Below are 42,786 nucleotides of genomic sequence, written 5' to 3'. Positions count from 1 at the left end.
TCTGGAGTGCCTGTGCCGGCCTCTTCGCGGGTAAACCCGCTCCCACAGAATCACCACAGGCCTTGAAGGTAGCGGGGGCCCTGTGGGAGCGGGTTCACCCGCGAAGAGGCCGGATCAGGCAATAAAGATCTCAGCCCATTTCCGCCCGCAGCTGCTCGATCCGCCGGTCCTTGTCCACCCACAACTGGTTCACCCAGGCCTGCACAATCTGACGAAACTCAGGGTCATTCTCGTAATCCCCCGCCCACAGCGCCGGGTCCAGCTCACGCACCTGAATGTCGATAATCACCCGGCTGATGCTGCCATTGAGCAAGGCCCAGAACCCCGGCGCCTGGTTGCCCGGGTAGACGATGGTCACGTCGAGCAAGGCATCCAGTTGCTCACCCAGCGCCGCCAAAACGAACGCCACGCCACCGGCCTTGGGCTTGAGCAGGTAACGATACGGCGACTGCTGTTCCTGGCGCTTGGCCTCGGTAAACCGCGTGCCTTCCAGGTAATTCACCACGGTCACCGGCTGACGCTTGAACAGTTCACAGGCCGCCTTGGTGATTTCCAGGTCCTTGCCCTTCAGTTCGGGGTGCTTTTCCAGAAACGCCTTGCTGTAGCGCTTCATGAACGGGTAATCCAGCCCCCACCAGGCCAGGCCCAGCAGCGGCACCCAGATCAGCTCTTTCTTCAGGAAGAACTTGAAGAATGGCGTACGGCGGTTGAGGCTTTCGATCAGTGCGGGGATGTCGACCCAGGTCTGGTGGTTGCTCACCGCCAGGTAGGAAGTGTCTTTGCGCAGGTTCTCGACGCCACGAATGTCCCACTTGGTAGGAATGCACAAGGCAAAGATGGCCTTGTCGATCTCCGACCAGGTTTCGGCCACCCACATCACCGCCCACGAGGCATAGTCACGCCCACGGCCCGGCAACACCAGCTTGAGCAGGGCAAAGACCAGCAGCGGGCAGATCAACACCACGGTATTGAGCAGCAGCAGGGTGGTAGTGAGAATGCCGGTCAGCAGGCGACGCATAAAGAGACTCTTGTTGTGGGAGATAAACGGTTGGCAATGATAAGCAGCGATGCGGCCTACGCCAAATGTCCAATGCCCGGCGGCGCAGACAAATGTTTCACATTATGTTGGTTAGGCTTGTGACAGCGAACCTATCCTGCCAGTGCAGTCTAAGCACTGACCCTTCTCAAGGAAGCCTGCTAGTGAAATCTCTGTTTGCCTTGTTGTCGCTGTTGGCTCTGCCGGTAATGGCCGCCGAGCCCACGATCTACGGCCGTTATGAGAACATCGCCCTGCCCGAGCTGGGCGAAACCCTGAAAGCCAAGATGGACACCGGTGCCTTCACCGCGTCGCTGTCGGCCAAGGACATCGAGCTGTTCACCCGCGATGGCGACGAGTGGGTGCGCTTCCGCCTGGCGACCAAGGACTCGGACGGCAAAGTGTACGAGCACAAGGTCTCGCGCATCAGCAAGATCAAGGGCCGTGCCGATGAAGAGGAGGAAGGCGATGCGCCGGAAATCTCCAAGCGCCCGGTGGTGGACCTGGAGCTTTGCCTGGGTGACGTGAAGCGTACCGTGGAAGTTAACCTGGTGGACCGCAGCAGCTTCAACTACCCGCTGCTGATTGGCTCCAAGGCGCTGCGCGAGTTCAAGGCAGCGGTCAACCCGGCCAAGAAGTTTACGGCTGGCAAGCCTGACTGCTGATTTGCTTTGCCTGTACCGGCCTCTTCGCGGGCACGCCCGCTCCCACAGGGCTTGAGGCTATCCTGTGGGAGCGGGCTTGCCCGCGAAGAGGCCGGTAAGTTAAAAGTCCATTCTTGCCCTGAGTAAGGCCGGACGCCATGCCCCACATCCTCATCGTCGAAGACGAAGCTGCCATCGCCGACACCCTGGTCTACGCCCTGCAGGCCGACGGCCACAGCATCGAATGGGTAACCCTCGGTAGCGCCGCCCTCGACCAGCAGCGCCAGCACCCGGCCGACCTGGTCATCCTCGACATCGGCCTGCCGGACATAAGCGGCTTCGAAACCTGCCGGCAGTTGCGCCGTTTCAGTGAAGTGCCAGTGATGTTCCTCAGCGCCCGTGATAGCGAGATCGACCGAGTGGTAGGCCTGGAGATCGGTGCCGATGACTACGTGGTCAAACCCTTCAGCCCGCGTGAAGTGGCCGCGCGGGTGAGGGCGATCCTCAAGCGCATGGCCCCCAGGGCCGAGCCTGCCACTGAAGCCGCACTGTTCCAGCTCGACACCTTGCGCATGCAGATCACCTACCGCAGCCAGGCGCTGACGCTGACCCGCCACGAATTCCGCTTGCTGCAATGTTTGCTGGAGCAACCGCAGCGGGTGTTCAGCCGCGAGCAGCTGCTCGACGCCCTGGGGGTGGCCTCGGACGTGGGCTATGAACGCACCATCGACACCCACATCAAGGGCCTGCGCGCCAAGTTGCGCCAGGTGGCCAGCGACGCCGAGCCGATCCAGACTCACCGCGGCCTTGGCTACAGCTACAGCCCGGACCATGCCTGATGCGCCTGGGTATCCGGATTTTCCTGGTGTACTTCCTGTTCGTCGGGCTGGCGGGGTACTTCCTGCTCAACACGGTGCGCGAACAGATCCGCCCGGTGGTGCGCCAGTCCTCTGAGGAGACGCTGGTAGACACTGCCAACCTGCTGGCCGAGATCCTGCGCGATGACGTCAAGGCTGGCACCCTGAACCAGGGGCGCCTGCCGGAAGTACTCAAGGCCTACGGTTCGCGCAGCCCCGGTGCGCATATCTGGGGGCTGGCGAAGAACCAGGTCAGCCACCGGATCTATGTCACCGACGCCAAGGGCATCGTGCTGCTGGATTCCAGTGGCGAGGCCCAGGGCAAGGACTACTCGAAGTGGAATGACGTGTACCTGACCCTGCGTGGCCAGTACGGTGCGCGCTCCACCCGTAGCGACCCCAACGACGAAAGCACTTCGGTGATGCATGTGGGGGCGCCGATCATCGACGCTGGCAAGATCATCGGCGTGGTCACCGTGGCCAAGCCCAACAGCTCGCTACAGCCGTACATCGACCATTCCGAGCAGCGGTTGCTGACCCTGGGGCTGGGGTTGATCGGCCTTGGTTTGCTGGTGGGGGCGGCACTGTCGTGGTGGCTGGCGCGCTCGCTGCGCAAGTTGGCGGCCTATGCCCAGGCGGTCAGCGAAGGTGAACGGGCAGAGTTGCCGCATTACAAGGGGGGTGAGCTGGCGAACCTGGCCAAGGCCGTGGAACGCATGCGCACGCAGCTGGAGGGCAAGGCCTATGTCGAGCGCTACGTGCATACCCTGACCCACGAGCTGAAAAGCCCGCTGGCGGCCATCCGGGGTGCTTCAGAGTTACTGCAGGACGATATGCCAGCCGAACAGCGCGTGCGCTTTGCCAGCAATATCGAGCGGGAAAGTGACCGCTTGCAGCAGATGATCGAGCGCTTGCTCAACCTGGCCCGGGTCGAGCAGATGCAGGCGCTGGAAGATGAGCAGCAGGTGGCGCTGGCGGCGCTGGTCGACGAGTTGCTGGTGGCCCATGCTGCGCGCATTGAAAGCGCCGGTTTGCAGGTGCGTCAGCGGGTGCCGGCTGGTATGCGTTTGTTGTGTGACCCGTTCCTGATGCGCCAGGCGCTGGCCAACTTGCTCGACAACGCACTGGATTTTACCCCGGAGGCTGGCGCGCTGCTGTTCGACCTGGAGCGCGATGGCGAGCGGGTGGCGTTGAGTTTGTTCAACCAGGGGCAGGCGATACCGGCGTATGCCATTGGGCGGGTGAGCGAGCGGTTCTATTCGCTGCCACGGCCGGGCAGTGGGCGCAAGAGTACCGGGCTGGGGCTTAATTTTGTGGCTGAGGTGATGCAGCTGCATGGTGGGGCGTTGGCGGTGGATAACGTCGATGGCGGGGTGCGGGTGAGGTTGTGGCTGCCGCTGCGGCGTATCAGCTGAGATAGCCGGGGCTGCTGCGCAGCCCATCGCGACGCAAGGCCGCTCCCACAAGGTGCCGCGTACCCCTGTGGGAGCGGCCTTGCGTCGCGATGGGCCGCGCAGCGGCCCCAAAATCACACAATCTACACACAGTCTCCCCAAGGCCTCCACGCAAGGCGCAGACACTGCGCCCATTGCCACAGGAGGCCCCATGAACAAAACCCTCGGTTACAAGCTCGGTATGATCGCCGTGCTGATGCTACTGCTGCTCATCCCGCTACTGCTGATCAACGGCCTGATCGCTGAACGCCAGGCCTTGCGCGACAGCGTGCTGCAGGATATCGCCCAAAGCGCCAGCTTCGACCAGCAACTAAGCGGCCCGCTGCTGGTAGTGCCCTACCGCAAGTACCAGCGCCGCTGGATCGAAAAGGACGGCGAGCGGACTCAGGAAACCAGTACCATCGCCGGCCATCTTTACTTCTTGCCGGAAACCTTCGATGCCGACCTTGGCGTGGACACCGAACTGCGCGCCCGTGGCATCTACCAGGCGCGGCTATTCCACGCCAAAGGCCGTATCAGCGGCCGCTTCAAGCTCCCGGAGCGCTGGGGCATCGACAAGGATTTCGACGATTACCGCTTCGACAAGCCGTTCTTGGTGGTGGGCATCAGTGATATCCGCGGTATCGAGAACGGCCTGGAGCTGAGCCTGGACGAGCAGAAGGTGCCGTTCGAAGCCGGCACCCAACTCGACTGGATGCGTGGCGGTGTACACGCCAGCCTGCCGGGGCTGGATGGCCTGCAGGCGCGGGAGTTCAGCTATGGCTTCGACCTGGCGCTGCAAGGCACTGGCCAGTTGCACGTGGTGCCGGTGGGCCGTACCAGCAGCGTGGACATGCGCGCCAACTGGCCGCACCCAAGCTTTGTCGGCAGTTACTTGCCCAACCGCCGCGACATCGATGCGCAAGGCTTCAGCGCCCATTGGCAGACCTCGTTCTTTGCCACCAACCTCGAAGACGCGCTGCGTCAGTGTGCCAATGCCGGGCAGTGCGCAGATTTCAGCGAGCGCAGCTTTGGCGTCAGCTTTGTCGACCCGGTGGACCAGTACCTGAAGAGCGAGCGGGCGATCAAGTACGCCTTGCTGTTCATCGCCCTGACCTTTGCCGGCTTCTTCCTGTTCGAGGTGCTGAAGAACCTGAGTGTGCACCCGGTGCAGTACATCCTGGTGGGTGTGGCGCTGGCGTTCTTCTACCTGTTGTTGCTGTCGTTGTCCGAGCATATCGGGTTTGGCTTGGCTTATGGGCTGTCGGCTTCGGCGTGTGTGTTGTTGATCGGTTTCTACCTGAGCCATGTGCTGCGCAGCCTGGGGCGAGGGGTGGGCTTTGCGGCGGGGTTGGCGGCGTTGTATGCGCTGCTCTACGGGCTGCTGAGTGCCGAGGACTACGCGCTGCTGATGGGCTCGTTGCTGTGCTTTGGCTTGCTGGGGGTGTTCATGGTGCTGACCCGGCGGCTGGACTGGGCGCGGGTAGGGAGGGTGTCATGAGGGAGGATAAAGAGATCGGGCGGTGGTTGGCCTTCAGGATCGGGCAGTTGTTTCCTGTGATATCGAGGTGAGGCCTTCGCGGGTGAACCCGCTCCCACAGGGACGCCACAGTATTCGAGAGCTGTGCAGTACCTGTGGGAGCGGGTTTACCCGCGAAGAGGCCCTTCAGGCCACCGGAGAAGTGGCGACCATCGACGGCCGCTTGGCCACCTCGGCATACCACGCCGCCAACCAAGGCTGGCGCTCACGCCAGCCAAATCCGGGCTGACGCAAATCCAGATACCCCAACGCACAGGCCACGCCAATCGCCGCCAGGTCAAAACCGGACAGCAACTCGGGTAAATGCTCCTGCTCCAGGTTGGCCAGGCTACGGCGGATCTTGTCGCCCTGCGCCTGCAGCCAGCCATCCCAGCGCTTGTCCTCAGGCCGAAGGAAGCTCTCATAGCGGCTCGATACCGCCGCATCCATGATCGCATCCGCCTGCGACACCAGGGTCATGCGCCGCCAGCGCGCCGAACCCTCGCGTGGCAGCAGCGGCAGGCCGACATGCTGCAAGTCGAGGTATTCGCAGATCACCCGGCTGTCGTGCAGCACGGTGCCGTCGTCCAGGCGCAGGGCCGGGATCTTGCCGATCGGGTTGTCCTGGTTCAGCTGCGGGTCGCCGCTGACCGGGCTGATGTTCACCGCCTGCAACTGCACCCGGTCCAGCTGCCCGGTCTCGTGCAATACCACCATCACCTTGCGCACGAACGGCGACAACGGCGAGTGGAACAGGGTCATCGTGCTCATCCGTCAGTTACCTTGCAGGCTCGGTGGCAGGCACACACCGGTACCGCCGATACCGCAGTAACCGTCCGGGTTCTTGGCCAGGTACTGCTGGTGGTAGGCCTCGGCGAAGTACACGGTCGGCGCCTGGTCGATTTCGGTGGTGATCTCGCCAAAACCGGACTTTTGCAGTTCAGCCTGGTATTCGGCTTTGCTGGCCTGCGCCTCTTTCAGCTGTTCCGGGCTGGTGCAGTAGATGGCCGAGCGGTACTGGGTGCCGATGTCGTTGCCCTGGCGCATGCCCTGGGTCGGGTTGTGCAGTTCCCAGAACATTGCCAGCAGTTCGCGGTAGCTGACTTTGTCCTTGTCGAACACCACCAGCACCACTTCGGTGTGGCCGGTCAGGCCCGAGCAGACTTCTTCGTACGTGGGGTTCGGGGTGAAGCCGCCGGCGTAGCCGACCACGGTGCTGACCACACCTTCGCGTTGCCAGAAGCGGCGCTCGGCGCCCCAGAAGCAACCCAGGCCGAAGATGGCGAAGTCGATGGCGCCCTCGAAGAACGGGCCGAGCAGTGGGGTGCCTTCGAACACGTAGTGGAACTCGGGCAGGCTCATTGGCGCTTCGCGGCCAGGCAGGGCCTGTTCCGCGGTAGGCATGACGTTTTTGTTCACCAGGATTTCCGAACGCAGGACCATGGCCGTTCCTCTGTGTTTATTCAGTTGGATAGGGGGGTGGGGCCTTCGCGGGTGAACCCGCTCCCACAAGGAAATCACAGGTCCAAGGATCTGTGCGGTCCCTGTGGGAGCGGGTTTACCCGCGAAAGGGCCCGAATGGTTTCCATATTGCCCGAGGTCAGGCCACCGGTCCACGCGGATAGCGCTTCAACCGCTCAGCCAGCTCGCGCCCCGGAATTGGCCGGTCAAACAGGTACCCCTGACCCACATCACACCGGTGCCGGCGCAGGAACGCCAACTGCTCCGGCGTCTCGATGCCTTCGGCCACCACTTTCAGTTTCAGGTTATGCGCCATGGCCACCACTGCCGAGGTGATTTCCATGTCGTCCTGGTTATCCGGGATTTCATTGATGAAGCTGCGGTCGATCTTGAGGATGTCGATCGGAAACTTCTTCAGGTAGCTCAGCGACGAATAACCGGTGCCGAAGTCGTCCATGGCCAGGGTCAGGCCCAGGGCTTTCAGCTCGTCCAGCTGGCGGTGGGTGTCCTCGCTGGCCTCAAGCAGCAGGCCTTCGGTCAGCTCCAGCTCCAGCAAGTGCGGGGGCAGGCCTTCTTCCCTGAGGATGGTGCTGATCGAGGCCACCAGGTCCGGGTCGGAGAACTGCTTGGGCGACAGGTTGATGGCGACGTGCAGGTTGCCCATGCCGGCTTCCCGCAGCTCCAGGCTCATGCGGCAGGACTGGCGCACCACCCATTTGCCAATGGGGATGATCAGGCCGGTTTCTTCCGCCACGCTGATGAACTGGTCCGGGCGGATCATGCCGCGCTCGGGGTGGTTCCAGCGCAGCAGCGCCTCAAGGCCCAGCAGGCGGCCGCTGCGCAAGCACAACTTGGGCTGGTAGAACACTTCCAGCTCGTTCTGGGTCAGCGCGCGGCGCAAGTTGTTCTCGACGAACAGCTTGTAGCTGGCCTCGGCATTGAGCACTTCGGTAAACACCTGCACCTGGTGCTTGCCGTTGGCCTTGGCCTTGTGCAGCGCCAGGCCGGCGTTTTTCATGAGGCTGGCCGGGTCGGTACCGTGCAGCGGCGCGTAGGCCAGGCCCACCGAGGCGGTAACGTTGATCAGCTGGTTGTCGACGAACATCGGTTTGTCGAGCGTGCGCAGCAGCTGCATGGCAACACTCTGGCCGTCTTCCAGGCTGGTGTCATCAAGCAGCACGGCAAACTCGTTACTGGCAAAGCGCGCCAGGATGCCGCCGGTGTGCAGGCTGTTGCGCAAGCGCCGGGCCAGGCTGATCAGCAGTTTGTCGCCGGTCTGGTGGCCGAGGCTGTCGTTGATGCGCTTGAAGTTATCGATGTCTACCAGCAGCAGGCACATCGAGTTTTCGCCGTCGCGGGCAAAGCGCTCGTCGAGGCTGCGGATGAACGCCGGGCGGTTGCCCAGGTTGGTCAGGTTGTCGGTGTAGGCCAGGCGCTCGATGCGTTGCTGGGCCAGCTTGGTCTGGGTGACGTCTTCGTAGATGCCGATGTAATGCGTCAGCTCACGGTTGTCGCCGTACACCTTGGAAATCGACAGCTGGCCCCAGTACGGCTCGAGGTTCTTGCGCCGGCTCTTGAATTCGCCCTGCCAGCTGTTGCCCATGGCCAGGCTCGACGGCGAGTCGAACAGCAGCTCGCTGAGGTTTTCCAGCGCTGGCAGCTCACCGAGGTGGCGGCCTTGGACTTCATCGGTGCTGTACTGGGTGATGGCGGTAAAGCTGGGGTTGACGTACTCCACCCGGCCATCGCGGTTTACCAGCAGAAAGGCGTTGGCGCTTTGCTCGACCGCACGCTGGAACAGGTGCAGGGCACTGGCTGCTGCGCGCCGGTTATGGTTGGTGATGACCTGGGCGAACTGGTCGGCCAGTTCGCCGGCGAAGGCAATTTCATCCGACTGCCAGGCACGTGGCTGGCCGGTCTGTTCCAGGCACAGTACGCCGACGACCTGGCCATCGACGCGGATGCTGGCGTCGAGCATGGCTTTGTTTTCCGGGCGCATGCTTTGTGCCAGGGCGCGGGTGCGCGGATCGTGGCCGGCGTTGTGGGCATCGATGGCACGGCTGGCGTGCAGCGCGTCGAGGTAGTCGGGGAAGCGGCTGGCATCGATGGCTTCGGGCTGGCGGTGCTCTTGGGCGTCGCGGTACCAGGCAATGATCGGCTCCAGGCGCTGGTCTTCCAGGTGCCAGATGCTGGCGCAGTCGACCTTGTAGATTTCGCAGGCGCTCTGGGTGATCAGTTGGGCGGCTTCCAGCAGCGAGTTTTCGGCGCTGTAGCGTTGGCGGGCCAGACGCAGGATCAGGTCCTGCTGGCCGCGCACCCGCTCCAGGTGCTCGAGTTGTTCTTGCTGGGCGCGCTGGTTAAGTTGCAGGGCCAGTTGCAGGCGGTTGTTACGTGACTCCAGGTCGCTGGCATCGCTGTCGCCAGCGTCCTCGTGCTGGTCGTCGAGCACGCTCAGGTAGCCGCGCAACAGCTGGCGATTGTGTTGCTTGTAGGCTTCACCGGCCTCCAGCAGGCGCAGTGAGGTGCTGGGGGTATGCAGGGTATAGCGCACCCGGTAGTAACCGCGCTGGGCCAGTTGCTGTTGTATCTCGTCGTGCAGGCGGTAGCGTGCCTCGGGTTCCATCAGGCTGGCATAGGGCGCGTCGACCAAGGCGCACAAGTCGCCGGCTTGCAGGCCGAACTGGCGCTCGCAGGCCGGGTCCAGGTAGAGCATGGCCCAGGTGGCTTCGTTGAGCCTTTCGAAACGCAGCATGCCGAGCCGCGAGGGCACGGGTAACTGCGTGACGACCTCGGCCGCCACACGGCTGGCGGCATCGGGTTGGCTTTTCATCGAAGACTCGCTTGAAGAGGGAACGCAGCTTGGGACAGCGGCGTATCTGGCAAGGTTGCATCATGTCCCGAGGGCTGGCAAGCGGCCATGCGTGATGCTGTGTACGGGTTATCGGCTGTTTGGCCGGAATCTGAAGTTTGCCTGAAGATTTTGGGGCCGCTTTGCGGCCTGTGGGAGCGGGTTCACCTGCGAACACCGGCGCAGCCGGTGCCATATACCGGGTTGGATCGTTCGCGGGTGAACCCGCTCCCGCAGAGGGCAAAGCCCTTCCGGCTTTCTCAAGGCAAAAAAAAGCCCCGCCAAATGACGGGGTTGAGGTACGAGCGTGGCAGCTCGAAAAGGGTACTGCCCCTGCACGCAGGGGCAGTGTGCTGCCTTACAGCAGCATGGTGCGGATATCACCCAGCACGTCGCCCAGGCGCTTGGTGAAGCGCGCGGCGGCAGCGCCGTTGATCACACGGTGATCGTAGGACAGCGACAGCGGCAGCATCAGCTTCGGCTGGAAGGCCTTGCCATCCCAGACCGGCTGCATGGTCGCCTTGGACACGCCCAAAATCGCCACTTCCGGCGCGTTGACGATCGGCGTGAAGCCGGTGCCGCCAATGTGGCCGAGGCTGGAGATGGTGAAGCAAGCGCCTTGCATCTCGTCAGCCGAAAGCTTCTTGGTGCGGGCTTTTTCAGCCAGCGCCGCCGCTTCGGCAGCCAGTTGCAGCAGGCTCTTCTGGTCGACGTTCTTGATCACTGGGACCAGCAGGCCGTCCGGGGTGTCCACGGCGAAGCCGATGTTCACGTACTTCTTGCGAATGATGGCCTTGCCGCTTGGCGCCAGCGAGCTGTTGAAGTCCGGCATTTCCTTGAGCAGGAAGGCGCTGGCCTTGAGCAGCAGTGGCAGCACGGTCAGTTTCACGCCTGCCTTCTCGGCCACGGCCTTCTGCGCAACGCGGAAGGCTTCCAGCTCGGTGATGTCGGCGGAGTCGAACTGGGTCACGTGCGGCACGTTCAGCCAGCTGCGGTGCAGGTTGGCAGCACCGACCTGCATCAGGCGGGTCAGGGCCACTTCTTCCACTTCACCGAACTTGCTGAAGTCCACGGCCGGGATCGGCGGGATGCCAGCGCCGCCGGTTGCGCCAGCGGCTGCTGGTGCTTCCTTGGCCTTCTGCATCATCGCCTTGACGTAAACCTGCACGTCTTCTTTCAGGATGCGGCCGTGCGGGCCGGTAGCAGCAACAGCGCCCAGCTCGACACCGAATTCACGGGCCAGCTGACGAACAGCCGGGCCTGCGTGAACCTTGGCGTTGTTGCTGGCAGCCGGTGCGGTAGCAACCGGTGCAGGGGCAGCAGCGGGAGCGGTAGCGGCAGGTGCGGCAGCCGGAGCCGCCTCAGCCTTGGCCGGGGCAGCAGCGGCAGGTTCCGGGGCAGCAGCAGGCGCAGCGCCAGCAACCTTGAGCTTGAAGATCAGGTCGCCAGTGCCGACTTCGTCTTCCAGCTTGCACAGGACTTCTTCGACCACGCCGGCAGCCGGCGAAGGGATTTCCATGGAGGCCTTGTCAGACTCCAGGGTAATCAGCGACTGGTCGGCTTCGACGGTGTCGCCGACCTTGACCAGCACTTCGATGATCTTGGCCTTGCCCGACGAGCCGATGTCCGGCACGTGGATGTCCTGCACGCTGGCGGCAGCCGGGGCTGCGGCCGGAGCAGGTGCAGGGGCGGCTTCAGCGGCTGGCGCTGGAGCAGCAGCCGGGGCAGCAGCGGCGGCCGGTGCCTCAGGGGCCGCAGCAGCGGCGCCCTCGGCTTCCAGCACCAGCAGCTCGTCGCCTTCTTTCAGGCGGTCGCCCAGCTTGACCTTCAGTTCCTTGATGACGCCGGCCTTGGGGGCCGGGATCTCCATGGAGGCCTTGTCGGACTCCAGGGTCAGCAGGCTCTGGTCAGCCTCGATACGGTCACCGACCTTGACGAACAGCTCGATGATTTCACCTTCACCGCTGCCGATGTCAGGTACGCGAATGAGTTCGCTCACTTAAAAATACTCCTCAGCAGTCCAGTGGGTTGCGCTTGTCCGGGTCGATACCGAACTTGACGATAGCGTCTGCAACAACCTTGGGTTCGATCTCGCCACGGTCAGCCAGGGCTTCCAGGGCAGCCAGCACCACGAAGTGGCGGTCGACTTCGAAGAAGTGACGCAGCTTCTTGCGGCTGTCGCTGCGGCCGTAACCGTCGGTACCCAGGACCTTGAACTCTTTGCTCGGTACCCACTGGCGAATCTGCTCGGCGAACAGCTTCATGTAGTCGGTAGAGGCAATGACCGGGCCTTTGCGGCCGTTCAGGCACTGCTCGACGTAGGTTTCCTGTGGCTTCTGGCCAGGCTTCAGGCGGTTGGCGCGCTCTACGGCCAGGCCGTCGCGACGCAGTTCGTTGAAGCTGGTGACGCTCCACACGTCGGCACCGACGTTGAACTCTTCACGCAGGATCTTCGCCGCTTCGCGGACTTCGCGCAGGATGGTGCCGGAGCCCATCAGCTGAACGTGGTGCGCGGCTTCGCGGGTGTCTTCTTCGAGCAGGTACATGCCCTTGATGATGCCTTCCTCGACACCGGCCGGCATGGCTGGCTGCTGGTAGGATTCGTTCATCACGGTGATGTAGTAGAAGATGTCCTGTTGCTCTTCGGTCATCTTCTTCATGCCGTCCTGGATGATCACCGCCAGCTCGTAGCCGTAGGTTGGATCGTAGGTGCGGCAGTTCGGGATGGTGCCCGCCATCATGTGGCTGTGACCGTCTTCGTGCTGCAGGCCTTCACCGTTCAGGGTGGTACGGCCGGCGGTACCGCCGATCAGGAAACCACGGGTGCGGCTGTCGCCAGCGGCCCAGGCCAGGTCGCCAATGCGCTGGAAGCCGAACATCGAGTAGAAGATGTAGAACGGCAGCATCGGCTGGTTGTGGCAGCTGTACGAGGTACCGGCAGCGATGAACGACGACATGGCGCCGGCTTCGTTGATGCCTTCCTCGAGGATCTGGCCCTTCTTGTCTTCGCGGTAGAACATCACCTGGTCTTTATCGACTGGCTCGTAGAGCTGGCCGACCGACGAGTAGATGCCCAGCTGGCGGAACATGCCTTCCATACCGAAGGTACGGGCTTCGTCCGGGATGATCGGGACGATGCGCTGGCCGATGTCCTTGTCCTTGACCAGCTGCGCCAGAATACGCACGAAGGCCATGGTGGTGGAGATTTCGCGGTCGCCCGAGCCGTCCAGGATCGCTTTCAGCGTTTCCAGTGGTGGCGTTGGCACGCTGAAGCTCTTGGCGCGGCGCTGAGGCACGAAACCGCCCAGGGCAGCACGGCGCTCGGCCAGGTACTTGGCTTCGGCAGAACCTTCTTCCGGCTTGAAGAACGGCAGGTTCTCAAGGTCGGCATCCTTGACCGGGATGTCGAAGCGGTCACGGAAGTGACGCAGGCTGTCGACGTCGACCTTCTTGGTGTTGTGCGCGGTGTTCTTGGCTTCGCCGGCACCGGTACCGTAACCCTTGATGGTCTTGGCCAGGATGACGGTTGGCTGCTCTTTGTGGTTCACAGCCTGGTGGTATGCCGCGTAGACCTTGTACGGGTCGTGGCCGCCACGGTTGAGCTTCCAGATCTCGTCGTCGGACAGGTCTTCGACCATGGCCTTGAGCTCTGGGGTGTTGAAGAAGTTTTCACGAACGTACGCGCCGTCTTTGGCTTTGTAGTTCTGGTACTCGCCGTCGATGACTTCGTCCATGCGGCGCTGCAGGGCACCGTTGGTGTCCTTGGCCAGCAGTGGGTCCCAGAAACGGCCCCAGACGACTTTGTTGACGTTCCAGCCACCGCCACGGAACACGCCTTCGAGTTCCTGGATGATCTTGCCGTTGCCGCGAACCGGGCCGTCGAGGCGCTGCAGGTTGCAGTTGATGACGAAGATCAGGTTGTCCAGCTTCTCGCGGCCGGCCAGGGCGATTGCGCCCAGGGATTCCGGCTCGTCGCACTCGCCGTCGCCCATGAAGCACCAGACTTTCTGCTTGCCGGCCGGGATGAAGCCGCGCGCTTCCAGGTACTTCATGAAGCGTGCCTGGTAGATGGCCTGGATCGGGCCCAGACCCATCGAAACGGTCGGGAACTGCCAGAAGTCAGGCATCAGCCAAGGGTGCGGGTACGAAGACAGGCCGTTGCCGTCCACTTCCTGACGGAAGTTGTTCATCTGGTCTTCGCTGATGCGGCCTTCCATGAAGGCACGGGCGTAGACGCCTGGCGAAGCGTGGCCCTGGAAGAACACCAGGTCGCCGCCGTGTTCTTCGGTCGGGGCCTGGAAGAAGTAGTTGAAGCCGATGTCGTACAGGGTGGCACTGGAGGCGAAGCTGGAGATGTGTCCGCCCAGGTCCGAGTCTTTCAGGTTGGTGCGCATGACCATGGCCAGGGCGTTCCAACGCACCATCGAGCGAATGCGGCGTTCCATGAACAGGTCGCCAGGCATGCGTGCTTCGTGGGTGACAGGGATGGTGTTGCGGTATGGCGTGGTGATCGCATACGGCAGCTGGGAGCCACTGCGGGTGGCCAGCTCGCCCATACGGGTCATCAGGTAATGAGCGCGGTCTTCGCCTTCTTTGTCGAGGACCGACTCCAGGGCATCCAGCCATTCCTGGGTTTCGATTGGATCGAGGTCTTGCATGGCTTGCTCCAGGGCGGAAAGGCAACCAGAATCGATTGCCTGAGATTGCGACTGGCCTTATGGGCAGACGTCGTGAATTCTTGGATTACCGGGGTGTCTTCCGGCGCGTTGTAGTTTTACTACATTTGCTTTCGCATTTCATGCTTTTACACGACATGAGTAGTAGTAAAACTACATCTATGCGACGTTTGGTCGCACCTTCGCTTGTGAGGAAAAACGTTCATGTTGGTTGGCATTGTGTCGCGAACGGGTGGTTCTTGATGTTTGTTGCCAATATTCCGTTTTTTTCAGCTATTTCCAACTTTTGTACGACAGTCCAACCGTGGTCCGGCTTTCCCTTGGCCGCTTTTTCCCCTCTATTTCACGCCGATCAAGGATAGACCATGCGCCTACCTTTGCCTTCCGATCTGCCCGTCACCCTGCAGCCACTGGTCGTTCGCAACCAGCAATTCATCAGCGATGCCGTGGCTGCCCACCCCGAACTTGACCTGAAGGCCTGGAGCCCGGTTCATCGGCAACAGTTCGATCAGGTTGCCGCCGCCAGCGACTTCGTTCTGGGTGTGGCCCAGCGCGACCCGGCCATGCTGTTTGCCCTGCTGGCCAGCGGCGAGCTGGAGCGACGTTACGCCCCGGGTGAGCTGCGCGGGCAAATTGCCGAGGCTGCACAGGCGGCGCAAAGCGAAGACGAACTGGCGCGCAACCTGCGCCGCGCACGCAACCGTCAACAGGTGCGCATCATCTGGCGCGACATCACCCGCCAGGCCGAACTGGGCGAAACCTGCCGTGACCTGTCGGACCTTGCCGATGCTTCCATCGACGAAGCCTACCAATGGTTGTACCCGCGCCATTGCCAGCAGTTCGGCACGCCCATCGGCAACCGCAGCGGCCAGCCGCAGCCCATGGTGGTGCTGGGCATGGGCAAGCTGGGCGCGGTGGAGCTGAACCTGTCGTCGGATATCGACCTCATCTTTGGTTTCCCCGAAGGCGGTGAAACCGAAGGGGTGAAGCGTTCGCTGGACAACCAGGAGTTCTTCACCCGCTTGGGCCAACGGTTGATCAAGGCGCTGGACCCGGTGACCGTCGACGGCTTTGTGTTCCGCGTCGACATGCGCCTGCGCCCGTACGGCTCGGCCGGCGCGCTGGTGCTCAGCTTCAATGCCCTGGAGCAGTACTACCAGGACCAGGGCCGCGACTGGGAACGCTACGCAATGATCAAGGCGCGGGTGGTGGCCGGCGACCAGGCGGCCGGCGCGCAGTTGCAGGAGATGCTGCGCCCGTTCGTCTACCGCCGTTACCTGGATTTTTCCGCGATCGAAGCGCTGCGCACCATGAAGCAGCTGATCCAGCAGGAAGTGCGGCGCAAGGGCATGGCCGACAACATCAAGCTGGGTGCCGGTGGCATCCGCGAGGTCGAGTTCATCGCCCAGGCCTTCCAGCTGATCCACGGCGGGCGTGACCTCAGCCTGCAGCAAAGGCCGCTGCTCAAGGTGCTGGCGACCCTGGAGGGCCAGGGCTACCTGCCGCCGGCGGTGGTGGCTGAGTTGCGCGAGGGCTATGAGTTCCTGCGTTACACCGAGCACGCCATCCAGGCCATCGCTGACCGCCAGACACAGATGCTGCCCGAGGACGAAACCGACCAGGCGCGGGTGGCCTACATCCTTGGCTTTGCCGACTGGCAGAGCTTCCACGACCAGCTGATGTACTGGCGTGGCCGGATCGACTGGCACTTCCGCCAGGTGATCGCCGATCCGGATGATGAAGACGGCGAAGGTGAACTGGTGGTGGGCGGTGAATGGTCGCCGCTGTGGGAGCAGGCCCAGGACGAGGAGGCCGCCGGCCGCCAGCTGGAGGAGGCCGGCTTCAAGGCGCCCGTCGAAGCCCTGCGGCGCCTGGCTGCACTGCGCTCCAGCCCGCAACTGCGCTCGATGCAGCGCATTGGCCGTGAACGCCTGGATGCTTTTATCCCGCGGTTGCTGGCGCAGGCGGTGGAGCATGACAACCCCGACCTGGTGCTTGAACGTGTGTTGCCGCTGGTCGAGGCGGTGGCGCGGCGTTCGGCTTACCTGGTGCTGCTGACCGAAAACCCAGGGGCTTTGCGCCGCCTGCTCACCTTGTGCGCCGCCAGCCCATGGATTGCCGAGCAGATGGCCCGCTACCCGCTGCTGCTCGACGAACTGCTCAATGAAGGCCGCCTGTTCAGCCCGCCACTGGCGCCAGAGCTGGCCAGCGAGCTGCGCGAGCGCCTGACGCGCATCCCCGAGGACGACCTGGAACAACAGATGGAGGCGCTGCGCCACTTCAAGCTGGCCCACAGCCTGCGCGTGGCAGCCTCGGAAATCAGCGGCAACCTGCCGTTGATGAAAGTCAGCGACTACCTGACCTGGCTGGCCGAAGCCATCCTCGACCAGGTACTGGCGCTGGCCTGGCGCCAGACCGTGGCCCGCCACGGCCAGCCCAAGCGCAGCGACGGCAGCCTGTGCGACCCGGGGTTCATCATTATTGGCTACGGCAAGGTGGGTGGCCTGGAGCTGGGCCACGGTTCGGACCTGGACCTGGTATTCATCCACGACGGCGACCCGCAGGCGGAAACCGACGGCGCCAAGCCGATCGATAGCGCGCAGTTCTTCACCCGCCTGGGCCAGCGCATCATCCACCTGCTGACTACCCAGACCAACTCGGGCCAGCTGTACGACGTGGATATGCGCCTGCGCCCGTCCGGCGCTTCAGGCCTGCTGGTCAGCTCGCTGGGCGCGTTCGAGCGTTACCAGCAGAACGAAGCCTGGACCTGGGAGCATCAGGCCCTGGTACGCGCCCGGGTGCTGGTGGGCTGCAAGCAGGTGGGCGCGGCGTTCGAAGGGGTACGGGCCAAGGTGCTGGGCCAGGCCCGCGACCTGGAAAAACTGCGCAGCGAAGTGAGTGAAATGCGCGCCAAGATGCGCGACAACCTCGGCACCAAGGCTACCGCTGCCGGCACGGCCGCCAACGCCTTCGAGGCCGGTGTGCCGTTCGATATCAAGCAGGATGCCGGCGGTATCGTCGATATCGAATTTATGGTGCAATACGCCGCTTTGGCCTGGTCCCATGACCACCCGGCCATACTCCGATGGACCGATAACATCCGCATTCTGGAAGAGCTGGAGCAGGCAGGTTTGATGCCGGCCAGTGACGCGGTGCTGTTGCGTGAAGTGTACAAGGCGTTCCGCTCGGCCTCGCACCGCCAGGCCTTGCAGAAGCAGGCCGGGGTGATCGATGCGGCACAGTTTGCCGATGAACGCCTTGAAGTGCGGCGGATCTGGGGTGAGCTTGGCCTCACCTGAAGGCCCCGCCAGCCCTGTGGGAGCGGGTTCACCCGCGAACACCGGCGAAGCCGGTGCCATGCACCGCGTCGTCTTCTTCGCGGGTGAACCCGCTCCCACAAGGGCTGCGATCAGCCATGGATTTGCCTGAGTGGTACACTGTCCGCCACATAGCCTGAATATAAAGAGGGGAGGCCAGGCTGTACCGCAGTCTGTAGCCTCCCCGAGCGTTTCTGGACTAAGCATGAGAATACTGATCATTGGCCCCAGCTGGGTCGGCGACATGGTGATGGCGCAGACCTTGTTCCAGTGCCTGAAACAGCAGCACCCCGACTGCGTGATCGACGTGCTGGCGCCCGAGTGGAGCCGGCCGATACTCGAACGCATGCCCGAAGTGCGCCAGGCCTTGAGCTTCCCGCTCGGCCACGGCGCGCTGGAGCTGGCCACGCGACGGCGCATCGGCAAGTCCCTGGCCGGCCAGTACGACCAGGCCATCCTGCTGCCCAACTCGCTGAAGTCGGCCCTGGTGCCGTTCTTCGCCGGCATCCCCAAACGCACCGGCTGGCGCGGCGAAATGCGCTTCGGCCTGCTAAACGACGTGCGCAAGCTGGACAAGGCCCGCTACCCGCTGATGATCGAGCGCTTCATGGCCCTGGCCTACGCGCCCGGTGCCGAGCTGCCGCAGCCGTATTCGCGCCCCAGCCTGCAGATCGAAGCGCAAAGCCGCGAAGCTGCCCTGGCCAAGTTCGGCCTGGAGCTGGACCGCCCGGTACTGGCGCTGTGCCCCGGTGCCGAGTTCGGCGAAGCCAAGCGCTGGCCGGCCGAGCACTATGCCGCCGTGGCCGATGCGATGATCCGCCAAGGCTGGCAGGTGTGGCTGTTCGGCTCGAAGAACGACCACCCGGTCGGCGAGCAGATCCGCGACCGGCTGATCCCGGGGTTCCGTGAAGAATCGTCCAACCTGGCGGGTGAAACCTCGCTGGCCGAGGCCATCGACCTGATGTCCTGCGCGCATGCCGTGGTGTCCAACGACTCCGGGCTGATGCACGTAGCCGCCGCGCTGAACCGCCCGCTGGTCGCGGTGTACGGTTCCACTTCGCCAGGCTTCACGCCGCCGCTGGCCGAGCAGGTGGAAGTGGTGCGCACCGGTATCGAGTGCAGCCCGTGCTTTGACCGTACCTGCCGCTTTGGCCACTACAACTGCCTGCGCCTGCTGGAGCCGGGCAAAGTCATCGCCGCCCTGCACAGCCTGAGTGGGCCGGACCTGATCGATACCGTGGCCGAGGTCGACTAAGTGCGGGTACTGATCATCAAGACTTCGTCGCTGGGTGATGTGATCCACACCCTGCCGGCGCTTACCGATGCCGCCCATGCCATCCCGGGTATCCGTTTCGACTGGGTGGTGGAAGAAGGCTTTGCCGAAATCCCCAGCTGGCACCCGGCGGTCGATCAGGTTATCCCGGTGGCTATCCGCCGCTGGCGCAAGAACCTCTGGCAAACCATCAAGAGTGGCGAGTGGCGGGCGTTCAAGAAGCGTGTGCGCGAGCGCAAGTACGACCTGGTCATCGACGCCCAGGGCCTGGTCAAGTCGGCCTGGCTGACCCGCTACGTGAAGGCCCCGGTGGCCGGCCTGGACCGCTACTCGGCCCGCGAAGGCTGGGCCAGCCGCTTCTATGACCGGCCGCTGTCGGTGGCCACCGGGCAACACGCGGTAGAGCGGGTGCGCCAGCTGTTCGCCATGGCCCTGGCCTACGACCTGCCGGAAGGCATCGGCAACTACGGCCTGGACCTCGACCGCCTGCAACTGCCGCCGGCTGCACCCTATGTGGTGTTCCTGCATGGCACCACCTGGGCAACCAAGCACTGGCCTGAAGCTTATTGGCGCGAGCTGGCCGAGCGCATGGGCCGGCGCAAGCTGGAAGTGCGCCTGCCGTGGGGCAACCCGGCCGAGAAGGCGCGGGCCGAGCGCATTGCCCAGGGCTTGAACAACTGCCAGGTGCTCCCCAAATTGAACCTTGCCGGCGTCGCACGCGTATTGGCGGCGGCAAAAGCCTGCGTGGCGGTCGATACCGGCCTTGGCCACCTGGCGGCGGCACTCGATGTGCCGACCATTTCGCTGTTTGGCCCGACCAACCCGGGCCTGACTGGCGCCTACGGACGGACCCAGATTCACCAGGCCAGTGACTGGCCTTGCGCTCCCTGCCTGCAGAAGAAGTGCACCTATAAACCGAGCGCCGATGACCTGGCCCGGTTTGATCTGAAACGCGAGTGGCCGCTGTGCTTCACTCGCCTGAATCCCGAGCATGTGGCGAGCCGCTTGAGCGCGTTGCTGCTGGCTGAGGATGTCCGTTGATGCAACTGGCTTTCGTGCTTTACAAATATTTCCCCTTCGGCGGGCTGCAGCGCGACTTCATGCGCATTGCCCTGGAATGCCAGAAGCGGGGCCACCAGATCCGTGTCTACACGCTGATCTGGGAGGGTGACATTCCGCCGGGCTTCGAGGTGCTGGTGGCGCCGGTGAAGGCGATCTTCAACCACCGCCGCAACGAGAAGCTCAGCGCCTGGATGGCGGCCGACCTGGCCAAACGCCCGGTAGACCGCCTGATCGGCTTCAACAAGATGCCGGGGCTGGACGTGTACTACGCCGCCGACGGCTGCTTCGAAGACAAGGCGCAAACCCTGCGTGGTGGCCTGTACCGCCGCTGGGGCCGCTACCGGCACTTTGCCGAGTACGAGCGTGCGGTGTTCGCCAAAGATGCGCATACCGAAGTGCTGATGATTTCCGAAGTACAGCAGCCGCTGTTCATCAAGCACTATGGCACCCCGCAAGAGCGCTTCCACCTGCTGCCACCGGGTATTTCCCAGGACCGCCGCGCGCCGGCCAACGCCGCCGAAATCCGCGCCGAGTTCCGCAAGGAATTCAACCTGGGTGATGACGACCTTTTGCTGGTGCAGATTGGTTCGGGCTTCAAGACCAAGGGTGTGGACCGCAGCCTCAAGGCCCTGGCCGCGCTGCCGTCGGCCCTGCGCAAGCGTACCAGATTGATGGTGATCGGCCAGGACGACCCCAAGGTGTTCCAGCTGCAAAGCGCGACGTTGGGCCTGGGCGACCAGGTGCAGTTCCTCAAGGGGCGCAGCGATATCCCGCGCTTCCTGCTGGGCGCCGACCTGTTGATTCACCCGGCCTACAACGAGAACACCGGTACGGTGCTGCTCGAAGCGCTGGTGGCCGGCTTGCCGGTGCTGGTGTCCAAGGTGTGCGGCTACGCGCATTACATTGCCGAGGCCGACAGTGGCCTGGTGCTGGACGAGCCGTTCGAACAAGAGCAGCTCAACGGCTACCTGCAGCGCATGCTCGAAGACCCGCAGGCCCGTGCAAGCTGGTCGCGCAACGGCCTGGCATTTGCTGAAACCGCTGATCTGTACAGCATGCCGCAGCATGCTGCCGACGTGATCCTGGGGCAGAAAACCGCATGAAGCTGATACTGGCCGAACCCTTCAAACGCCTGTGGGCCGGGCGTGATGCCTTCGACGCCGTAGAGGCGCTGCAAGGCGAGGTCTATCGCGAACTGGAAGGGCGCCGCACGCTGCGCACCGAGGTGGCTGGCGAGGGCTTTTTCGTCAAGATCCACCGCGGCATTGGCTGGGGCGAGATCTTCAAGAACCTGTTCACCGCCAAGCTGCCGGTGCTCGGCGCCGGCCAGGAATGGCAGGCCATCCAGCGCCTGCATGAGGTGGGCGTGCCGACCATGACCGCAGTTGCCTACGGCGAGCGCGGCAGCAACCCGGCCACGCAGCACTCGTTCATCATCACCGAGGAGCTGGCGCCGACCATCAGCCTGGAAGACTTCAGCATCGACTGGGTCAAACAGCCGCCCGAGCCGCGCCTGAAGCGTGCGCTGATCGCCGAGGTGGCGAAGATGACCGGCGGCATGCACCGCGCCGGGGTCAACCACCGCGACTGCTACATCTGCCACTTCCTGCTGCACACTGACCGCCCGGTGACGGCGGATGACTTCAAACTGTCGGTGATCGACCTGCACCGCGCGCAAACCCGAGCCAAAATCAGCCGTCGCTGGCGCGACAAGGACCTGGCAGCGCTGTATTTCTCGGCGCTGGACATCGGCCTTACCCAGCGCGACAAGCTGCGTTTCCTGCGCGGTTACTTCCAGCGCCCGCTGCGGCAAATCCTCAAGGACGAAGCCGCGCTGCTCGCCTGGCTGGAGCGCAAGGCGCAGAAACTCTACGACCGCAAGCAACGCTATGGGGATGCACTCTGATGGCGAGTTGGACACTGGCGCCGGGTTATCAACACCTGGCGGCGGACTTCGGCAGCCTCGATGCGGTATTTGCCATTCAAGGCGAACGCCTGACCCGCGACCCGCTGAGCGAGGTGGTGCGCATCGAGCGTGACGGGGTCAACTACTACGTCAAACGCTACACCGGTGCCGGCAAGCACATGCGCCGCTACCTGGGCCGGCCACGCATCAAGGCCGAATGGCAGAACCTCAAGCAGTTCGCCAAGTGGGGCATCCCCACCGCTGAAGTGGTGGCCTGGGGGCTTGAGCGCAATGGCCTGGCGTTTGGCCGCGGGGCGATGATCACCCGCGAGTTGCCCAACACTGAAGACTTGTCGGCACTGGCCGAGCGTAACGATGCGCGCCTGGCCGACCGCGCCTGGGTCGACCATATCAGCCGTCAGCTGGCCCACCATACCCGGGTGATGCACGAACACCGCTTTGCCCATAACGACCTGAAGTGGCGCAACCTGCTGGTCGATGACCAGGGCACGCTATTCTTCATCGACTGCCCCACCGGCGACTTCTGGCGCGGCTTCATGTGGCGGCACCGGATGATCAAGGACCTGGCGTGCCTGGACAAGGTGGCCAAGTATCACCTGTCGGCCACCCAGCGCCTGCGCTTCTACCTGCAATACCGTGGCCGCGACCGGCTGAATGTGCGCGACAAGAAGCGCATTCGCCAGGTACTGGGCTTTTTCGAGGGAAGGGAATGACCGATTACCTGGCCAGCGCAGACCTCGCGCTGCTCAAACGCCATGGCCTGGACGACTTCGAGGCGCTGTGGGCGTTGCAACTGGACGCTGTGGACGAACCGAATACCGGCCGGGGAGGCTGGAGCAGCGTGTTCCGCCTTGAGCTGGAAGGCAAGGGCTACTACCTCAAGCGCCAGAGCGACTACCTGACCCGCACCCTGCACCGGCCGTTGGGCGAGCCGACCTTCGCCCGTGAATTCCGCAACATCAGCCGTTACCAGAAGCTGCACATCCCGGCCTTGCAGGCGGTGTTCTATGGTGAGCGCAAGCAAGGCGGCAAACACCGGGCCATCCTGATGACCCGTGCACTGGACGAGTGGGCCGACCTCGACAGCCTGCTGGCGCAATGGTCGCAGCTGGGTGACGCCGAACGCATGGGCATCCTGCAGGCCTGCGGCCTGCTGGCGCGTACCCTGCACAGCGCTGGCCAGGTGCACGGCTGCTTTTACCCCAAGCACATCTTCCTGCGCCAACGCCGCGAGGGTTGGGATGCGCAATTGATCGACCTGGAGAAGACCCGGCCGCTGCTGTTCGGCATGCGTGACCGGCTCAAGGACCTGGAGCCGCTGTTGCGCCGCGCCCAGGCCTGGAGCGAACAGGATGTGCGGACCTTGCTGGCCACTTACCTGGCGCAGCCGGCCGACGGCTCGCTGGTCAATACCTGGCTGCAACGCCTGACGCAACGCCGTCGTGAAAAAGAGGCCCGCTGATGCGTTTGTCTGAACTGAAGGATGCCGGGCGCAGCCCGTCGTTACCGTTGAGCATTACCTTGGCCGATGCCGCCGGCAGCGCCGACCTGCAACTGCTCAGCCTGCTGCGTGTGCTGCCGGGCCAGCGCTATGTTGGCGCCGGCGTGTGGCGCGGCACCCCGGTGCTGGCCAAACTGCTGGTCGGTAGCAATGCTGCCCGGCATTTCCAGCGTGAACTGCAGGGCGTGAAGCTGTTGGCCGAGCAGGGCCTGACCACGCCAAAACTGCTGGCCGACGGCCTCAAGGAAGGCGAGGGCGGCTGGCTGCTGTTCGAGTTCCTCGACGGTGCCGAAAGCCTGGCGGACGCCTGGGCCGCTGTGGAAAACCTGCCGGTGCTGGCCGACGAACAGCACCTGGTGCTGGGTGAAGCGCTGACTGCCGTGGCGCACATGCATGCCCAGGGCCTGTGGCAGGAAGACCTGCACCTGGACAACCTGCTGCGCCACGGCGGCAAGCTGTACCTGATCGACGGCGCCGGCATCAAGGCCGAAACGCCTGGCCAGCAGCTGTCGCGCCCGCGTGTGCTGGAGAACCTTGGGGTGTTCTTCGCCCAGTTGCCCAAGCGCCTGGAGCCGTTCATCGAAGAGCTGCTGGTGCATTACCTGCTGGCCAATGCCGAGCACGCGCTGCCGCTGGAAGCCTTGCAGAAGCAGGTGGACAAGGTGCGCAGCTGGCGGCAGAAGGACTATCTGGAAAAGGCTGGGCGCGAGTGCAGCCTGTTCAGTGTCGAACGCAACCTTTCAGGCTTGCGGGCGATTCGCCGGAGCGAGCTAGGCGCCATGCTGCCGGTGCTGGAGCAGGCCGATGCCTTGATCGACCAGGGCCACCTGTACAAAACCGGTGGCGCTGCCAGCGTGGCGCGCATCGAGGTGAATGGCCGCCAACTGGTGCTCAAACGCTACAACATCAAGAACACCGCACATTGGTTCAAGCGCTTCTGGCGCCCGAGCCGGGCCTGGCATTCGTGGATCGAAGGGCACCGCCTGGAGTTCCTCGGCATCGCCACGCCGCGCCCGCTGGCGGTGCTGGAACAACGGGTGATGGGCCTTCGCAGCCGCGCTTATCTGGTTACCGAGTACGTCGATGGCCCGGACCTGACCGCATGCTTTGCGCCCTACGTGGAAAATGGTGATGCACCTGAAGAACAGGTCGATGCCTTGGTGCATGTCATGCAGCAGCTGATTCGCGAGCGCATCAGCCATGGCGATTTCAAGGGCCACAACCTGTTCTGGGATAACGGCCAGTGGTCGCTGATCGACCTTGACGCCATGTGCCAGCATGCCACCCAGCTCAGCTTTGCCCCAGCCTACGCCCGTGACCGGGCGCGGCTGTTGCGCAACTGGCCGAGCGGCAGTGCCCTGCATCAGCGGCTGGACCGGCTGCTGCCCAGACTTGCCGAATAATCCGCAGGCAGCGCCAGCCAGTCGCTACTGCGCCCTGGCTGGCGTACCCGGATTTGCCATTGACCTTCTTGCCGACGCAGCACTGCCCAGATCGGTACATGGGTTTGCATGTACTCAGGGATGGCAAGGTGGAAATGCCCTGCCAGAGGGTGGTGCCGCACATTTACCTGCTGATTGCCCAGTTGTAGAAACGGCATGCTATGCGCTTCGAACACGTCTGGCTCTGCGGGGACCGCTGAGCCGCTGAGGGGTGTGTCCGGTTGGCACGCACCCAGCAATTGTTTCAGATCGGGCAGGCCGTCGTACCAGAGCAGTGGAGAGTCCACCACCCAGCCACCGTCAAGGCGGCGTTTGATGGGCAGCTTGAGGTAGGCGAGCGGTTGACTTGGGTCGGTTGCGCGCCAGCGGCTGCCATCGAAGCTGACGTTGAAGTACCGGCCGTGCAAGTCCTTGACGTAGTACAGGGATAAACCCGGGCTGGTGGAAGCCAGCTCGTACACCGCTTCGCCGTGCGCCCCATCGATTCGATAACGTATCCTGGCCTCGGGTGGCCTGGCCTGGTAGCGGGACGGCAGTGGTACGGAAGGTGGCGTGGGCATGCCGCGCATCACACGCCGCATCATGCCGGAGCCTGCCAACGTGTTCAGCCCTTCGGTGGCATGACTAAGGGCGGCGATGGCGTGATGAAGCGCGCCTTCGTGGTCATCCTCGTTGAACGCTTCGAAACCATCCCAGATCGAGATACCCATGCGCCCGAAGGCCAGCGCGATGAGTTGGCGTTGGGGCAGGACCAGGGTCACGATGTCGAGCAACAATCGCAGTACGTTGATCGAGAATGTACCAAGCAATTCCTCGTTACTGCGGGTGGCAGCGTCAGTTTGCGCCAGCAGGCTCTGGACTTCTGCGCGGTAGGCTGCGTGGTAAAGGTTACCGGTGATGGTCTGCTGTCGTACGTGTGGACCCAGGCGTCCCTTGACCAGGAGTTTCTCGATCTTGTTGCGGTTGGCAAGGGGAAGGCGCTGGGCGACGTAACTGCGCAGGCGCTCATCGTTGCGTATCGCACGTATCAGCCCACGTGCGTTGGCATATTCACGCCAGTAGCGGCGGTCGGGAGCGTCTGGGCTATACACTACAATGCGCTTGGAGTTCAGGGGCGATACCAGCAACAGCACGCCTTGTAACGTCTGCTCCTGAATGAGCAACTGCTGTACGTCCACGCGCTGCTCGTTGTTGAAGTAAGGGCGCGCCTGGCTGTCGGGGGCGTTGATCACTGTGCTGGCCCAGCCGTAGCCCTGCTCGATGGTATCCACAAGAAAATGGCCGGCGTAACGCCCCTTGACGGCTTCGGCGTTCATGCGGGTGCGGTTCAGCTCCCCGTGCGCCCACTGCCGCCACTCGCCTTCGGGTGAAGCGAGCAACTGGGTACGCAGATAAGCCTGATAGCCGGTTCCAGCATTCAGGCGCCGTACCATCTGCCTGACCCTTGACGGCGTAAGGGCAGGCAACGCTTCGCCATCGCCCAGGTGCACCTTTGCCGTGAGCCAGTAGTCAACTTCGAACCAGGCGATGTTCAACAGCGCCAGTTCGTCGAGCCTATAGGTGTGCCGGACAAATTCAATGGTGTCGCCCACGATAGGCCTGCTGGCTACGGGGATGTAACCCGTGGCGCCCGCGGTAGGGAGCGGATTGATCAGGGGGCCTATCTGGCGCGCAACCGTTACGCTGACAAAGATGTCGCGAGGGTGGATATCCAGGCCTGGGTCACGTTGAAGGTATTCCTGCAGCCTCTCGCTTACCCAATTCAGCAGCGAGTGTTGCTGGTTGAACTGCCCCAGCGTGAGAATCCCGGGTGCCGCCGCACCCTGGATGGCTGCCACCTGTTGCTGCAACGCCTGCATGATATGCGTCACGCCTTGTTGTGAGGTGGTGCGCAACCAGTTGGGCAGGTGCTTTTCCAGCAGCAGCCCGTAGCGGTTGGCGAGCGGGCCAACAGTGCCGACCTGCGTGCGTATGTCCAGCGCTTCGGCCAATGCCTTGTCGAGCTGCTCGACGTTGCGTTGCAGGCCTTGTTTCCAACTGTGGTGCCAGGCATGGGTCAGGCGTGCCAGCTGGGCGTCGCGGATGGCAAATGCCTGAAACTGCACCAACTCCTCGGGGTACCAGTCATAGCGCAGCTGCTCGGCCTGACGAGCGCGCTGCTGCTGCTCGGGGGTAGCCAGCAATGCCAGCAGATGCTCGCTTTGTTGCGGGTCCTCCAAGCGTTCACAAAGCTCTTTATGCAGCTCGGCAAGGCTGTCAAAGGCCTCCACACCGTGCGCCACACTACAGAGAAGCGTACGCCCGACTTTGCTTTGCTGATCCAGCAACTGGCCTTCCGGGCCGTGCTCAGTGAGTACCATGAACCCGGGTATATGGCTGCGCCAGTTGGGTTCGGTAGCCGTCAGCAAAGGGCGATAGAGCTGGGGGCGTGAATGCAGCGGCAAATGCCTGCGCTGCCAGGGCAGCGGCAGTTCCAGACAGGTTCTGAGCAACTGGATGTGTTCGCTGGAGAGCGTCTGGTCAGTGCTGCGCAAGCGCATTTCGGCGTCGAACTGGTCACTGCGCAGCGAGGCCAGCCGCACCACGCGGGTAAGGCCTGTGGCGTCGCGTGCTTGCCAATCGGCGGCCAGCCTGGCGTGGAGTTCCTGGCGAAGGGTGCGGCAGAAGCTGTCAATGCGTGAACTGAAGCCAATGGGCAGGCTCAGGGCCTGATACCCGATGTGGCTTGGCTGGCTTCCTGCGGGCAGCTTGAAGGTGCCACCGTCGAACAGGTGCAAACCTGTCAGCGTCAGTAGGTCATAGGTGCCGAAATAGAGCGTGCGTGCGGTAATGCCGAGGCCCGGGAACAGCTGCCCCAGGCACTCGTCCAGGCCTTTCTCTACACTGCCAGCCACCGGCAGCAGTGCGGTAAGGCGTTCATCCAGCGCTCGAAAGCGTTGTGGTGTGGTCATGGTCCGTATCCAGCTATGAAACGGACCATGCTGCAGCCTGGCGGCCTGGGCCATGCGTTATCCGGCTACCTCAGCGGCGGGCCATGCCACGCACACTGAGCCAGGCCGGGATGCCCAGGCCGAGCCATGACAGCGCGTCCCACCAGCCGTCACCGAGCAGCGCCGCGAACAGGCCGAGCGCGACCAGCAATGCGATCAGTGCCGGCCAGGCGAAAACCTGCCGGGTCGATTGCGACTTGTGGCTCATGCCCGCACCGCCTTGGGTTTGCGCTGTTTGCCCCACCACAGGTACAGGCCGCTCCACAGTACGACAATGGTGAGCACGTCGAGCACGGCCCAGAGAATTTGCATCGGCCGCCCGCCGTAATCGCCGAAGTGCAGCGGTTGCGACAGGCCCATGGCGTCCATGTACCAGGGGCGCTCGCCGACCGCCGTGACCTCCAGGGTGCGGGCGTCGATCAGCACGGGTGTGAACAGGTGCGAACTGAGGTGCGTGGCACCGTTCATGAACACTGCATAGTGGTGCTCGCTGGAAAAGCGCGTGCCGGGGAAGGCGATGAAGTCCGGGCGCATGCCGGGGGCGGCCTGTTCGGCGATGGCCAGCAGGCGTGTGGCGGGTGCGCGCTCGGTGAGCGGCGGGGCATCACGATAGGGTGCGACCATGGCGGCCAGGCTGTCGTTGCGCCAGGCCGCGATCACCAGGTCGGACAGGGCGCTGATCACGCCGGTTACGCCGACCGTGAGTGCCCAGGCCAGGGTGACCACGCCGATCAGGTTGTGCAGGTCGAGCCAGCGTAGGCGGCGGGATTTGTCGTGGCGCACGCTGCCGAAGTCCAGGCGGCGCATGAACGGCGCATAGAGCACGGTGCCGGAGATGATCGCGACGATGAACAGTACGCCCATGAAGGCCAGTAGCAGTTTGCCGGGCAGCCCGGCGAACATGTCCACGTGCAGGCGCAGCATCAGCATCATAAAGCCGCCGTTGGCGGCCGGCATGGCCACTGCTTCGCCTGTGCGAGCGTCGAGCATGAAGGTGTGCGACAGGTTGGGGTCGGTGTCGGCGGTGGCGGCGGTGATGGCCACAACGCCATTGGGTTCGTCTTCGTCGTAGCCAAAGTACTGCATGACTTCGCCGGGGCGGTGCTGTTCGGCTTTGAGCACCAGCTGCTGCAGGTCGAGGTGCGGGGTGCCTGTCGGCATTTCACGCAGTTCGGGGGCGTCGCCGAGCAGGTGTTCGAGTTCGTGGTGGAAGATCAGCGGCAGGCCGGTGACGGCCAGCAACAGCAGGAACAGGGTGCAGACCAGGCTGCTCCAGGTGTGGACCACGGACCAGCGGCGGATGGTTGGGCTTTTCATCACGGTACCGATTTTTGTCTGCTGGATCAGGGGGCTGCTGCGCAGCCCAATCGCGACACAAGGCCGCTCCCACAGGAAGAGCGCATTGCCTGAGGCTGGCGCTGTGTCTGTGGGAGCGGCCTTGTGTCGCGATTGGGCCGCACAGCGGCCCCCGCTCACTCAGAACTTATAGGTGGCGCTGGCCACGACACTACGCTCATCGCCGTAGTAGCAGTAGTACGAGTCACAGGTAGAGATGTAGTCCTTGTTCAGCAAGTTGGAGGCGTTGACTGCCACCGACGCACCCTTGAGGCTGTTGTTCAGGCGGCCCAGGTCGTAGTGCACGGATGCATCGAACACAGTGTAGGCATTGGCCTTGCCCAGCCAGGTATTGCCCTGGTCACCATAGGTATTGCCGGTGTAGCGTGCGCCCAGGCCAATACCAAAGCCGTCAAGCACGCCCGAGTGGAAGGTGTAGTCACCCCAGATCGACGCTTGCTGGTTTGGCATCAGCTGCAGGCGGTTGCCTTTGTACAGGCCGTCCTGCACTTCGGACTTGGCCAGGGTATAGGCGGCGATCACCTTCAGGTTCTCGGTCACGTCGGAAACCGCTTCAAGCTCCAGACCGCGGACTTTTACTTCGCCGGTCTGGCTGGTGACGGTCACGCCACCTTGGTTGTTGGTGACCGAGACGTTTTTCTGGGTAAGGTCATACACGGCTGCCGACAGCAAAGTGTTGGAGCCCGGCGGCTGGTACTTGACGCCCAGCTCCCACTGCTGGCCTTCGGTGGGTTTGAACGACTCGGTAGCCGATGCGCTGGCGTTGCTCGACGGCTGGAACGACTCGGCATACGAAATGTACGGCACGAAGCCGGAGTCGAACACGTAGCTGAGCGCTGCGTTGCCGCTGAACTTCTTGTCACGCTGGGTATTGGTGGCATCGCCCTGGTTCAGGTACTTGGTGCCGGTGTGCACCCAGTCCTCGCGACCGCCCAGGGTCAGGCGCCAGTTGCCCAGCGCCATCTGGTCCTGCACATACACGCCGGTCTGGCGGGATTTCTGGTTGTAGTCGTAGAACGCCGTGGAGCGGTCCGGGCGGGTGATCGGCACGCCGTAGACCGGGTTGTTGACGTTGCTGTTCGGCACGTTGAAACCGAAGATCGACAGGTAATTGGTGTTGATGCGCTGGTGGTCCAGGCCGAGCAACAGCGTGTGGGTGATGTCGCCGGTGGCGAAGTCGGCCTGGAAGTTGTTGTCCACGGCAAACTGGCTGATGTCCTCGTCGGTGTTGGTCGACATGCGGCTGACGGTGCCATCGTCCTTCACCGGGCCACCTGGCTCGTAATAGCTGCCGGGGGTGATGGTCTGGAACGCCAGGTCGGACTTGGTGTAGCGCAGGTTCTGGCGGAACTGCCACACATCGTTGATGCGATGCTCGAACGCGTAACCCAGCGCGTAGTAGGTGCGGTCGTAGAACTCGTAGTCCGGGTCACCCAGGTTCTTGTGGTGCGAGATCTTGCCGAACGGCATGTCGATCTTGGTGCCCTGGATGGGCCGGAACTGGCTGGTAGCGCCGGTATCGTCGCGGGTGAACTGGGTCAGCAAGGTCAGCGTGGTGTCCTCGTCGATGTTCCAGGTCAGGCTCGGAGCGATGTTGTAACGCTTGTTGTCGATATGGTCGATCTGCGTGCCGCTGTCCCGGACCACACCACTCACGCCATACAGAAAGCGGCCTTCGTCGTCGATCTTGCCGGTGCTGGCGAAGTTGATCTGGCGGTGGTTGTCACTGCCGTACTGCAGTTCGATTTCGTGCTCGCTTTCGGCTTGCGGGCGACGGCTGACCATGTCCAGCAGGCCACCGGGCGGGGTCTGGCCGTACAGCGAGGACGCCGGGCCGCGCAGCAGGGCAAGGCGGTCGAGGTTCCAGGTTTCGGCTTTCGGGTTGGCGTACACACCGCGCGGCAGCGGCAGGCCATCGAGGAACTGGGTTGGCTCGAAACCGCGCACGCGCATCCAGTCATAGCGGGTGTCGCTGCCGAAGCTGGCGGAGACAATGCCCGGCATGTATTTCACGGCGTCGTCGAGGCTGTGTACGCCACGGTCGCTCATCTGCTGACGGGTGGCAACGGAGATCGAACGCGGTACTTCGACCAGTGCGGTGTCGGTCTTGGTGCCTGCGGCGGTGCGCTTGGCCAGGTAGCCGTCGACCGGGCCCCAGGCACTTTCACTGGCGCTGGCGGCATTCACGGTGGTTTCCGGCAGAGCCATGGTACCGTCCGGGACCGCCACCAAACTGTAGCTGCCGACGCTGCTCTGTTGCAGTTGCAGGCCCGTGCCGCGCAAGGCGGCTTGCAGGGCACCGAGGCCGTCGAACTGGCCGTTCACCGGGGCCGATGTGCGGCCGCTGACCAGTGCCGGGTCGATGGCCAGGGCAATGCCGGCCTGGCTGGCGATCTGGTTCAGGGTGGTGGCCAGGGCGGCGCTCGGCAGGTTGTAGGCGCGGGGAGCGGATTGCTCGGCGGCAAACAGGGCAGGGCTGGCCAGCGGTGCGGCCACGGCGATGGCCAAGGCCATCAGGCTGGGACGCAGGATACGATCAACGGCACGGGACATGCGGCGGTTCCTCGACGGGTAAGTGCTTGCTGCATCCTTGCCGAGCGAGATTTGAAAAGTGACAGGGTGAATCTGAAAAAAAGTGAGAATTATTTGAAATTTGTGTTTGCCTGCACCGGCCTCTTCGCGGGTGAACCCGCTCCCACAGGGACATCTCAGATTTCAAATGCGCTGAGATGTCTCTGTGGGAGCGGGTTCACCCGCGAATAGGCCAGTATAGGCTTACTTGGAAGTGACCTTCACCCACCACTGCGTATGCCGCTCAATCTTCACCGGCAAGGCCGGCACCAGCGACGCCAGTGCCAAGTCGGTATCGGTCAGCGGGAAGCTGCCGGTCACGCGCAGGTCGGCGACCTTCTCGTCTACGCCGAGGTAGCCGCTGCGGTACTTGCCCAGCGCAGCCAGCAGGTCGCCCAGGCGCACGTCGTCCACCACCAGCATGCCGCGGGTCCAGGCATCGGCACCGGCCGGCACGGCACCGACCTGGCCCAGGCCGTTGGCGTTCATCAGGACCTGCTGGCCTTCGCGCAGCACCTGTTCGTCGCCACTGTTGTGCGGCATGGCGGCAACCGAGGCTTGCAGCACTTCCAGGCGCGTGCCGTGTGCTTCACGGCGTACCAGGAAGCGCGTGCCCAACGGCCGCAGGCGGCCATCGTCGGTGCGCACCAGCAGCGGGCGTGGGTCCTGGTGGCCGGTTTCGATCGAGATTTCGCCCTGGTGCAGCACGATTACCCGCTGCTCGCCTTGGTAGTCGATATCCACGGCGGTGTGGGTGTTCAGGCTTAGCAGTGTGCCGTCTTCCAGGCGCAGGGTACGCAGCTCGCCGGTGGCGGTGCGCTGGTCGGCCAACCAGTAGCTGGGCGCCAGCGACGGTGCGCCGACCCAGGCCAGCAGCGAACCGAGCAGGAACATGCTGGCCAGGCCCCCACCAACCTTGCCGATGCGCCGGCGCAGGCTGACGCGTGATTGCAGCAGGGCCTGGCGTGCCGGGCCGGCCGCCGCGTTGACGCGCTGGTCCATGGCGCCGAGCTGGCGCCAGGCGCGTGCGTGCTCCTCGCTGGCGGCATGCCAGCGCATGAATTCACCGCGCTCATCGGGCGTGCCGCTGGCATCGTCGAGGCTGAGTTTCCAGGCGATGGCGGCTTCCAGCACCTGCGATGAAACCGGTGCGTTGCTCACGTAGGCTCCCCGTACAGCGCCACATAGCACTGGCGCATGCCTTGGGCGAGGTACTGGCGCACGCGCGACACCGAAACGCCCAGGCGCTCGGCGATTTCGGCGTGGCCCATGCCGTCCAGGCGGTTGTGCAGGAATGCCGCGCGGGCTTTGCTCGACAACTTGCCGAGCAGGCGGTCGATGGCCTTGAGGTCTTCGAGGATCAGGTGCTGTACTTCTGGCGAAGGGTGTTCGGCTTCCGGGATCAGTGCCAGCTCGGCCAGGTAGGCCTGCTCCAGCGCGGCGCGGCGGAAGTGGTCGAACATCAACCCTTTGGCCACGGCGGCGAGGAATGCGCGGGGTTCGCGGGGCGTGTCCAGCTGCTCGCGGCCGAGCAGGCGCACGAACGTATCCTGGCTCAGGTCTTCGGCACGTTGGCGGCAGGCCATGCTGCGTTGCAGCCAGGCGAGCAGCCAGCCGCGGTGGTCGCGGTACAGCGTACCGACCAGATCGGCGTGTGGGCTCTGTGCTGAAGACAAGCAGCGTCCCCCCGGAACGTATGCATTAACTAACGATAATTATTCGCGATTGTTGCAGAGGGAGGGGGGTAGGTGCAATGGACGCTTATCGGATTGCCATCATTGGAGATGTGTTGCCTGGGCAGGCCTCTTCGCGGGTAAACCCGCTCCCACATGTACAGCGCAGGCCTTGAATGTTGCGGCGAACCGCTTCCACAGGTACAGCGCAGGCCTTGAATGTTGCGCCGAATCGCTTCCACAGGTACAGCGCAGGCCTTGAATGTTGTGCCGAACCTGTGGGAGCGGGTTTACCCGCGAAGAGGCCTGCAAGGCCAATGCAAATCTACAACCCGTGATTGTGCACCTTGCGCCGCCGCCACCCGCGCAGCCGCTGCTCCAGCTGCAACGGGCTGTCCAGCTGCTGGCGCCGGGCCTGGCTGAACAGGATCAACGCCAGTTCGGCAGTGACCTGGGCATCGGCGCTGGCATGGTGGCGCTCTTCCACCTGCAGGCCGAAACGCGTCACCCAGTCATCCAGCCCGGCTTCACGCAGCACGGTGTCGGGGTTGAGCATCGGCGCCAGCTCGGCCACATCGAGGAACGGCGACTGCAAGCGGTAACCCAGGCTCTCCTTCAACGCCCGTGCCAGCATGCGCTGGTCGAAGGGCGCGTGAAACGCAAGCACCGGGCTTTCGCCAATGAAATCGAGCAAATCCAGCAACGCCTCGGCTGGGTCGCAACCGGCAGCCAGTGCGCTCGGCCCAAGGCCGTGAATCAACACGCTGGCGTTGGTTTTCAGCAATGGCCGGCACAGGGTGCGCTCGAACTGCTGGGCAAAGTCGATGGCACCGTCCTCGATGGCGACCGCGCCGATCGACAACACCTGGTCGCGGTTGGGGTTGAGCCCGCTGGTTTCCAGGTCCAGTACCACCCAGCGCTGCTCGCGCAAGCTGCACACCCCCAGTGGCGCGGGCTTTGGCTGGCGTGCCAGGCGCTGGCGCGTGGCGTGGTCCAGCTCGGGCGCGGTGGGCCGCAACCAGGCGAACAGGCTCATAGCTGGTACCGCAAGGCCAGGCTGCTTTGCAGGCGCTGGGCCTGGCGCAGCGACTCGCGCAGAATGCGCCGGTCGAGGTGGTTGAGGCTGTCCGGGTCGAGCCGGTTGGAGTACGGCAGGTTGTCGCGGGTCTGGCGCTGGTGCTGCTGCATGCGGGTTTGCTGGATGAAGTGGTAGGCCTCTTCATAGGCTGCGCCGTCCAGCGGCTCGATCACGCCCTTGGCCACCAGCTGGCGCAGGCGTTCCAGGGTATTGCAGGCCTCGACGCCATTGGCCAGGGCCAGCAAACGGGCGCCGTCGACGAAGGGGGTCAGGCCCTGGACCTTGAGGTCGAGGGTGGCGGCCTTGTCGTTGCCCTGGCGGGTCAGCACGAACTCGCGCAGGCGGCCCACCGGTGGGCGCTGGCGCAGGGCATTGTCGGCCATCATGCGCTGGAAGATGCGGTTGTCGGCTACTTGCTGCAGCAGCCCTTGGCGCAGCTGTTCGCAACCTTGTTCGTCGCCCCACACCACTCGCAGGTCGAAGTAAATGCTCGACCCCAGCAGGTTTTCGGGGCTGGCTTCGCGGACAAACCCCGCAAAGCGCCGCGCCCACTCGCTGCGCGACAGGCACAGCTCAGGGTTGCCGGCCATGACATTGCCCATGCACAAGGTGAAACCGCATTGGGCCAGGCACTGGTTGATGTATTGCGCCAGCGGCAACAGGCGGGCGCGGATGGCGTCGGCCTCGGTTTTGTCCACGGCTTCGAAGAGGATGCCGTTGTCCTGGTCGGTGTGCAGGGTCTGCTCGCGGCGCCCTTCGCTGCCAAAGCACAGCCAGCTGAACGGCACGCCCGGGTCGCCACGTTCGGCCAGCGCCAGCTCGATCACCCGGCACACGGTGTGGTCGTTGAGCAGGGTGATGATCTGGGTGATCTGTGTAGACGAAGCACCGTGGGCCAGCATGCGCTCGACCAGTTGGCTGATTTCGCCACGCAGCGAAACCAGGGTATCCAGGCGAGGCGCATGGCGAATGGTGCGCGCCAGGTGCACCAGGTCGACACGCTGCAGCGAGAACAGGTCGCGCTCGGAAACCACCCCGCACAGGCGGCGGTTTTCCACCAGGCACACGTGGGCGATATGCCGCTCGGTCATGGCCATGGCGGCATCGAAGGCACTGGCCTGGGGGCTGAGGTAGAACGGCTTGGCGGTCATGTGCCGCTCGATCGGTGCGCCCAGGTCGGCCTTTTCGGCAGCCACCACCTGGCGTAGGTCGCGCAGGGTGAAAATGCCGATGGGGTAGCGCTGCGGGTCGATCACCACAATGCTGCCCACCTGCTGCTCGTGCATCAGCCGCACGGCTTCGCGCAGCGGCGTATTGGCACTGCACACCACCGGGTGACGCATGGCCAGCTCACCCAGCGGCGTGTTCAGCGAGTATTGGGTGCCAAGGGTTTCCACCGCGCGCTGGCGCACCTGCTGGTTGACCTGGTCAAGCAGGCTGCTGACGCCTCGCAGGGCAAAATCCCGAAACACTTCAGACATCGAGAACACGCGGATGAAGGCCGCCTTGTTCAATTGCAGGCAGAAGGTGTCTTCCCCGGCCAGGTGCTCGGTACGGGTAGCCCGCTCGCCCAGCAGTGCGGCCAGCGGGAAACATTCGCCGCTGGTGATTTCGAAGGTGGTCTCGACCCCAGGCTTGACCAGGTGCTGGCGCTCGCCAACTACCCGCCCTTGCTTGACGATGTAGAAGTGCTCGACCGGGCCGTCGGCAGGCTTGACGATGCTTTCGCCGCAGGCATAGAAGCGCAGCTGGCATTGCTCGACCAGAAAGGCCAAGTGGCTGTGCTCCATCTGGTTGAACGGCGGAAAGCGCTGCAGGAACTGCAGCGTGCCCTGGATGTTGTGCAGCACTGCCGTCCTGCCCGCCTGGCTGTAGGCGTCCTTTTTGCTCATGAAACTGACCGTATCGCTATGCCGAACTATATATATCTATATATAGGTGCCGGCCATGTTGTTCTCTGCCTCCATGGTCGGCTTGCGGCGGGGTGGTGCCCATTGGACGTAAGTCTATGAGCGCCCCTGTCAAAGACCCGACGAAAGGCGAAACGGGTTACGCAAGTTCTGCGGTCCTACAGCTGAAGCGGAATTTTTTTGACGAGATGACCATGCCTGAGCAACGCGACATTTTGAGCGACGACGAGCGCGAGGCATTGGCCATGGTGAGTGCGCCTGTGGCGCTTAAGCCTTTGGTGCTGGTGGTAGATGACAATGCAGTGAACCGTGAGGCGCTGATCCTGTACCTGAAAAGCCGGGGCATCGACTGCGTGGGTGCGGATGGTGCTGAAGAGGCCAGGCTGTACCTGCATTACCAGCAACGGATCGGTTTGATGATCACCGATTTACGCATGCAGCCCGAGGATGGCCTGGACATGATCCGCAAGATTCGCGAGTCGGAGCGGGCGGCGTTGTCGATCATCGTGGTGTCGGGCGACACGGATGTGGAAGAGGCGGTGCGCGCGATGCACCTGGGGGTGGTGGACTTCCTGCTCAAGCCGGTGGACCTGGGCAGGTTGCTGGAGCTGGTGAAGAAAGAGCTGAAGATCGAGTGAGGCTGAGAGGGGCTGCTTTGCAGCCCGATCGCGACACAAGGCCGCTCCTACAGGTGCAGCGCAAGATTTGATATTTGCGATATCCCTGTAGGAGCGGCCTTGTGTCACGATCGGGCCGCAAAGCGGCCCCGTACGCAGGTGTAACTTACAACCCGTTACGCGCCTTGAACTCGCGGCGACGGCGGTGCAGTACCGGCTCGGTATAGCCGTTCGGCTGCTTGCCACCCTCAACCACCAGCTCCACAGCCGCCTGGAACGCGACGTTGTCGTCGAAGTTCGGCGCCATCGGGCGGTACAGGGCATCACCGGCGTTCTGCTGGTCAACCACCACCGCCATGCGCTTGAGGCTTTCCAGCACCTGCTCCTGGCTGACCACGCCGTGGCGCAGCCAGTTGGCCAGCAGCTGGGCCGAAATACGCAGGGTGGCGCGGTCTTCCATCAGGCCGACGTTGTTGATGTCCGGCACTTTCGAGCAACCCACGCCCTGGTCGATCCAGCGCACCACATAGCCGAGGATGCCCTGGGCGTTGTTGTCCAGTTCGTTGCGGATCTCTTCGGCCGACCAGTTGGTGTCGGCTGCCAGCGGGATGGCGAGGATGTCGTCCACCGAGGCCGGGGTACGCGAAGCCAGTTCACGCTGGCGCGCCTGTACGTCGACCTTGTGGTAGTGCAGGGCGTGCAGGGTGGCAGCCGTTGGCGACGGTACCCAGGCGGTGTTGGCACCGGCCAGCGGGTGGGCGATTTTCTGCTCGAGCATGGCAGCCATCAGGTCCGGCATGGCCCACATGCCCTTGCCGATCTGCGCACGGCCCTGCAGGCCGGTGGCCAGGCCGACGTCGACGTTGTTGTTCTCGTACGCGCCGATCCACTTCTCGTTCTTCATGGCGCCCTTGCGTACAACGGCGCCGGCTTCCATCGAGGTGTGGATCTCGTCACCGGTACGGTCGAGGAAGCCGGTGTTGATGAACGCTACGCGCTCGGCGGCTGCCTTGATGCAGGACTTGAGGTTGACCGTGGTACGGCGCTCCTCGTCCATGATGCCGACCTTGACGGTGTTGCGCGGCATGCCCAGCAGGTCTTCGACCTGGCTGAAGATCTCGGCGGCAAAAGCCACCTCTTCAGGGCCGTGCATCTTCGGCTTGACGATGTACACGCTGCCGCTGCGGGTGTTCTTGCGGCTGGTGTTGCCGTTGAGGTTGTGCAGGGCGATCAGGTTGGTGAACAGGCCGTCCTGGATGCCTTCGGGGATTTCGTTGCCCTGGGCGTCGAGCACTGCCGGGTTGGTCATCAGGTGGCCAACGTTGCGCACGAACAGCAGCGAACGGCCATGCAGGGTCACGCTGCCGCCGTTGGGTGCGGCGTACTCGCGGTCCGGGTTCATGGTGCGGGTGAAGGTCTTGCCACCTTTGCTCACGCTTTCGGCCAGGTCGCCTTTCATCAGGCCCAGCCAGTTGCGGTAGACGATGACCTTGTCGTCGGCGTCGACGGCGGCAACCGAGTCTTCGCAGTCCATGATGGTGGTCAGCGCCGATTCCATCAGGATGTCTTTGACGCCCGCGGCGTCGGTGCTGCCGACCGGGGTGCTGGCGTCGACCTGGATTTCGAAGTGCAGGCCGTTGTGTTTCAGCAGCACGGCAGTCGGTGCTGCAGCGTCGCCGTGGAAGCCGATCAGTTGGGCGTCGTCACGCAGGCCGCTGTTGCTGCCGCCTTTGAGGGCCACCACCAGCTTGCCGCCTTCGATGCGGTAGGCGGTGGAGTCGACGTGCGAACCGGCAGCCAGTGGCGCGGCCTCGTCAAGGAAGGCGCGGGCGAAGGCGATGACCTTGTCGCCACGCAGCTTGTTGTAGCCTTGGCCTTTCTCGGCGCCGCCTTCATCGCTGATGGCGTCGGTGCCATACAGCGCGTCGTACAGCGAACCCCAACGGGCGTTGGCGGCGTTCAGGGCGAAACGGGCGTTCATCACCGGAACAACCAGCTGCGGGCCGGCCATGTGGGCGATTTCTTCGTCCACGTTCTGGGTGGTGGCCTGGAAATCGTCGGCTTGTGGCAGCAGGTAGCCGATTTCCTGGAGGAATGCTTTGTAGGCTACGGCGTCGTGGGCCTGGCCTTTGCGTGCCTGGTGGTAGGCGTCGATCTTGGCTTGCAGCTCGTCGCGCTTGGCGAGCAGGGCTTTGTTCTTTGGAGCGAGGTCATTGATGATCTTCTCTGCACCTGCCCAGAACTGCTCGGCGACGATGCCGGTCCCGGGGATGGCTTCGTTGTTCACGAAGTCGTACAGGACCTTGGCGACCTGAAGGCCACCGACTTGAACGTATCCAGTCATTGCTTGCCTCACTCTGCTCAGCTATTTCGCTCTTCTGTATTAAGCCTGTAGCGCTTCTCTAAACACGTACCAGTGCTTGCCCCCGGGGGTAAACCCGAGCGCGGCTGGGTGCAGCCTGCCAGACGGGCTGGCGGGCAGTGTGCGTATTTTCACAGGCGCCTTGGCAGACATCCAAACGACGTTTTGTAGTCCGCGCCACGGGATACTACATGAAGCAGTAGGCGGGGCAAAATCAGACTAAAAGCGCCGTTATGCGACCCGTTGGTCGCGTATGGTCACGCTGGGAGTAGGTATGTTCGCAAAAAACAGGTGGATTGTTCCAGATAAATCTTGAAACAGTACACGATTGGTTGTGCGGAATGCCCTGCGGCAGGTTGCCGCGCCTTGCCTATACTGAGTCGATCCCCCGATTTTCTGCCGCCCGGCGCGGTCCGACACGAGGAAGGGCTTGTGGATCATCTTGTACTGACTGTTATTGCCCCTGACAAGGCCGGCCAGGTCGAACGCATTGCCCAGTGCATCGCCGACCACAGTGGCAACTGGCTGGAAAGCCGCATGTCGCGCATGGCCGGGCAGTTTGCCGGGATACTGCGGGTGGCGGTGCCGGCTGAAAATTACGATGAGCTGGTGGCGTCGCTGCAGGGGCTGGCCCGGTATGACATTCGTGTGCTGATTGCCGAGAGCGGGATCGAGCCGTCGTGCACCTGGAAGCCGATCGCCATGGAGCTGGTGGGCAACGACCGGCCGGGGATCGTGCGCGACATTACCCGCTTGCTGGCTGAACTAGGGGTGAACGTCGAGCGGTTTTCCACAGAGGTGCGGCCGGCGCCGATGAGCAGCGAGCCGTTGTTTCATGCTGATGCGTTGCTGGCGTTGCCGTTGACCTTGCCGCTCGAAGAACTGCAGCAGCGGCTGGAGAGCCTGGCGGATGACTTGATGGTGGAGTTGCAGCTACGCGCGGAGGATTGATCAGAGATTGCCGGGGCCGCTTTGCGGCCCTTTCGCGACGCAAGGCCGCTCCTACAGGGGAGCGCGTTGCCTGTGGGTAAACGCGCTCCCCTGTAGGAGCGGCCTTGTGTCGCGATGGGGCGCGCAGCGGCCCCCTTGCGGTTATCCCGATATCACGGGGAAGGCCTTGTGGATAACCTGGGGGCTCACCTCTCCAGCCCAGGCAATCCGCCTGCTGCAGAGTTTTGCTCAAAAAACATCCAAAAATTAGCACCTTGTGCACAAACCACGGGGACGAGGGTGTGGATAACCTCTGGAGATGTCTCTGCAGCCCATAAACCACATGGCCTGCAGAGTTTTGATCGTTTTTTGATCAGCTGCGCTTACGCAAACTCAACCAGGCATCGACGCTGTAAATCGCCAAACCTGCCCAGATGAACATGAACGCCACCAGGTTGCTCGACGATAAATGCTCATCGAACAGCAGCACAGCCTGCAACAGCACCAGGGTTGGCGCCAGGTATTGCAGGAAGCCCAGCGTGGTATACGGCAAGTGCCGCGCCGCAGCGTTGAAGCACACCAGCGGCACCAGCGTTACCGGCCCCGCTGCCATCAGCCACAGCGCCTCGCTACTGGTGTAGAACGCCCCCTGGGCACTCATCGCCGCCGGGTGCAGCAACAGCCAGCCAAGGGCCAGCGGCACCAGCATCCAGGTTTCCACCACCAGCCCCGGCAGTGCCGCCACCGGCGCCTGCTTGCGGATCAGCCCATAGAAGCCAAAGCTCAGCGCCAGCACCAGCGACACCCAAGGCAGGCTGCCCACTTGCCACACCTGCTGGGCCACGCCCACGGCGGCCATGCCCACCGCCAGCCATTGCAGGCGGCGCAGGCGCTCGCCAAGAATCAGCATGCCCAGCAGCACGTTGATCAATGGGTTGATGTAGTAACCCAGGCTGGCCTCGAGCATGCGGCCGTTGTTCACCGACCACACGTAGGTCAGCCAGTTACCGGCGATCAGCGCCCCGCTCAGGGCCAGGATGGCCAGCCGGCGCGGGTTGTCACGCAGCTCACGCCACCAGCCTGGGTGCTTCCACACCAGCAGAAGCAATGAGCCGAACAGTGCCGACCAGAGCACCCGGTGGACAATGATCTCCACCGCCGGAACGCTCTGGATGGCCTTGAAGTAAATGGGGAACAGGCCCCAGATGATGTAGGCGCTCAGGCCCAATATGTACCCGCGACGCGGGTTGGCGGCGTGCATGCAGAATCCTTGCTTAGGTAGCTAAATAAAGCGACGCCTATTGTAGACAGACGCGGGCATGCTTTTAGAACAATTTCAGCGGTGCTTCATCCAGTGCCGCCATTTGTTCTCGCAGGGCGAGAATCTGGTCGCCCCAGTAGCGTGGCTGGCCGAACCACGGGAAGCTGGGCGGGAAGGCCGGGTCGTCCCAGCGCCGTGCCAGCCAGGCGCTGTAGTGCAGCTGGCGCAAGGCGCGCAGTGGTTCGATCAGGGCCAGCTCGCGCGGGTCGAAGTCGTGGAACTCGTTGTAGCCGTCGATCAGCTCGGCCAGCTGCCCCAGTCGCTCTTCGCGGTTGCCGGCCAGCATCATCCACAGGTCCTGTACCGCAGGGCCCATGCGGCAGTCATCGAGGTCGACCACGTGGTACACCTCGTCGCGGTGCATCAGGTTGCCGGGGTGCAGGTCGCCGTGCAGGCGGATAAGCTGGTGCGGGGTGCGGGCGTAGATGTCCTCGACGCGTTTGAGCAGGTCGCGGGCCACGGACTCGAACGCTGGCAACAGCTCGCGCGGAACAAAGCCACCCTCGAGCAGGGTGTTCAGCGAAGCATGGCCGAAGTTGTCCACAGCCAGCGCTTCGCGGTGTGCGAACGGTTTGCTGGCGCCGACCGCGTGCAGGCGGCCGAGCAACTGGCCCAGGCGGTACAGCTGGTCGAGGTTACCTGGCTCCGGGGCGTGGCCGCCACGGCGGGGGAACAGGGTGAAACGGAAGCCCTGATGTTCGAACAGGGTGTGGCCGTCGTGCTGCATGGGCGCCACCACCGGGACTTCGCAGTCGGCCAGTTCGGCGGTGAAGCTGTGCTCTTCGAGGATTGCCGCATCGCTCCAGCGGCCTGGGCGGTAGAACTTGGCGATCAGAGGCTGCGCATCTTCGATGCCCACCTGGTAGACGCGGTTCTCGTAGCTGTTCAATGCCAGCACCCGGGCGTCGCTGAGAAAGCCAATGCTCTCCACGGCGTCCAGGACCAGGTCGGGGGTGAGGGTGTCGAAGGGGTGGGACATGGG

General features: G+C 63.5%; 31 protein-coding genes. 14 read left to right on the top strand and 17 right to left on the bottom strand.

Translation table 11 applies throughout. From position 1 onward, the window contains the following. Positions 1–130: 130 nt before the first annotated feature. A complete protein-coding gene (locus IAE39_RS15885; protein WP_201204014.1) occupies positions 131–1,018 on the bottom strand; it encodes an acyltransferase in 888 nt (295 codons plus the stop codon). 182 nt (positions 1,019–1,200) lie between these two features. Here IAE39_RS15885 and rloA2 point away from each other — a divergent pair, with 182 nt between their 5' ends. From rloA2 to creD, 4 genes are all read left to right on the top strand, one after another. Continuing rightward, on the top strand, positions 1,201–1,701 hold the full coding sequence (gene rloA2, locus IAE39_RS15880) for a retropepsin-like aspartic peptidase RloA2 (protein WP_201204008.1): 501 nt from the start codon (positions 1,201–1,203) through the stop codon (positions 1,699–1,701). A 137-nt stretch (positions 1,702–1,838) separates the two neighbouring features. Next, positions 1,839–2,519 (top strand): two-component system response regulator CreB, encoded by a 681-nt coding sequence (gene creB / locus IAE39_RS15875; RefSeq protein WP_201204006.1) that lies wholly within the window; start codon positions 1,839–1,841, stop codon positions 2,517–2,519. Continuing rightward, on the top strand, positions 2,519–3,952 hold the full coding sequence (creC, locus tag IAE39_RS15870; RefSeq protein ID WP_201204004.1) for a two-component system sensor histidine kinase CreC: 1,434 nt from the start codon (positions 2,519–2,521) through the stop codon (positions 3,950–3,952). Before creB ends, creC begins: the two co-directional genes overlap by 1 nt. A 190-nt stretch (positions 3,953–4,142) precedes the next feature. Then, positions 4,143–5,471: a cell envelope integrity protein CreD gene (gene creD / locus IAE39_RS15865; protein WP_201204002.1), complete on the top strand. Its 1,329-nt coding sequence runs from the start codon at positions 4,143–4,145 to the stop codon at positions 5,469–5,471. A 165-nt stretch (positions 5,472–5,636) separates the two neighbouring features. Here creD and IAE39_RS15860 read toward each other — a convergent pair whose 3' ends face one another. From IAE39_RS15860 to aceE, 5 genes are all read right to left on the bottom strand, one after another. Further along, the gene (locus IAE39_RS15860) at positions 5,637–6,260 is read right to left on the bottom strand and encodes a glutathione S-transferase (protein WP_201204000.1); all 624 of its coding nucleotides are present in this window, start codon (positions 6,258–6,260) and stop codon (positions 5,637–5,639) included. A 3-nt stretch (positions 6,261–6,263) separates the two neighbouring features. Then, positions 6,264–6,932 carry a peptide-methionine (S)-S-oxide reductase MsrA gene (gene msrA / locus IAE39_RS15855; protein ID WP_201203998.1) on the bottom strand — a complete coding sequence of 223 codons (669 nt, stop codon included), beginning with the start codon at positions 6,930–6,932 and terminating at the stop codon, positions 6,264–6,266. Positions 6,933–7,089: 157 nt separating this feature from the next. Then, positions 7,090–9,780, bottom strand: a complete 2,691-nt coding sequence (locus IAE39_RS15850) for a putative bifunctional diguanylate cyclase/phosphodiesterase (RefSeq protein WP_201203995.1) — start codon at positions 9,778–9,780, stop codon at positions 7,090–7,092. A 376-nt stretch (positions 9,781–10,156) separates the two neighbouring features. Continuing rightward, complete coding sequence (gene aceF / locus IAE39_RS15845) at positions 10,157–11,797, bottom strand: dihydrolipoyllysine-residue acetyltransferase (protein WP_201203994.1); 1,641 nt, start codon at positions 11,795–11,797, stop codon at positions 10,157–10,159. Between the two features lie 13 nt (positions 11,798–11,810). Further along, positions 11,811–14,456 (bottom strand): pyruvate dehydrogenase (acetyl-transferring), homodimeric type, encoded by a 2,646-nt coding sequence (aceE, locus tag IAE39_RS15840; protein ID WP_201203993.1) that lies wholly within the window; start codon positions 14,454–14,456, stop codon positions 11,811–11,813. 383 nt (positions 14,457–14,839) lie between these two features. Here aceE and glnE point away from each other — a divergent pair, with 383 nt between their 5' ends. The 8 genes from glnE (at position 14,840) to IAE39_RS15800 (ending at position 24,957) form a co-directional block, all read left to right on the top strand. Further along, positions 14,840–17,773 carry a bifunctional [glutamate--ammonia ligase]-adenylyl-L-tyrosine phosphorylase/[glutamate--ammonia-ligase] adenylyltransferase gene (glnE, locus tag IAE39_RS15835; RefSeq protein ID WP_201203992.1) on the top strand — a complete coding sequence of 978 codons (2,934 nt, stop codon included), beginning with the start codon at positions 14,840–14,842 and terminating at the stop codon, positions 17,771–17,773. A gap of 223 nt (positions 17,774–17,996) precedes the next feature. Next, entirely contained in the window at positions 17,997–19,046 is a 1,050-nt protein-coding gene (gene waaF / locus IAE39_RS15830) for a lipopolysaccharide heptosyltransferase II (RefSeq protein WP_201203991.1), read from the top strand. Next, positions 19,047–20,105 carry a lipopolysaccharide heptosyltransferase I gene (gene waaC, locus IAE39_RS15825; protein WP_201203990.1) on the top strand — a complete coding sequence of 353 codons (1,059 nt, stop codon included), beginning with the start codon at positions 19,047–19,049 and terminating at the stop codon, positions 20,103–20,105. Then, positions 20,105–21,229, top strand: a complete 1,125-nt coding sequence (locus tag IAE39_RS15820) for a glycosyltransferase family 4 protein (protein WP_201203988.1) — start codon at positions 20,105–20,107, stop codon at positions 21,227–21,229. Before waaC ends, IAE39_RS15820 begins: the two co-directional genes overlap by 1 nt. Continuing rightward, positions 21,226–22,032 (top strand): lipopolysaccharide core heptose(I) kinase RfaP, encoded by an 807-nt coding sequence (gene rfaP, locus IAE39_RS15815; protein WP_201203981.1) that lies wholly within the window; start codon positions 21,226–21,228, stop codon positions 22,030–22,032. The genes IAE39_RS15820 and rfaP overlap by 4 nt, the downstream gene beginning before the upstream one ends. Next, on the top strand, positions 22,032–22,766 hold the full coding sequence (locus IAE39_RS15810) for a lipopolysaccharide kinase InaA family protein (protein WP_201203979.1): 735 nt from the start codon (positions 22,032–22,034) through the stop codon (positions 22,764–22,766). The genes rfaP and IAE39_RS15810 overlap by 1 nt, the downstream gene beginning before the upstream one ends. Next, positions 22,763–23,515, top strand: a complete 753-nt coding sequence (locus IAE39_RS15805; RefSeq protein ID WP_201203977.1) for a lipopolysaccharide kinase InaA family protein — start codon at positions 22,763–22,765, stop codon at positions 23,513–23,515. The genes IAE39_RS15810 and IAE39_RS15805 overlap by 4 nt, the downstream gene beginning before the upstream one ends. Further along, positions 23,515–24,957: a lipopolysaccharide kinase InaA family protein gene (locus tag IAE39_RS15800; RefSeq protein ID WP_201203975.1), complete on the top strand. Its 1,443-nt coding sequence runs from the start codon at positions 23,515–23,517 to the stop codon at positions 24,955–24,957. The genes IAE39_RS15805 and IAE39_RS15800 overlap by 1 nt, the downstream gene beginning before the upstream one ends. Here the strand turns inward: IAE39_RS15800 and IAE39_RS15795 are convergent. The 8 genes from IAE39_RS15795 to IAE39_RS15760 all read right to left on the bottom strand — a co-directional run bounded on the left by IAE39_RS15795 (position 24,918) and on the right by IAE39_RS15760 (position 36,556). Beyond that, positions 24,918–27,947 (bottom strand): dermonecrotic toxin domain-containing protein, encoded by a 3,030-nt coding sequence (locus IAE39_RS15795; RefSeq protein ID WP_201203973.1) that lies wholly within the window; start codon positions 27,945–27,947, stop codon positions 24,918–24,920. The genes IAE39_RS15800 and IAE39_RS15795 overlap by 40 nt on opposite strands. Positions 27,948–28,017: 70 nt before the next feature. Further along, complete coding sequence (locus IAE39_RS15790) at positions 28,018–28,194, bottom strand: hypothetical protein (RefSeq protein WP_201203971.1); 177 nt, start codon at positions 28,192–28,194, stop codon at positions 28,018–28,020. After that, complete coding sequence (locus tag IAE39_RS15785) at positions 28,191–29,303, bottom strand: PepSY-associated TM helix domain-containing protein (protein WP_201203969.1); 1,113 nt, start codon at positions 29,301–29,303, stop codon at positions 28,191–28,193. Before IAE39_RS15785 ends, IAE39_RS15790 begins: the two co-directional genes overlap by 4 nt. A 159-nt stretch (positions 29,304–29,462) precedes the next feature. Continuing rightward, positions 29,463–31,895, bottom strand: a complete 2,433-nt coding sequence (locus tag IAE39_RS15780; RefSeq protein WP_201203967.1) for a TonB-dependent siderophore receptor — start codon at positions 31,893–31,895, stop codon at positions 29,463–29,465. A gap of 222 nt (positions 31,896–32,117) precedes the next feature. Next, the gene (locus tag IAE39_RS15775) at positions 32,118–33,074 is read right to left on the bottom strand and encodes a FecR domain-containing protein (RefSeq protein ID WP_201203965.1); all 957 of its coding nucleotides are present in this window, start codon (positions 33,072–33,074) and stop codon (positions 32,118–32,120) included. Continuing rightward, the gene (locus tag IAE39_RS15770) at positions 33,071–33,589 is read right to left on the bottom strand and encodes an RNA polymerase sigma factor (RefSeq protein ID WP_201203963.1); all 519 of its coding nucleotides are present in this window, start codon (positions 33,587–33,589) and stop codon (positions 33,071–33,073) included. The genes IAE39_RS15775 and IAE39_RS15770 overlap by 4 nt, the downstream gene beginning before the upstream one ends. Before the next feature lie 322 nt (positions 33,590–33,911). Continuing rightward, positions 33,912–34,622: a 3'-5' exonuclease gene (locus tag IAE39_RS15765; RefSeq protein ID WP_201203961.1), complete on the bottom strand. Its 711-nt coding sequence runs from the start codon at positions 34,620–34,622 to the stop codon at positions 33,912–33,914. Next, entirely contained in the window at positions 34,619–36,556 is a 1,938-nt protein-coding gene (locus tag IAE39_RS15760; RefSeq protein WP_201203959.1) for a putative nucleotidyltransferase substrate binding domain-containing protein, read from the bottom strand. The genes IAE39_RS15765 and IAE39_RS15760 overlap by 4 nt, the downstream gene beginning before the upstream one ends. Before the next feature lie 116 nt (positions 36,557–36,672). On the opposite strand from IAE39_RS15760, the gene IAE39_RS15755 reads away from it, so the two are divergent. After that, entirely contained in the window at positions 36,673–37,212 is a 540-nt protein-coding gene (locus IAE39_RS15755; RefSeq protein WP_201203951.1) for a response regulator, read from the top strand. Positions 37,213–37,357: 145 nt separating this feature from the next. On the opposite strand, the gene IAE39_RS15750 is transcribed toward IAE39_RS15755, so the two are convergent. Next, a complete protein-coding gene (locus IAE39_RS15750; RefSeq protein WP_201203950.1) occupies positions 37,358–39,535 on the bottom strand; it encodes a malate synthase G in 2,178 nt (725 codons plus the stop codon). A gap of 450 nt (positions 39,536–39,985) precedes the next feature. On the opposite strand from IAE39_RS15750, the gene IAE39_RS15745 reads away from it, so the two are divergent. Then, the gene (locus IAE39_RS15745; protein WP_201203949.1) at positions 39,986–40,504 is read left to right on the top strand and encodes a glycine cleavage system protein R; all 519 of its coding nucleotides are present in this window, start codon (positions 39,986–39,988) and stop codon (positions 40,502–40,504) included. A gap of 352 nt (positions 40,505–40,856) precedes the next feature. Here the strand turns inward: IAE39_RS15745 and rarD are convergent, their stop codons facing one another. Together rarD and IAE39_RS15735 are read right to left on the bottom strand one after the other, a co-directional pair. Then, positions 40,857–41,744, bottom strand: a complete 888-nt coding sequence (rarD, locus tag IAE39_RS15740; protein ID WP_201203948.1) for an EamA family transporter RarD — start codon at positions 41,742–41,744, stop codon at positions 40,857–40,859. Positions 41,745–41,808: 64 nt separating this feature from the next. Further along, positions 41,809–42,783, bottom strand: a complete 975-nt coding sequence (locus IAE39_RS15735) for a serine/threonine protein kinase (RefSeq protein WP_201204016.1) — start codon at positions 42,781–42,783, stop codon at positions 41,809–41,811. Positions 42,784–42,786 lie beyond the last annotated feature (3 nt).

Origin of the sequence: Pseudomonas sp. S37 (genome assembly GCF_016658545.1) — a bacterium.
GTDB lineage: Bacteria > Pseudomonadota > Gammaproteobacteria > Pseudomonadales > Pseudomonadaceae > Aquipseudomonas.
This window is presented reverse-complemented; position numbering and strand designations above follow the sequence as displayed.

What these genes read in the sequence shown, in the direction of transcription:
- IAE39_RS15885 (WP_201204014.1), bottom strand. Translation starts at nt 1,018, where the DNA reads ATGCGTCGCCTGCTGACCGGCATTCTCACTACCACCCTGCTGCTGCTC.
- creB (WP_201204006.1), top strand. Translation starts at nt 1,839, where the DNA reads ATGCCCCACATCCTCATCGTCGAAGACGAAGCTGCCATCGCCGACACC.
- creC (WP_201204004.1), top strand. Translation starts at nt 2,519, where the DNA reads ATGCGCCTGGGTATCCGGATTTTCCTGGTGTACTTCCTGTTCGTCGGG.
- creD (WP_201204002.1), top strand. Translation starts at nt 4,143, where the DNA reads ATGAACAAAACCCTCGGTTACAAGCTCGGTATGATCGCCGTGCTGATG.
- IAE39_RS15860 (WP_201204000.1), bottom strand. Translation starts at nt 6,260, where the DNA reads ATGAGCACGATGACCCTGTTCCACTCGCCGTTGTCGCCGTTCGTGCGC.
- msrA (WP_201203998.1), bottom strand. Translation starts at nt 6,932, where the DNA reads ATGGTCCTGCGTTCGGAAATCCTGGTGAACAAAAACGTCATGCCTACC.
- IAE39_RS15850 (WP_201203995.1), bottom strand. Translation starts at nt 9,780, where the DNA reads ATGAAAAGCCAACCCGATGCCGCCAGCCGTGTGGCGGCCGAGGTCGTC.
- aceE (WP_201203993.1), bottom strand. Translation starts at nt 14,456, where the DNA reads ATGCAAGACCTCGATCCAATCGAAACCCAGGAATGGCTGGATGCCCTG.
- glnE (WP_201203992.1), top strand. Translation starts at nt 14,840, where the DNA reads ATGCGCCTACCTTTGCCTTCCGATCTGCCCGTCACCCTGCAGCCACTG.
- waaF (WP_201203991.1), top strand. Translation starts at nt 17,997, where the DNA reads ATGAGAATACTGATCATTGGCCCCAGCTGGGTCGGCGACATGGTGATG.
- IAE39_RS15820 (WP_201203988.1), top strand. Translation starts at nt 20,105, where the DNA reads ATGCAACTGGCTTTCGTGCTTTACAAATATTTCCCCTTCGGCGGGCTG.
- rfaP (WP_201203981.1), top strand. Translation starts at nt 21,226, where the DNA reads ATGAAGCTGATACTGGCCGAACCCTTCAAACGCCTGTGGGCCGGGCGT.
- IAE39_RS15810 (WP_201203979.1), top strand. Translation starts at nt 22,032, where the DNA reads ATGGCGAGTTGGACACTGGCGCCGGGTTATCAACACCTGGCGGCGGAC.
- IAE39_RS15805 (WP_201203977.1), top strand. Translation starts at nt 22,763, where the DNA reads ATGACCGATTACCTGGCCAGCGCAGACCTCGCGCTGCTCAAACGCCAT.
- IAE39_RS15800 (WP_201203975.1), top strand. Translation starts at nt 23,515, where the DNA reads ATGCGTTTGTCTGAACTGAAGGATGCCGGGCGCAGCCCGTCGTTACCG.
- IAE39_RS15795 (WP_201203973.1), bottom strand. Translation starts at nt 27,947, where the DNA reads ATGACCACACCACAACGCTTTCGAGCGCTGGATGAACGCCTTACCGCA.
- IAE39_RS15790 (WP_201203971.1), bottom strand. Translation starts at nt 28,194, where the DNA reads ATGAGCCACAAGTCGCAATCGACCCGGCAGGTTTTCGCCTGGCCGGCA.
- IAE39_RS15785 (WP_201203969.1), bottom strand. Translation starts at nt 29,303, where the DNA reads ATGAAAAGCCCAACCATCCGCCGCTGGTCCGTGGTCCACACCTGGAGC.
- IAE39_RS15780 (WP_201203967.1), bottom strand. Translation starts at nt 31,895, where the DNA reads ATGTCCCGTGCCGTTGATCGTATCCTGCGTCCCAGCCTGATGGCCTTG.
- IAE39_RS15765 (WP_201203961.1), bottom strand. Translation starts at nt 34,622, where the DNA reads ATGAGCCTGTTCGCCTGGTTGCGGCCCACCGCGCCCGAGCTGGACCAC.
- IAE39_RS15760 (WP_201203959.1), bottom strand. Translation starts at nt 36,556, where the DNA reads ATGAGCAAAAAGGACGCCTACAGCCAGGCGGGCAGGACGGCAGTGCTG.
- IAE39_RS15755 (WP_201203951.1), top strand. Translation starts at nt 36,673, where the DNA reads ATGAGCGCCCCTGTCAAAGACCCGACGAAAGGCGAAACGGGTTACGCA.
- IAE39_RS15750 (WP_201203950.1), bottom strand. Translation starts at nt 39,535, where the DNA reads ATGACTGGATACGTTCAAGTCGGTGGCCTTCAGGTCGCCAAGGTCCTG.
- rarD (WP_201203948.1), bottom strand. Translation starts at nt 41,744, where the DNA reads ATGCACGCCGCCAACCCGCGTCGCGGGTACATATTGGGCCTGAGCGCC.
- IAE39_RS15735 (WP_201204016.1), bottom strand. Translation starts at nt 42,783, where the DNA reads ATGTCCCACCCCTTCGACACCCTCACCCCCGACCTGGTCCTGGACGCC.